The sequence below is a fragment of the Streptomyces sp. LUP30 genome, from assembly GCF_001746365.1.
Taxonomy (GTDB): Bacteria; Actinomycetota; Actinomycetes; order Streptomycetales; family Streptomycetaceae; genus Streptomyces.
In genome coordinates this window covers 1-57,671 of the sequence record NZ_MJAJ01000050.1, presented here as the reverse complement: position 1 = coordinate 57,671, position 57,671 = coordinate 1, and the positions used below count along the sequence as shown (strand labels likewise).

53 protein-coding genes and 1 pseudogene (1 of these 54 running past the window's edge) are annotated in these 57,671 nt (G+C 71.7%); 12 read left to right on the top strand and 42 right to left on the bottom strand.

Annotated features, from left to right (window positions below):
• The 6 genes from trpC to hisI all read right to left on the bottom strand — a co-directional run.
• Positions 1–630: the 5' portion of an indole-3-glycerol phosphate synthase TrpC gene (gene trpC, locus BG482_RS31645; RefSeq protein ID WP_069772627.1), read on the bottom strand. 180 nt of this gene lie to the left of the window's left edge; the window shows 630 of its 810 coding nt (coding positions 1–630); it begins with the start codon at positions 628–630; its stop codon lies off the left edge, out of view.
• A gap of 197 nt (positions 631–827) precedes the next feature.
• Complete coding sequence (locus BG482_RS31640) at positions 828–1,262, bottom strand: DUF2752 domain-containing protein (RefSeq protein ID WP_069772626.1); 435 nt, start codon at positions 1,260–1,262, stop codon at positions 828–830.
• 76 nt (positions 1,263–1,338) lie between these two features.
• Positions 1,339–1,605, bottom strand: a complete 267-nt coding sequence (locus tag BG482_RS31635; RefSeq protein WP_069772625.1) for an HGxxPAAW family protein — start codon at positions 1,603–1,605, stop codon at positions 1,339–1,341.
• A 143-nt stretch (positions 1,606–1,748) separates the two neighbouring features.
• Positions 1,749–2,399 (bottom strand): TIGR02234 family membrane protein, encoded by a 651-nt coding sequence (locus tag BG482_RS31630; RefSeq protein WP_069772624.1) that lies wholly within the window; start codon positions 2,397–2,399, stop codon positions 1,749–1,751.
• Positions 2,400–2,484: 85 nt separating this feature from the next.
• Positions 2,485–3,969 carry an anthranilate synthase component I gene (locus BG482_RS31625; RefSeq protein WP_069772623.1) on the bottom strand — a complete coding sequence of 495 codons (1,485 nt, stop codon included), beginning with the start codon at positions 3,967–3,969 and terminating at the stop codon, positions 2,485–2,487.
• 11 nt (positions 3,970–3,980) lie between these two features.
• Positions 3,981–4,412 carry a phosphoribosyl-AMP cyclohydrolase gene (hisI, locus tag BG482_RS31620; protein WP_069772637.1) on the bottom strand — a complete coding sequence of 144 codons (432 nt, stop codon included), beginning with the start codon at positions 4,410–4,412 and terminating at the stop codon, positions 3,981–3,983.
• A 126-nt stretch (positions 4,413–4,538) separates the two neighbouring features.
• Between hisI and BG482_RS31615 the strand changes: the two genes are divergently transcribed.
• Positions 4,539–5,174: a TIGR03085 family metal-binding protein gene (locus BG482_RS31615; protein ID WP_069772622.1), complete on the top strand. Its 636-nt coding sequence runs from the start codon at positions 4,539–4,541 to the stop codon at positions 5,172–5,174.
• Between the two features lie 25 nt (positions 5,175–5,199).
• Here the strand turns inward: BG482_RS31615 and BG482_RS31610 are convergent, their stop codons facing one another.
• The 10 genes from BG482_RS31610 to hisD form a co-directional block, all read right to left on the bottom strand.
• Positions 5,200–6,453: an MFS transporter gene (locus BG482_RS31610; protein WP_069772621.1), complete on the bottom strand. Its 1,254-nt coding sequence runs from the start codon at positions 6,451–6,453 to the stop codon at positions 5,200–5,202.
• Positions 6,454–6,464: 11 nt separating this feature from the next.
• A complete protein-coding gene (locus BG482_RS31605) occupies positions 6,465–7,049 on the bottom strand; it encodes a transcriptional regulator (protein ID WP_069772620.1) in 585 nt (194 codons plus the stop codon).
• 133 nt (positions 7,050–7,182) lie between these two features.
• Positions 7,183–7,938 (bottom strand): imidazole glycerol phosphate synthase subunit HisF, encoded by a 756-nt coding sequence (hisF, locus tag BG482_RS31600; RefSeq protein ID WP_069772619.1) that lies wholly within the window; start codon positions 7,936–7,938, stop codon positions 7,183–7,185.
• On the bottom strand, positions 7,935–8,333 hold the full coding sequence (locus tag BG482_RS31595) for a RidA family protein (protein ID WP_069772618.1): 399 nt from the start codon (positions 8,331–8,333) through the stop codon (positions 7,935–7,937). Before BG482_RS31595 ends, hisF begins: the two co-directional genes overlap by 4 nt.
• Positions 8,330–9,055, bottom strand: a complete 726-nt coding sequence (gene priA, locus BG482_RS31590; protein WP_069772617.1) for a bifunctional 1-(5-phosphoribosyl)-5-((5-phosphoribosylamino)methylideneamino)imidazole-4-carboxamide isomerase/phosphoribosylanthranilate isomerase PriA — start codon at positions 9,053–9,055, stop codon at positions 8,330–8,332. Before priA ends, BG482_RS31595 begins: the two co-directional genes overlap by 4 nt.
• Entirely contained in the window at positions 9,052–9,705 is a 654-nt protein-coding gene (hisH, locus tag BG482_RS31585) for an imidazole glycerol phosphate synthase subunit HisH (RefSeq protein WP_370745932.1), read from the bottom strand. The genes priA and hisH overlap by 4 nt, the downstream gene beginning before the upstream one ends.
• Positions 9,702–9,866: a hypothetical protein gene (locus tag BG482_RS44225; protein ID WP_176741521.1), complete on the bottom strand. Its 165-nt coding sequence runs from the start codon at positions 9,864–9,866 to the stop codon at positions 9,702–9,704. Before BG482_RS44225 ends, hisH begins: the two co-directional genes overlap by 4 nt.
• Positions 9,867–9,870: 4 nt before the next feature.
• Entirely contained in the window at positions 9,871–10,473 is a 603-nt protein-coding gene (gene hisB, locus BG482_RS31580) for an imidazoleglycerol-phosphate dehydratase HisB (protein ID WP_069772615.1), read from the bottom strand.
• The gene (locus BG482_RS31575) at positions 10,470–11,579 is read right to left on the bottom strand and encodes a histidinol-phosphate transaminase (protein ID WP_069772614.1); all 1,110 of its coding nucleotides are present in this window, start codon (positions 11,577–11,579) and stop codon (positions 10,470–10,472) included. The genes hisB and BG482_RS31575 overlap by 4 nt, the downstream gene beginning before the upstream one ends.
• Positions 11,576–12,901, bottom strand: coding sequence for a histidinol dehydrogenase (gene hisD, locus BG482_RS31570; RefSeq protein WP_069772613.1), 1,326 nt, complete (start codon positions 12,899–12,901; stop codon positions 11,576–11,578). The genes BG482_RS31575 and hisD overlap by 4 nt, the downstream gene beginning before the upstream one ends.
• 167 nt (positions 12,902–13,068) lie before the next feature.
• Between hisD and BG482_RS31565 the strand changes: the two genes are divergently transcribed.
• From BG482_RS31565 to ybaK, 4 genes are all read left to right on the top strand, one after another.
• Entirely contained in the window at positions 13,069–14,658 is a 1,590-nt protein-coding gene (locus BG482_RS31565) for an oxidoreductase (protein ID WP_069772612.1), read from the top strand.
• A 164-nt stretch (positions 14,659–14,822) separates the two neighbouring features.
• Positions 14,823–15,866: a hypothetical protein gene (locus tag BG482_RS31560; protein WP_069772611.1), complete on the top strand. Its 1,044-nt coding sequence runs from the start codon at positions 14,823–14,825 to the stop codon at positions 15,864–15,866.
• Positions 15,867–15,877: 11 nt separating this feature from the next.
• Positions 15,878–16,618 carry an LON peptidase substrate-binding domain-containing protein gene (locus BG482_RS31555; protein ID WP_069772610.1) on the top strand — a complete coding sequence of 247 codons (741 nt, stop codon included), beginning with the start codon at positions 15,878–15,880 and terminating at the stop codon, positions 16,616–16,618.
• A 19-nt stretch (positions 16,619–16,637) separates the two neighbouring features.
• On the top strand, positions 16,638–17,141 hold the full coding sequence (gene ybaK, locus BG482_RS31550) for a Cys-tRNA(Pro) deacylase (RefSeq protein WP_069772609.1): 504 nt from the start codon (positions 16,638–16,640) through the stop codon (positions 17,139–17,141).
• Between the two features lie 76 nt (positions 17,142–17,217).
• Here ybaK and BG482_RS31545 read toward each other — a convergent pair whose 3' ends face one another.
• The 4 genes from BG482_RS31545 to BG482_RS31530 form a co-directional block, all read right to left on the bottom strand.
• Complete coding sequence (locus BG482_RS31545) at positions 17,218–17,907, bottom strand: DUF2567 domain-containing protein (RefSeq protein WP_079142394.1); 690 nt, start codon at positions 17,905–17,907, stop codon at positions 17,218–17,220.
• A 34-nt stretch (positions 17,908–17,941) separates the two neighbouring features.
• Positions 17,942–18,766, bottom strand: coding sequence for an ABC transporter permease (locus BG482_RS31540; RefSeq protein WP_069772607.1), 825 nt, complete (start codon positions 18,764–18,766; stop codon positions 17,942–17,944).
• 103 nt (positions 18,767–18,869) lie between these two features.
• Positions 18,870–19,844, bottom strand: coding sequence for an ABC transporter ATP-binding protein (locus BG482_RS31535; protein WP_069772606.1), 975 nt, complete (start codon positions 19,842–19,844; stop codon positions 18,870–18,872).
• A 108-nt stretch (positions 19,845–19,952) separates the two neighbouring features.
• Positions 19,953–21,182: an NYN domain-containing protein gene (locus BG482_RS31530; RefSeq protein WP_069772605.1), complete on the bottom strand. Its 1,230-nt coding sequence runs from the start codon at positions 21,180–21,182 to the stop codon at positions 19,953–19,955.
• A 224-nt stretch (positions 21,183–21,406) separates the two neighbouring features.
• Between BG482_RS31530 and BG482_RS44220 the strand changes: the two genes are divergently transcribed.
• A complete protein-coding gene (locus BG482_RS44220; RefSeq protein WP_167467490.1) occupies positions 21,407–21,571 on the top strand; it encodes a hypothetical protein in 165 nt (54 codons plus the stop codon).
• An 86-nt stretch (positions 21,572–21,657) separates the two neighbouring features.
• Here BG482_RS44220 and dnaE read toward each other — a convergent pair whose 3' ends face one another.
• Entirely contained in the window at positions 21,658–25,197 is a 3,540-nt protein-coding gene (gene dnaE, locus BG482_RS31525; RefSeq protein WP_069772604.1) for a DNA polymerase III subunit alpha, read from the bottom strand.
• A gap of 214 nt (positions 25,198–25,411) precedes the next feature.
• On the opposite strand from dnaE, the gene BG482_RS31520 reads away from it, so the two are divergent.
• The 4 genes from BG482_RS31520 (at position 25,412) to BG482_RS31505 (ending at position 30,205) form a co-directional block, all read left to right on the top strand.
• Positions 25,412–26,752, top strand: coding sequence for a DUF2252 domain-containing protein (locus BG482_RS31520; RefSeq protein WP_069772603.1), 1,341 nt, complete (start codon positions 25,412–25,414; stop codon positions 26,750–26,752).
• A 67-nt stretch (positions 26,753–26,819) separates the two neighbouring features.
• Positions 26,820–27,512: a hypothetical protein gene (locus BG482_RS31515; RefSeq protein ID WP_069772602.1), complete on the top strand. Its 693-nt coding sequence runs from the start codon at positions 26,820–26,822 to the stop codon at positions 27,510–27,512.
• Between the two features lie 97 nt (positions 27,513–27,609).
• Positions 27,610–28,422: a thioredoxin domain-containing protein gene (locus tag BG482_RS31510; RefSeq protein WP_069772601.1), complete on the top strand. Its 813-nt coding sequence runs from the start codon at positions 27,610–27,612 to the stop codon at positions 28,420–28,422.
• A 103-nt stretch (positions 28,423–28,525) separates the two neighbouring features.
• The gene (locus BG482_RS31505; protein WP_069772600.1) at positions 28,526–30,205 is read left to right on the top strand and encodes an alkaline phosphatase; all 1,680 of its coding nucleotides are present in this window, start codon (positions 28,526–28,528) and stop codon (positions 30,203–30,205) included.
• A gap of 66 nt (positions 30,206–30,271) precedes the next feature.
• Here BG482_RS31505 and BG482_RS31500 read toward each other — a convergent pair whose 3' ends face one another.
• Positions 30,272–30,841 carry a dienelactone hydrolase family protein gene (locus BG482_RS31500; RefSeq protein WP_069772599.1) on the bottom strand — a complete coding sequence of 190 codons (570 nt, stop codon included), beginning with the start codon at positions 30,839–30,841 and terminating at the stop codon, positions 30,272–30,274.
• 98 nt (positions 30,842–30,939) lie between these two features.
• Here BG482_RS31500 and BG482_RS31495 point away from each other — a divergent pair, with 98 nt between their 5' ends.
• Positions 30,940–32,052 carry a mechanosensitive ion channel family protein gene (locus BG482_RS31495; RefSeq protein ID WP_069772598.1) on the top strand — a complete coding sequence of 371 codons (1,113 nt, stop codon included), beginning with the start codon at positions 30,940–30,942 and terminating at the stop codon, positions 32,050–32,052.
• Between the two features lie 107 nt (positions 32,053–32,159).
• On the opposite strand, the pseudogene BG482_RS45495 reads toward BG482_RS31495, so the two are convergent.
• The 6 genes and pseudogenes from BG482_RS45495 to BG482_RS31470 form a co-directional block, all read right to left on the bottom strand.
• A pseudogene (locus BG482_RS45495) lies at positions 32,160–32,374 on the bottom strand (SDR family oxidoreductase); the annotation flags it as partial.
• A 32-nt stretch (positions 32,375–32,406) separates the two neighbouring features.
• On the bottom strand, positions 32,407–33,993 hold the full coding sequence (locus BG482_RS31490; protein WP_069772597.1) for a Na+/H+ antiporter: 1,587 nt from the start codon (positions 33,991–33,993) through the stop codon (positions 32,407–32,409).
• A gap of 66 nt (positions 33,994–34,059) precedes the next feature.
• The gene (locus BG482_RS31485) at positions 34,060–34,530 is read right to left on the bottom strand and encodes a GNAT family N-acetyltransferase (RefSeq protein ID WP_069772596.1); all 471 of its coding nucleotides are present in this window, start codon (positions 34,528–34,530) and stop codon (positions 34,060–34,062) included.
• On the bottom strand, positions 34,527–35,471 hold the full coding sequence (locus BG482_RS31480; RefSeq protein WP_069772595.1) for an RluA family pseudouridine synthase: 945 nt from the start codon (positions 35,469–35,471) through the stop codon (positions 34,527–34,529). The genes BG482_RS31485 and BG482_RS31480 overlap by 4 nt, the downstream gene beginning before the upstream one ends.
• 94 nt (positions 35,472–35,565) lie before the next feature.
• A complete protein-coding gene (lspA, locus tag BG482_RS31475) occupies positions 35,566–36,162 on the bottom strand; it encodes a signal peptidase II (RefSeq protein ID WP_069772594.1) in 597 nt (198 codons plus the stop codon).
• Between the two features lie 67 nt (positions 36,163–36,229).
• Complete coding sequence (locus BG482_RS31470) at positions 36,230–37,135, bottom strand: TraR/DksA family transcriptional regulator (RefSeq protein WP_069772593.1); 906 nt, start codon at positions 37,133–37,135, stop codon at positions 36,230–36,232.
• Between the two features lie 606 nt (positions 37,136–37,741).
• Between BG482_RS31470 and ileS the strand changes: the two genes are divergently transcribed.
• Positions 37,742–40,885 carry an isoleucine--tRNA ligase gene (gene ileS / locus BG482_RS31465; protein ID WP_069772592.1) on the top strand — a complete coding sequence of 1,048 codons (3,144 nt, stop codon included), beginning with the start codon at positions 37,742–37,744 and terminating at the stop codon, positions 40,883–40,885.
• 482 nt (positions 40,886–41,367) lie between these two features.
• On the opposite strand, the gene BG482_RS31460 is transcribed toward ileS, so the two are convergent.
• The 14 genes from BG482_RS31460 to BG482_RS31395 all read right to left on the bottom strand — a co-directional run.
• Positions 41,368–42,621, bottom strand: a complete 1,254-nt coding sequence (locus tag BG482_RS31460; RefSeq protein WP_069772591.1) for a DivIVA domain-containing protein — start codon at positions 42,619–42,621, stop codon at positions 41,368–41,370.
• Between the two features lie 52 nt (positions 42,622–42,673).
• Positions 42,674–42,958: a YggT family protein gene (locus BG482_RS31455; protein WP_020129925.1), complete on the bottom strand. Its 285-nt coding sequence runs from the start codon at positions 42,956–42,958 to the stop codon at positions 42,674–42,676.
• A 52-nt stretch (positions 42,959–43,010) separates the two neighbouring features.
• Positions 43,011–43,652 (bottom strand): cell division protein SepF, encoded by a 642-nt coding sequence (locus tag BG482_RS31450; RefSeq protein WP_069772590.1) that lies wholly within the window; start codon positions 43,650–43,652, stop codon positions 43,011–43,013.
• A 128-nt stretch (positions 43,653–43,780) separates the two neighbouring features.
• A complete protein-coding gene (locus BG482_RS31445; protein WP_069772636.1) occupies positions 43,781–44,500 on the bottom strand; it encodes a YggS family pyridoxal phosphate-dependent enzyme in 720 nt (239 codons plus the stop codon).
• A 5-nt stretch (positions 44,501–44,505) separates the two neighbouring features.
• Complete coding sequence (gene pgeF, locus BG482_RS31440) at positions 44,506–45,234, bottom strand: peptidoglycan editing factor PgeF (protein ID WP_069772589.1); 729 nt, start codon at positions 45,232–45,234, stop codon at positions 44,506–44,508.
• The gene (ftsZ, locus tag BG482_RS31435; RefSeq protein WP_069772588.1) at positions 45,231–46,427 is read right to left on the bottom strand and encodes a cell division protein FtsZ; all 1,197 of its coding nucleotides are present in this window, start codon (positions 46,425–46,427) and stop codon (positions 45,231–45,233) included. The genes pgeF and ftsZ overlap by 4 nt, the downstream gene beginning before the upstream one ends.
• Positions 46,428–46,704: 277 nt before the next feature.
• Positions 46,705–47,499, bottom strand: coding sequence for a cell division protein FtsQ/DivIB (locus tag BG482_RS31430; protein ID WP_069772587.1), 795 nt, complete (start codon positions 47,497–47,499; stop codon positions 46,705–46,707).
• A 26-nt stretch (positions 47,500–47,525) separates the two neighbouring features.
• Entirely contained in the window at positions 47,526–48,623 is a 1,098-nt protein-coding gene (murG, locus tag BG482_RS31425; protein WP_069772586.1) for an undecaprenyldiphospho-muramoylpentapeptide beta-N-acetylglucosaminyltransferase, read from the bottom strand.
• A 6-nt stretch (positions 48,624–48,629) separates the two neighbouring features.
• Positions 48,630–49,994, bottom strand: a complete 1,365-nt coding sequence (ftsW, locus tag BG482_RS31420; protein ID WP_069772585.1) for a putative lipid II flippase FtsW — start codon at positions 49,992–49,994, stop codon at positions 48,630–48,632.
• 87 nt (positions 49,995–50,081) lie between these two features.
• Entirely contained in the window at positions 50,082–51,509 is a 1,428-nt protein-coding gene (gene murD / locus BG482_RS31415) for a UDP-N-acetylmuramoyl-L-alanine--D-glutamate ligase (protein WP_069772584.1), read from the bottom strand.
• Positions 51,491–52,564, bottom strand: a complete 1,074-nt coding sequence (gene mraY, locus BG482_RS31410; protein WP_069772583.1) for a phospho-N-acetylmuramoyl-pentapeptide-transferase — start codon at positions 52,562–52,564, stop codon at positions 51,491–51,493. Before mraY ends, murD begins: the two co-directional genes overlap by 19 nt.
• Positions 52,561–53,991, bottom strand: a complete 1,431-nt coding sequence (murF, locus tag BG482_RS31405; protein ID WP_069772582.1) for a UDP-N-acetylmuramoyl-tripeptide--D-alanyl-D-alanine ligase — start codon at positions 53,989–53,991, stop codon at positions 52,561–52,563. The genes mraY and murF overlap by 4 nt, the downstream gene beginning before the upstream one ends.
• A 4-nt stretch (positions 53,992–53,995) precedes the next feature.
• Positions 53,996–55,666 (bottom strand): UDP-N-acetylmuramoyl-L-alanyl-D-glutamate--2,6-diaminopimelate ligase, encoded by a 1,671-nt coding sequence (locus BG482_RS31400; RefSeq protein WP_370745931.1) that lies wholly within the window; start codon positions 55,664–55,666, stop codon positions 53,996–53,998.
• Between the two features lie 124 nt (positions 55,667–55,790).
• A partial coding sequence (locus BG482_RS31395; RefSeq protein ID WP_176741520.1) for a penicillin-binding protein 2 occupies positions 55,791–57,671 on the bottom strand: 1,881 nt, incomplete at its 5' end.

Genomic DNA, 57,671 nt, shown 5'->3' with positions numbered 1-57,671 from the left:
GTGCGCCGGGATCTCGGGGGCAACCCGCTCGAAGGTGCCCCGGTCGACCTCCAGGGTCTTGAGGTTGCGCGCGTTGACGCCGATCACCTTGGCGCCCGCGTCGACCGCGCGGTCCACCTCGTCCTCGTCGTGGACCTCGACGAGGGGGGTGAGGCCGATCGACACGGCACGCTCGATCAGCGACTCCAGGGCCGACTGCTCCAGGGCGGCGACGATCAGCAGGGCGAGGTCGGCGCCGTAGGCGCGGGCCTCCCACAGCTGGTAGGAGGTGACGATGAAGTCCTTGCGCAGCACGGGGATGTCGACCCGCGCGCGGACCGCCTCGAGGTCGGCGAGCGAGCCGCCGAAGCGGCGCTGTTCGGTGAGGACGGAGATGACGGCGGCGCCGCCCGCCTCGTAGTCGGCGGCCAGGCCGGCCGGGTCGGCGATCGCGGCCAGCGCGCCCTTGGACGGGCTGGAGCGCTTGACCTCGCAGATCACCTTGACGCCGTCGCCCCGGAGCGCGGCCACACCGTCCTTGGCGGCGGGGGCCTTCGCCGCGCGCTCCTTGAGCTCGTCGAGGCTGACGCGCGCCTGCCGCTCCGCGAGGTCGGCACGGACTCCGTCGATGATCTCGTCGAGCACACTCACGCGAGCGGCCCCCTTCCGATGCCTGAGAGACGGTGGACAGTTCCAGCGACCGGTGGAGAAAAAGGTGGTCACTGCGATGGTATCCGGAGGGAGGCGCAGGCTTCGCATCCGGTTGACGGCGATCCCTCTCCCGCCCTCGGACCAGCTTCGCACGACCCGCCCGGAAGGTGCCTCCGTACTGCGCGTTCGCCCGTTGATCAAGGATGCAGCCAGCCGCCGAAGGGCAGGTTCCGGACGACGGTGAAGACCAGCAGCGAAGCGCCCAGGGTCCACAGCTGCGCCGAGGTGAGGTCGATGCGCACGGGCCGTCCGCGGGCCACGCGGACCACCCATACGGTCCACACCACCGCGAAGCCCAGATACGCGACGACGGCCATCGCGTTGTCCTGGAGGGCGGCCTGGAAGTGTCCGTGCACGAAGGCGTGCGCGCTGCGCAGGCCGCCGCAGCCGGGGCAGTACAGACCGGTGACGCGCAGCAGGGGGCAGACCGGGTAGTGGCCGGGTTCGTTGGGATCGACGGCTCCCACGTACGCGAAGGCCGCGACGACGGCCACGAGGATCCCTGCGGGCACGGCCAGCCGGCCCACGGCGGTCGGCGTCACGCGCCGGCTGTCGGCGTTCACGCCTGGCATTCTGCCCCGGAGTGGCGCCGCGCGCGTGAGGGGCGGCCGGTCCGCACCGGCCGCCCCTCACGAAGTCCTGCGGGGCTCAGCCCTCGACGCCGGCCGGCTCGGCGGTCGGCTTGGCCGTCGTCGCCGCGACCTGGTGCACGGGGTGCGTCTCCTTGGGCTGGCCCAGACCCGCGGCGCGCATGGCCGCGCCGACGACGCCGCCGAGCGCCACGATCACCATGCCGGCCCAGAAGCCGATGGGCTCAGCCATCACCATGAACACGCCCGCGACGGCGAAACCGATGAAGGCGATGGTGACGCCGGTCCAGGCGGCCGGGGTGTGTCCGTGGCTGCTGCCCGCCATGACTTGCTCCTCGTTGCTGTCTCTGTGTCCGTCCGAGCCGGACGCTCGTCGTCCATTGTCCCGTACGCGCGGGCGCGCCGGACGCGGGGGTGGGATCCCGTCGAGTCTGATTCACCACATCGGCGATCGGGACGGCGACCTGGTCAGGCCGGGTCCATACCGGTCGGGTCCTCGCCCCGGTCCAGGGCCTTCCACATCTCCTCCGGCCGCTCGGGGTCGGCGGCCCTGGCCGCCCGCCGGGGACGCGGGGCCCCGTCGCGTTCGTAGCGGCCGGACATGGCGGGCCAGCGGCGGCCGTAGCGCAGGGCGAGCAGACCGGCGAGGAGGATCAGCGCGCCGCCCACGGCAGCGGCGTAGGGCCAGGCGGTGTGGCTGAAGGAGGCGACGGCGGCCGAGGTGTCGCCGGTGGCCTTGGCGGCCTGTTCGTCGAGCGCGGAGCTGTCGCCGGCGCCGAGCAGGGCGGCGGCCATGATCCCGGCTCCGGAGAGCGCGAGCAGGGCGGAGACGGCGAGCCGGCCGGCCCTGCGGACCGCGAAGACGGCGACGAGGGCGGCCAGGCCCACTATGGCGAGCGCCGCGGGCACGCCCGTGACGTCGCTGCCGCGGGCGGTCAGGGAGAAGGGGCCGCCGGCGACCGTCGCCGTGCCCTCGGACCAGCGCTGGCGGGTGGCCAGCAGGGTCACGGCCGAGCCCAGCGCGCCGCTCAGGAGGGCGACGGCGAGGCTTCGGCGGCTCGACCGGGCGGCGGCGGTTTCGGAACGGGGAGGAGGAACAGCAGCAGTCACGTACTCCACTATCGCCTGAACCCCGGGCGAACCGGCACCCGGGGTTCACGTGAGACGCGTCCTATCGCCGCCGGACCGTCCGCGAAGCGGCCTGTCAGCCGAGCCGGTTGGCGGTGTGGACGGCGCGCAGGACGGCCGCCGCCTTGTTGCGGCACTCCTGGTCCTCGGCGACCGGGTCGGAGTCGGCGACGATGCCCGCCCCGGCCTGGACGTAGGCGGTGCCGTCGCGCAGCAGGGCGGTGCGGATGGCGATGGCGGTGTCGGAGTCGCCCGCGAAGTCCAGGTAGCCGACGCAGCCGCCGTACAGGCCGCGCCGGGAGGGCTCCAGTTCGTCGATGATCTGCAGGGCGCGCGGCTTGGGCGCGCCGGAGAGGGTGCCGGCGGGGAAGCAGGCGGTGAGGACGTCGAAGGCGGTGCGGCCCGGGGCGACCTTGCCGGTGACCGTGGAGACGATGTGCATCACGTGCGAGTACCGCTCGACGGACATGAAGTCGACGACCTCGACCGAGCCCGGCTCGCAGACCCGGCCCAGGTCGTTGCGGCCCAGGTCGACGAGCATGAGGTGCTCGGCGCGCTCCTTGGGGTCGGCGAGCAGTTCGTCGGCGAGGGCCTGGTCCTCCTGCGGGGTGGCGCCGCGGTGCCGGGTGCCGGCGATGGGGTGGACCATGGCGTGTCCGTCCTCGACCTTGACCAGGGCCTCCGGGGAGGAGCCCACGACGTCGAAGCCGTCGAAGCGGAACAGGTACATGTACGGCGAGGGGTTCGTCGCCCGCAGGACCCGGTAGACGTCCAGCGCGCTCGCGGTGCACGGCGTCTCGAAGCGCTGGGAGGGGACGACCTGGAAGGCCTCGCCGGCGCGGATGCGCTCCTTGATGTCCTCGACGGCCGCCCGGAAGTCGGGGCCGCCCCACAGGGCGGTGTACTCGGGGAGTTCGGAGGGCGGCAGCACGGCCGGGGGCTGGGCGACCGGGCGGGAGAGGTCGGCCTCCATGGCGTCGAGCCGGGCCACCGCGTCGGCGTAGGCCTCGTCGACGCCCGTGTCGAGGTCGTTGTGGTTGATCGCGTTGGCGATCAGCAGGACGGAGCCCTCCCAGTGGTCCATGACGGCGAGGTCGCTGGTCAGGAGCATGGTCAGCTCGGGGAGCCGCAGGTCGTCCCGCTCGCCGGGGCCGATCTTCTCCAGGCGGCGCACGATGTCGTAGCCGAGGTAGCCGACCATGCCGCCGGTGAAGGGCGGCATGCCCTCCTGGTGCGGGGTGTGGAGGGTCTCGATGGTGGCCCGCAGCGCGGCGAGCGGGTCGCCGTCGGCGGGGACGCCGACGGGCGGGGTGCCGAGCCAGTGGGTCCGGCCCTCGCGCGTGGTGAGCGTGGCGGCGCTGCGGACGCCCACGAAGGAGTACCGGGACCATCGAAATGCCGTGCGGCCGTTCTCCGCGGACTCCAGCAGGAAGGTGCCGGGGCGCTCGGCGGCGAGCTTGCGGTAGAGCGCGACCGGGGTGTCGCCGTCGGCGAGGAGCTTGCGGGTGACCGGAATGACGCGACGGTCGGAGGCCAGCTTGCGGAACGTCTCGAGGTCCATGGCGGCTGACCTTACTGATCCGAGGCGGGGCGGCCGGAATCGGCTGCCGCGGGGGCGTCGGCGGCGGTGGCCGTGAGGAGCACGTCGGCGTCGAAGCAGGTGCGGGCGCCGGTGTGGCAGGCGGCGCCGACCTGGTCGACCTTGACGAGCACGGTGTCCGCGTCGCAGTCGAGGGCGACGGATCTGACCCACTGGAAGTGGCCGGAGGTGTCGCCCTTCACCCAGTACTCGCGGCGGCTGCGCGACCAGTAGGTGCAGCGGCCGGTGGTGAGCGTGCGGTGCAGCGCCTCGTCGTCCATCCAGCCGAGCATGAGCACCTCACCGGTGTCGTACTGCTGGGCGATGGCGGGGACGAGTCCGTCGGCGCTGCGCTTGAGGCGCGCGGCGATCTCGGGGGCGAGACGACTGCTCGCGTGGCGGGCGGGCGGGGGCGTGCTGGTCATGGGTGCCATTGTGCCGCGCGCCACTGACAGTGACGGCGCGGTGTCCAAAGGGTGGGCAGGGGGCGGGCGCCGATGGCGCGATTCCGACGGGTGGGCGCGGCCGCGGCGTCGCCGTAGGCTGGCCGCATGTCGACTTTCGCAAAGCGTGAACGGCTTCTGCTCGCGGACCTCCTGGAAACGGCGGGTCCCGAGGCGCCGACCCTCTGCGAGGGCTGGTTGACCCGGGACCTGGCGGCGCACGTGGTGGTGCGCGAGCGCCGGCCGGACGCCGCCGGGGGCCTTCTGATCAAGCAGCTCGCGTCCCGTCTGGACAGGGCGATGGAGGAGTTCGCCGCCAAGCCGTACGAGGAGCTCCTGCAGCTGATCCGCACCGGCCCGCCGCGGTTCTCGCCGTTCCAGCTCAAGCAGCTGGACGAGGCGTCGAACACGATCGAGTTCTACGTCCACACCGAGGACGTCCGCCGCGCCCGGCCCGACTGGACCCCGCGCGCCGTCGACCCGGTCTTCCAGGACGCTCTGTGGTCCCGGCTGGAGCGCACCGCCCGGCTGATGGGCCGCGGCGCGGCGACGGGGCTGGTGCTGCGCCGCCCGGACGGCCGTACGGCGGTCGCCAAGCGAGGCACCCCGGTGGTGACGGCGACCGGGGAGCCGTCGGAGCTGCTGCTGCTCCTGTACGGCCGGCAGAGCGCCGCCGTGGTGGAGCTGGACGGCGAGAAGGAGGCGATCGACCGGCTGCACGGCGGCAAGCAGCTCGGCATCTGATCCCGTCGGTGCGGTGGGGGCGGCGTCAGCGCGGGAGTTCCGCGCGGCGCAGCGCGGGCACGCCCAGGGCGACGATCCCGCCGAGCCCGCAGACCCCGGCGCTGACCACGAACACGGGGCCGGTGCCCCAGGCGCCGACGGCGGCGGCGGACAGCGGCATGCTGAGCGGGGTGAGGCCGAGGCTGACCAGGCTGGAGACGGCGGTCACGCGGCCCAGGTACGCGGGTTCGGCCTGGGTCTGCAGCAGGGCCGCGCACACGGCGCCGCTGAGTCCGGCGAGCAGCCCGATCAGCAGGGCGGTGCCGACGGCCGCGGCGAGGGTCGGCACGTACGCGAGGGCGCCGATGGCCAGCGAGCCCGCCAGGATCGACGCGCCGGCCACCCGGCCGGCGTGCGGGAGCCGTCCCCGCAGGGTCAGCAGCAGCGAGGCGGCGCCCGCGCCGACGCCGAACCCGGACAGCACCCAGCCCATGCCGGAGGCGCCCCAGCCGCGTTCGTCGGCGAGCAGGGTCAGGCCCACGTTGAGCGGTCCGACGAAGCCGAGGTCGCCGAGGGCGATGGCCGCCGTGAGCGGGGCGAGGACCCGGTGGCGGCGGATGTGACGCAGACCGGCCACCAGATCGGCCCAGGCGGTCCGGCCGCGTGCGTCCGCGGCGTCGTCCGGCGGCAGCTCCCGCATCCGTACGCGGACCAGCAGCGGCAGGGACAGGGCTATGAGCAGACCGGCGAGCCCGAACGCGGCGGCCGCGCCGCCCACGGCAACCCCGAGCCCGCCGAGCGGCGCGCCCACGATGACCGCGAACCGGTAGGCGAGGCCGCGCATGCCCTGCACCCGGGCGAGCTGGCCGCGGTCGGTGATCCGGGCGGGCAGCGCGCCCACGGCGGGCACGAACACGGCGTCCACCGTGCCGAACACCAGGGCGAGCGCCGTGAGCGGCCACAGCCGGGGACCGGTGAGGAGCAGCAGCCCCGCCACGGCGAGCACGGCCGCGCAGCGCACCGCGTCACTGCCGATCACGACCCGGCGCGGCCCGAACCGGTCGGCGATCACTCCCCCGCCCAGCATGAGCACCGCGCGCGGCAGTGCGCTCACGGACAGCACCAGTCCCGCCTGCGCGGGGGTGCCGGCCTGGACGGCGGCCCAGGACAGGGCGACGTAGTAGACGCCGTCCCCGGCCATCGAGGAGGCGTACGCGCCCAGCCAGCGCAGGACGTTGCCGTCCCGGTGGGCGGGGCGCTCGGCGGCTCGGGCGTCGGACGTCCGGGGCAGGGTGGTCATGGCCGGGCCTCTCAGGGGCGGAACGGGAAGCCGTACAGGTGGAGGGCGACGTTCTCGCGCCCCTCGGTGTCGCCGTCGGCCTCGGCCGCGCGTCCCTTGTCGACGTATCTGGCCATCAGGGCGTGCACCTCCCGGCCCAGTTCGGCCAGTTCGGCGGAGGTCAGCCGGGAGAGGTACTCGGAATCGAACGAGGCGCTGTTCCACTCGGGGGCCCAGGAGGCCCGTTCGTCCAGGTGGCGGTGGTACAGCTCGCTGCGGTGGGCGAAGAAGAGCCGCGAGGCCGCCCGGTGCGCGGCCGCCTTCTCGGGTGCGTCGCGGAAGTCCTCGTCGTGGACGCTGATGCCGTCCGAGGCGGGCCGCCACCAGCGCTCGCGCCCGTCCGCGCTCTGCGGTTCGGCCTCTTCGATCAGTCCGTGTTCGGCGAGTTTGCGCAGGTGGTAGCTGACCAGCGAGACGGCCTCGTCGACCAGTTCGGCCAGTCGTGAGGCCGTGGCCACGCGTTCCAGGTACAGCGCCCGGTACAGGTTGAGCCGCATCGGGTGGGCGAGCGCCTTCAAGGTGCCCATGTCGGTGATCCGCCGGTTCTCCCCGCTCATGCCCTCACGGTAGAAACGAAAGAGAAGTTGCGCAATAATTTTTGTGCAATTTCCCTTTCGCATCTGGTCATGGAAGAGCCCCGACCACCAAGGCGGTCGGGGCTCGCCCCACGTCGGCGCACCCGCGCGCGTGTCACCGCACCGGATGACCCGCTTGCCGGAGCGTGTCCTTCACCTCGCCGATCCTCAGGTCGCCGAAGTGGAACACCGACGCGGCCAGCACCGCGTCCGCGCCCGCCTCGACGGCCGGCGGGAAGTCCGTGAGCCGTCCGGCGCCGCCGGAGGCGATCACCGGAACCCTGACGTGCTTGCGGACGGCGGCGATCATCTCCAGGTCGTAGCCGTCCTTCGTGCCGTCCGCGTCCATCGAGTTGAGCAGGATCTCGCCCGCGCCCAGCTCGGCCGCCCGGTGCGCCCACTCGACGGCGTCGATGCCGGTGCCCTTGCGGCCGCCGTGCGTCGTCACCTCGAAGGACCCCGACGCCGTCCGCCGGGCGTCGACCGACAGCACCAGCACCTGACTGCCGAACCGCTCGGCGATCTCCCTGATCAGCTCCGGGCGGGCGATCGCGGCGGTGTTCACGCCCACCTTGTCGGCGCCGGCCCGCAGCAGCCGGTCGACGTCCTCCGGGGCGCGCACCCCGCCGCCGACGGTCAGCGGGATGAACACCTGCTCGGCGGTGCGGCGCACCACGTCGTAGGTGGTCTCGCGGTTGCCCGAGGAGGCGGTGATGTCCAGGAACGTCAGCTCGTCGGCGCCCTCGGCGTCGTACACCTTGGCCATCTCGACGGGGTCGCCCGCGTCGCGCAGGTTCTGGAAGTTGACGCCCTTGACGACCCGGCCGGCGTCCACGTCCAGGCAGGGGATGACCCGTACGGCGAGCGTCATGCCGAGGCCCCCCTTCGGAACGCCTCGACCTCGACCTCGACCACCAGACTCGGGTCCACCAGACCGGCCACGATGAGCATGGACGCGGCGGGCCGGACGGTGTCGAAGAGCTCCTTGTGAGCGCGTCCGACGTCGTCCACGTCCCGCGCGTGGGTGAGGTACATGCGGGTGCGCACGACGTCCTCGCGCCCGAGGCCCAGCTCCGCCAGGGCCGCGAAAGCGACGTTGAAGGCGTTCAGCGTCTGGTCGTAGGGGCCGCCGCCGGCGATTTCGCCGTCCACGATCGAGGTGCAGCCGGAGACCAGCACCAGACCGCTGGGCAGCTCCACCGCGCGGGAGTATCCGAAGACGTCCTCCCAGGGCGCGCCGGTCGCGACGCGTCGCAGCTCGCTCACCGGGCCACCGCCTCCAGTGCCTCTTCCAGGGTGAACGCCTCGGCGTACAGCGCCTTGCCGACGATGGAGCCCTCGACGCCGAGCGGCACCAGCTCGGCGATGGCGCGCAGGTCGTCCAGGGACGAGACGCCGCCGGACGCCACGACCGGGCGGTCGGTCACGGCGCACACGTTGCGCAGCAGCTCCAGGTTCGGGCCCTGCAGCGTGCCGTCCTTGGCGATGTCGGTGACGACGTACCGCGCGCAGCCCTCCTTGTCGAGGCGCGCCAGCGTCTCGTAGAGGTCGCCGCCGTCGCGGGTCCAGCCGCGGCCGCGCAGGGTCGTGCCGCGGACGTCCAGGCCGACCGCGATCCTGTCGCCGTACTCGGAGATGACCTTGGCCACCCACTCGGGCGTCTCCAGGGCGGCCGTGCCCAGGTTCACGCGCGTGCAGCCGGTGGCGAGGGCGGCGGCGAGGGTGTCGTCGTCGCGGATGCCGCCGGAGAGCTCCACCTTGATGTCCATCGCGCCCGCGACCTCCGCGATCAGCGCGCGGTTGTCGCCGGTGCCGAACGCGGCGTCCAGGTCGACCAGGTGCAGCCACTCGGCGCCCGAGCGCTGCCAGGCGAGGGCGGCCTCCAGCGGGGAGCCGTAGGAGGTCTCGGTGCCCGACTCGCCGTGCACGAGACGGACGGCCTGGCCGTCGCGGACGTCGACGGCGGGGAGGAGTTCGAGCTTGCTCACAGTGTTCCGATCCAGTTGGTGAGGAGCTGGGCTCCGGCGTCGCCGGACTTCTCGGGGTGGAACTGCGTGGCCCACAGGGCGCCGTTCTCCACGGCGGCCACGAACGGCTTGCCGTGCGTCGACCAGGCCACCTTGGGAGCGCGCATCGTCGGGTTGAGCACTTCCAGGGACCAGTCCTGGACGGCGTAGGAGTGCACGAAGTAGAAGCGCGCGTCCGCGTCCAGGCCGGCGAACAGCTCGGAGCCGGCCGGGGCGTCGACGGTGTTCCAGCCCATGTGGGGCACGATCTCGGCCTGCAGCGGCTCGACCGCGCCGGGCCATTCGTCGAGGCCCTCGGTCTCCACGCCGTGCTCGATGCCGCGGGCGAAAAGGATCTGCATGCCGACGCAGATGCCCATCACCGGGCGCCCGCCGGACAGCCGGCGGCCGATGATCCAGTCGCCCCGGGCTTCCTTCAGACCCCGCATGCAGGCGGCGAAGGCGCCGACGCCCGGCACCAGCAGCCCGTCGGCGTTCATGGCCGCGTCGAAGTCACGGGTGATCTCGACGTCGGCGCCGGTGCGGGCGAGGGCTCGCTCGGCGGACCGGACGTTGCCGAAGCCGTAGTCGAAGACGACGACCTTCTTCGCGCTCTTCGCGGCGGCGCTCAATTCCACACCTCCAGCCGCACGACGCCCGCCGCGAGACACATCGCGGCGCCGATCGACAGCAGCACGATCAGGCTCCTGGGCATCTTCTGCTTGACGAAGGAGTAGACGCCTCCGGCGAGGAAGAGGCCGACGACGATGAGGACGGTGGACAGTCCGCTCATGGAGTTACAGCGCGCCCTTCGTGGAGGGGAGGATGCCGGCCGCGCGCGGGTCGCGCTCGGAGGCGTAGCGCAGCGCCCGGGCCAGCGCCTTGAACTGGCATTCCACGATGTGGTGCGCGTTGCGCCCGTAGGGCACGTGCACGTGCAGGGCGATCTGCGCCTGCGCGACGAAGGACTCCAGGATGTGCCGGGTCATCGTCGTGTCGTACTCGCCGATCATCGGCGCCATGTTCTCGGGCTCGGTGTGCACGAGGTAGGGACGGCCGGACAGGTCGACGGTCACCTGGGCGAGCGACTCGTCCAGCGGGACCGTGCAGTTGCCGAAGCGGTAGATGCCCACCTTGTCGCCGAGGGCCTGCTTGAAGGCGGCGCCGAGCGCGAGGGCGGTGTCCTCGATGGTGTGGTGGGAGTCGATGTGCAGGTCGCCGTCGGTCTTCACGGTGAGGTCGAACAGACCGTGCCGGCCGAGCTGGTCGAGCATGTGGTCGTAGAAGCCGACGCCGGTCGCGACGTCGACCTTGCCGGAGCCGTCGAGGTCGATCTCGACGAGAACCGACGTCTCCTTCGTCGTGCGCTCGATTCTGCCGACACGGCCTTCGCGAGTCATGCGCTCTGCTCCTTCTTGAATTCACGGACCGCGTCGAGGAACGCGTCGTTCTCTTCGGGGGTGCCGGCGGTCACCCGCAGCCAGCCGGGCACGCCGTTGTCCCGGACCAGGACGCCCCGGTCGAGGATCTGCTGCCAGACGGCGTGGGCGTCGTCGAACCGTCCGAACTGCACGAAGTTGGCGTCGGACGCCGTGACCTCGTAACCGGCGGCGAGCAGCTCGCTCACCAGCCGGTCGCGCTCCGACTTCAGCTGCTCCACGTACTTCAGCAGCGTCTCGGTGTGCTCCAGTGCGGCCAGCGCGGTCGCCTGGGTGACGGCCGACAGGTGGTACGGCAGCCGCACGAGCTGCACGGCGTCCACGACCGCCGGGTGCGCGGCGAGGTAGCCGAGGCGCAGTCCGGCCGCGCCGAAGGCCTTCGACATCGTCCGCGAGACGACGAGATTCGGCCGTCCTTCGAGCAGCGGCAGCAGTGACGCGCTGTGGCTGAACTCGACGTAGGCCTCGTCGACGACGACCATGGACGGCTTCGCGGCCTGGGCGGCCTCGTAGAGGGCGAGGACCGTCTCGGCGGGGACGGCGGTGCCGGTGGGGTTGTTGGGGGTGGTGACGAAGACGACGTCCGGGCGGTGCTCGGCGATGGCCTTCTCGGCCGCCGCGAGGTCGACGGTGAAGTCCTCGTTGCGGGGGCCGGAGATCCAGCCGGTCCCGGTGCCGCGCGCGATGAGCCCGTGCATCGAGTACGAGGGCTCGAAGCCGATCGCGGTGCGGCCGGGCCCGCCGAAGGTCTGCAGCAGCTGCTGGATGACCTCGTTGGAGCCGTTGGCGGCCCACACGTCGGCCGGGCCGACCGCGTGCCCCGTCGTGTCGGTGAGGTACTGCGCGAGCCGGGTGCGCAGCTCGACCGCGTCGCGGTCCGGATAGCGGTTGAGGTGGCGGGCGGCCTCGCGCACGCGCTCGGCGATCCGCTCGACCAGCGGCTCGGGCAGCGGGTAGGGGTTCTCGTTGGTGTTCAGCCGCACGGGGACGTCGAGCTGGGGCGCGCCGTAGGGGGACTTGCCGCGCAATTCGTCGCGTACGGGGAGATCGTCGATTCCGATGTTCACTGGGTCGTGGGCACCTTCCACCCGAACCTTGCCTTGATCGCCGCGCCGTGCGCCGGCAGATCCTCCGCCTCCGCCAGCGTCACCACGTGGTGGGCGACGTCGGCCAGCGCCTCGCGCGTGTAGTCGACGATGTGGACGCCCCGCAGGAAGGACTGCACTGACAGCCCGGAGGAGTGGCAGGCGCAGCCGCCCGTGGGCAGGACGTGGTTGGATCCGGCGGCGTAGTCGCCGAGGGACACCGGCGCCCAGGGGCCTACGAAGATCGCGCCCGCGTTCCTGACCCGGTCGGCCACGGCCGCGGCGTCGGCGGTCTGGATCTCCAGGTGCTCGGCGCCGTACGCGTCGACGACCCGCAGGCCCTCCTCGACGCCGTCGACGAGCACGATCGCCGACTGCCGGCCGGCGAGCGCGGGGACGATCCGGTCGTCGACGTGCCGGGTGGCCGCGACCTGCGGCTCCAGCTCCTTCTCGACGGCGTCCGCCAGTTCCTCGGAGTCGGTGACCAGGACCGCGGCGGCCAGCGGGTCGTGCTCGGCCTGGCTGATCAGGTCGGCCGCGACGTGCACGGGGTCGGCGGTGGAGTCCGCGAGGACCGCGATCTCGGTCGGGCCGGCTTCCGCGTCGATGCCGATCTTGCCGGTGAAGTAGCGCTTGGCGGCGGCCACCCAGATGTTGCCGGGGCCGGTGACCATGTTCACCGGAGCGCAGGACTCGGTGCCGTACGCGAACATGGCGACGGCGGTGGCGCCGCCGACCGCGTACACCTCGTCGACGCCCAGCAGGGCGCACGCGGCGAGGATCGTCGGGTGCGGAAGGCCGCCGAACCCGGCCTGCGGCGGCGAGGCCAGGGCGATCGACTCGACGCCCGCCTCCTGGGCCGGCACGGCGTTCATGATCACCGACGACGGGTAGACCGACCGGCCGCCGGGCGCGTACAGACCGACCCGCCCGACCGGAACCCACTTCTCGGTCACCGAGCCGCCGGGCACGACCTGGGTGGTGTGCGTCGTACGGCGCTGCTCGCGGTGGACGAGACGGGCCCGGCGGATGGACTCCTCGAGGGCCGCGCGCACGGCCGGGTCGAGCTGCTCCAGCGCGTCGGTGATCGCCCGCGCGGGCACGCGTACGGATTCCAGCCGCACGCCGTCGAACTTCTCCGCGAAGTCGATCAGGGCCGCGTCGCCCCGATGATGCACGGCCTCGCAGATCGGACGCACCTTCTCCAGGGCGGCCGAGACGTCGAAGTCGGCTCGGGGCAGCACGTCGCGCAGGGCGGGACCCTCGGGGAGGGCGTCGCCGCGCAGATCGATTCGGGAGATCACGTGGTCAATTCTCTCAGACCGGGATCGGGGGTCGTCCGCGCGTATCAATGGCTGATACAGAACATGGCCGGAAACCGGAAGATCCTCTTCGGGTCCGGCGTCCGGGGGCCGTTCACCGGGCATGAACAGCTGTGCGAAAGCAGTGAGTGAGGAGAGGGGCGCGTGGAGTGACCGAGGGGGCGGGCATCCGAACGGGAGGCGACGCCGGAGATCTGCCGGACGATCTGACCGCCGCCGAGGCCGGCATGTGGCAGGCCTTCCGCAACGGCAGCGTGTACGACCTGAGCAGCGGGGACACGGTCGTCGACGACCCGCACGGCGGGCATCCGTGGGGCGAGTCGCGCACCGTGCGGGCGCGGATCGTGGCCTGGCTGCTGCTGGCCGGGCCGCCGGCGCTGGCCGGCCGGGTGGCCTCGCTGAAGCTGGCCGGCGTGCAGATCAGCGGCTCCCTGGACCTCGCGGGCGGCACGGTGGTGCCGTACGTGGAGATGAAGCGCTGCCGCTTCGAGCGCGAGGTGCGGCTGCCGGAGGCGCGGTTCACGACTCTGCGGATGGTGGACTGCTCGGTGCCTCGGCTGGAGGCCGCGCGGCTGCACACCGAGGGCGATCTGCACCTGCCCCGCTGCCGCTTCCACAACGGCGTCCGGCTCACCGACGCGCACATCGGCACGGACCTGCTGCTCAACCAGGCGATCGTCTACCGCGACCGCACGGGCCGCTCGATCGCCGCCGACGGTATGACGGTCGGCCAGGACCTGCAGGCCGAGCTGCTGGAGTCGCACGGCGAGCTGAGTCTGCGCAGCGCCAAGATCGGGGTGTCGCTGAGCCTGCGCGGGGCGCGGCTGGCCAACCCCTACACGCGGCTGGCGCTGAACGCGCCCCAGCTCACCGTGGAGCGCTCGCTGTATCTGACCCCGGCGGGCGTCGGGGGGCAGGCGCTCAGCGGCACGACCCCCGCGCGCGGGACGCGCATCCAGCGCTTCGAGTGCCGGGGCGGGGTGCGCCTGGACGACGGCCGCTTCGGGGACGCGGTGGACCTGGAGCGGGCCCGGTTCGTCTTCACGGACGACCAGGAGCTGTCGCTGCGCCGGGTCCAGACGTCCGAACTGCGCTTCCTCGGGGAACAGCCGAGGCGCGGCAAGGTCGTGCTGTCCGGCGCGCGGGTGGTCAACCTGGTGGACCGGGCGAGCGCCTGGCCGGGTCCCGGGAGGCTGCACATGGGCGGCTTCGCGTACGAGAACCTCGTGCCGCAGGGTCCGTTCTCGCTGGCGGAGCGGCTGAGCTGGGTGGCCGCCGCGACCGCCGAGTACGCCCCGGAGCCGTACGAGCGGCTGGCGGCCGTGCTGCGGGCCGGCGGCGAGGACGAGGACGCCCGCGAGGTCCTGCTGGCCAAGCAGCGCCGTCGGCGCGAGACCCTGCCGCCGGCTGCGAAGCTCTGGGGCTACGCGCAGGACTGGACGGTCGCCTACGGGTACCGGCCGGGCCGGGCGGCGGTGTGGATGGCGGTGCTGTGGGCCGCGAGTTCGCTGGCCTTCGCGCACGCCGCGCATCCGGCGGTCGATCCCGGAGGGCATCCGCCCTGGAACCCGGCCCTGTTCGCCCTGGACCTGCTGCTGCCGGTCATCGATCTGGGGCAGGTCGGCCAGTGGCAGCTGCACGGGGGCTGGCAGTGGCTGTCGACGGCGCTGATCCTGCTGGGCTGGATCCTGGCGACGGCGGTGGCGGCGGGAGCGACGCGTCTGCTGCGCCGGAGCTGACCTCCCCCACGCCGGGGGGCGCGCCCCCGGCGGCGGCCCCGGCAGCGGCACCGGTACCCGACTCCGGGAGAGGCCCCGCCTTTTACCTTCCCTTGACCCGGCGGCGTACAACTTTCCACAGGTTGCCCGCACCCTCTGGCGCGATCTGAACCCGCGGCTTTTCAATGGTCGGCACCATGGCTCTGCTGCCCCCCTTCATCCGCGCCTCCCGGACGACCCGGTCGGCACGGTACGTCGCCCCCCACAGCGCCGCCGGGCTCCCCGCCGACGACGAGGTGCTCCTCGACGTGCCCGACGACCGGCTCGGGCCCGCGCTGGTCGCGGCCGGCCTGGGCGCCTACGCTCCCGCCGCCGCCCTTCTGCTTCGCACCCGCGAACGCGCCGAGTGGGAGTACCGCGACCGGTACGCCACCCGGCTGGCGTCCTTCGCCCGCTCCCGCCCCGAGTGGTTCGAGGACTGGCGCGCCGCCGCCCCGCGCGACCCCGACGTCCTGCTCGTCTCCGCGCAGCTCGCCGTGGCCCGCGCGTGGGACTCGCCGGCCCGGGCCGAGCTGCTGCGCGAGGTGAGCCCGCTGATCACGGCGGCCGCGCAGAGCGACGTCCGCGACCCGGTGCCGTGGCGGATCGCCCTGGACCACGCCCGCGGCACACACGCCGGCCACAAGTACTTCGGCGAGCTGTGGTCGGCCGCGGTGCGCCGCGCCCCGCACCACTACGGCTGCCATGTGGCCGCCAAGCGCTATCTGGCCGAGTCCTGGCACGGCTCCCACCGCGAGTGCTTCGACTTCGCCGACCGGGCGGCGCAGGACGCGCCGGCCGGCTCCCTCGTCCAGGCGCTGCCTGCCCGGGCGGCTTTCGCCTACCTGACCGACGGCTGCGGCCCCGAGGTGCCGCGCGAACGGCTGGACGCGGCCGCCGACCGAGCCGTCGCGCTGTCGGCCCGCTTCCCTGCCGCCGACCCGTGGCCGGCCGAGATCCGCAACGTGCTGACGTACGTCCTGGTCCGCCTGGACCGCCGTGACGAGGCCCTCGCCCAACTGCGTCTGATCGGCCCGTACGCCACGTCCTTCCCCTGGGACCGGCTGTCCGACGACCCCCTCGGCCACTTCCTGGCGGTCCGCGAGGAAGTGCGCTCGGGACCGTCCGAGGAGCCCCCCTGGCATCCGGGAAACGGGCACGGCGGACGAGCCCGCCCGCTGGACCACTAGGCTTCTGCGTCGTGACCACCGTCCGTCTGCCGCTCTTCCCCCTGAACTCGGTGTTGTTCCCGGGACTCGTACTCCCGCTCAACGTCTTCGAGGAGCGTTATCGCGCCATGATGCGCGATCTGCTGAAGACCCCCGAGGACGAATCGCGCCGCTTCGCCGTCGTCGCCATCCGCGACGGCCACGAGGTGGCGCCCAGCTCCCCGGGCCTGCCCGACCAGACGGCGCTGCCCGAACGCGGCCCCGCCGCCGGTTTCGGCGACGACCCGGTCAAGGCGTTCCACGGCGTCGGCTGCGTGGCCGACGCGGCGACGATCCGCGAGCGGACCGACGGCACCTTCGAGGTGCTGGCGACCGGCACGACCCGCGTGAAGCTCCTGTCGGTGGACGCCTCGGGCCCGTTCCTGACCGCGGAGCTGCAGGAACTGCCCGAGGACCCGGGCGACGAGGCGGGCGCCCTCGCGGAGGGCGTGCTGCGGTCGTTCCGCCAGTACCAGAAGCGGCTGGCGGGCGCCCGCGAACGCTCCCTGAGCACGGGCGCCGACCTCCCGGACGACCCGTCGGTGGTGTCGTACCTGGTGGCCGCCGCGATGATGCTGGACACCCCCAGCAAGCAGCGGCTGCTGCAGGCCCCGGACACGGCCTCCAGGCTGCGGGACGAGCTGACCCTGCTGCGCGCCGAGACCGCGATCATCCGGAACCTGCCCTCGCTGCCCGCGGCGGACCTGACCCGCGGCCCGACGAGTCTCAACTGACGTCACCGAGAAGGCCCGAATGGCGAAGAAGTCGAAGAAACAGCAGCAGTCCGGGGGCACTCCCGCGACGGTGGCCCTGACGGCGGCCGGCGTGGACTTCACGGTCCACGCCTACGACCACGATCCGGGCCACCCGTCCTACGGCGAGGAGGCGGCCCAGGCGATGGGCGTCTCCCCCGACCGGGTCTTCAAGACCCTGGTGGCGGACGTGGACGGGACCCTCACTTTGGCCGTGGTCCCGGTCGCCGGCTCCCTGGACCTGAAGGCCCTGGCGGCGGCGGTGGGCGGCAAACGCGCGGCGATGGCCGACCCCACCCTGGCCGAACGCACGACGGGTTACGTCCGGGGCGGCATCTCCCCGCTGGGCCAGCGCAAGAAGCTCCCGACGGTCCTGGACGACTCGGCGACGGCCCACGCCACGATCTGTGTCTCGGCGGGCCGCAGGGGCCTGGAGGTGGAGCTCTCCCCGACGGCTCTGGCGGAGCTCACCGGGGCGGTCCTGTCGCCCATCGGCCGGGACTGAAGATGGGCCGGGACTGAGGATCGGCCGGGACCGAGGGGCTTCGGCACGAGCACCCGCGCCCGGCCGCCTTCATGCCCTAGGCCATGGGGGCCCCGTACCCGTCCTTCGGGGTCGTCCCGTACGGCTCGAACGGCTCGGGGTCGCGGGGTCCGAACAGGGCCGTGAGGCCCAGATGCACCAGCGAGGCGGCCAGCGGCCAGGCGAGGAGCGCGCCCTTCGCCCCGAGCTTCAGCGGCGCGGAGAACGTCACCCCCTTGCCCACCGACCGCGCATGGGCGATCACGTCGGACTCGGGCCCGAGCCACACCCCCAGCCGCCAGGCGAGCAGCGATCCGAGGAACCCGCCGACCGCGAGCGCGACGACCAGCGGGACTCCCCCGCGCCGCCGCCACAGGAACACGGCGGCCGCGCTCACGGCGCCGAACGCGAGGGCCAGGAGGGTGAACGTTCCGTCCACCCCGATCGCCTGCTCGCCCTCGGTGTCCTTGAAGTAGACGACCCACTGCTCGTCCGCCAGGTCGCCGACGAGCGGCACGTTCGGGGCCAGCCACACCCACAGCAGCCCGAGCAGCGCACCGGCGACGGCCACCGCGACCCCGATCACGGCGGCTTCGCGCAGTTCGGTCTTCATCCCGGGCCCGTCCTGTCCGTACGCGACGTCGTGCGGCGCGGCGGCCGCTCCCGCGTGCCCTGCGGGCGACGGCGGCCAGACCTCGTGCGAAGACGGTTCGTGCGGCGGCGGAGGCGGAGTCAGCGGTGCGGTCACTCTGACATCGTGCCAGGCCCGCCCGAGCCGCGCGTCACCGGACGGCGGCCCGGCGGTACGCCCAGGTGGCGACGGCCAGCGAGACGACGCCCACGCCCGCGCACACGGCGAGGTCGCCGAGGACGAACGCCCAGTCGGGATCCGCCCCGAAGGTCCGGGCGAACGCCTCGACCCCGTACGTCGACGGCAGCAGGTCGCGGGCGAAGCGCACCGCCTCCGGCATCCGGTCCGGCGGCAGCACGCCCAGCAGCAGTGCGGCCGACATGCCGAGCTGGCCGAGCACCGTGGCCAGCTCCGGCCTCGGCGCGAGCAGCCCGAAGGCCGCGCCGAGCCCGGACAGGGCGGCGCCGGCCAGCGGGATCACGGCCGCGAGCACCCACAGATGGGTCAGGGGCAGCCCGAACAGCACGCACCCGAACACGGCGGTCACCAGCGTGCCGGGCACCGTGAAGGAGGCGTACGCGCCCGCCGCGCCCAGCACCACGGCCGCGGGCGGCACGGGCAGCGTCGCGTAATGGTCCAGGCCCCCGCTCGCCCGCAGCTGCCCGAAGTACTGGGCGAGCAGGTTCAGCGCGACGAACGCGACGACCAGCACCGCGGACCCCGCCACCACGGACTCCGCCTCGTGCCCTCCGTCGACCACGCCCCGCATCATGATCAGGATGCCGACGGACTGGAAGGTCGCCACGAACAGCAGCGGGATGCGCGCCACCCGGGCCCGGGACAGCTGAGCCCGGTACACGGCCGCGAGCGACGGCCACAGCCGGGCGCGCGGCGCGAGCTCGGCGGCGCCGGTGCGGGCGGTCTGCGTGACGGCCCGGGCGCCGCCCGGCAGAACCTCGGCGGGTACGACACTCACGTGGCGCTGCTCCTCTTCCCTACGGTTCTCATACCGTCCCATACGGCAGCGCCGGTCCGCCCGCTCACCCCGACGCGCCTCGCGCCCTGCGTCGCCCACGCGCTCACGCCCGCACCAGGCCCTGCCGTGCCGCCCCGCCCAGCGCCAGGTAGACGTCCTCCAGGCTCGGGGTGGCCAGGGTGAAGTCGTCCAGCGCGGCGAAGGCGGCCCCGCCGGTGACGGTGGCGACGACGGCCCGCGCCTCGTCGGGCGCCAGGCGCAGCGTCCAGCGGCGGCCGGACTCCACGGCCCGTTCCCGCAGCGCGGCGACCTCGGGCACGTCCAGCGGCGGCCGCTCGCGCCACACCAGCTCCACCCGCACCTCGCCGGCGACCTGTTCCTTGAGCCCGGAGGGGGTGTCGCAGGCGATGACGCGGCCCTGGTCGAGGACGGCGACCCGGTCCAGCACGGTCTCCGCCTCGATGACGTTGTGGGTGACGAGCAGCACGGTCGTCCCGCGTTCGGCCCGCCGGCGGTCCACGGCGGCCCACACGGCCCGGCGCGCCACCGGGTCCATTCCGGTGGTCGGCTCGTCCAGCACCAGCAGGGGCCGCTCGCCGACCAGCGCGGCGGCGAAGCAGGCGAGACGGCGCTGGCCGCCGGACAGCTTGCGCAGCGTCCGCCCCGCGAGGGGTGTGAGGCCCAGCTCGTCGAGGACGGCGTCGCGCTCCCGGCGGGCCGCGTGCACGTCGAGGCCGCGCAGCCGGCCGGTGGTCTCGGCGGCCAGCGAGACGGTGAGCTCGTCGAGGGCGGTGGACTCCTGCCCGAGGTAGGCGAGGATCCGCGCGGCCCGGTCGGGGTGGCGCACGATGTCGTGGCCGAGGATCTCCACGCTGCCCGCGTCGGGCCGCATCAGTCCGGTCATCTGGCGCACGAGGGTGGTCTTGCCGGCGCCGTTCGGCCCGAGCAGGCCGAAGATCTCACCGCGCCGGATGTCCAGCCGCACGTCGTCGGTGGCCCGCACCTCCGGGGTCGCGGGAGTGCCGCGCCGGCCCCGGACCGCGGGATAGGACTTCGTCAGCCCGCGCACGGCACACACGACCTCGTCCTCGTGCCGGACTGCCGATGCCGCGCGCGTACTCACAAGGCACGAGACTACGGGGTCGGGGACCTCCGCCCGCCGTCGGGGGCGGCCGGGACGCCCGGTTCAGTCCCCCGCCGGAGCGTGCTCGGTGGCCGTGCGGACGTCGATCTCGCGCCAGAAGCCCGCCCGGATGGCGTAGCGGTCGTGTTCGTCGATCTGGTCGTCCTTGTGGGCGAGCAGTCCGAAGCGGGCTGCGTACCTGAGCAGCTCGCCGTCGATGCGGTGCGGGATCCGCGGGTACATGCCCGACAGATTCTGCAGATGGCCCTGGTCGCCGAGGCGCCCGATCCAGCGGCGGGCGAAGACCTGGCCCACCTCGTAGGGGTCGCCGCCGACGGTGGTGATGTCCTCCTCGCGGTCGGCCCACCGCTGCTCGGCCGTGGTGACCTGCGCGAGCGTCGGCATCGAGGCGACCTCGGAGGGCTCGGGCGCGGCCCCGGGGCGGTCGACCCAGCCCTTGTCGGAGGACCAGCGCAGGGTCGCGGTGGTGGGGTGCTGGGCGGGCTGGGCGGGCTGGGCGCCGGGTGCGCGCAGGGCGGCCAGGTCCTTGGGGGTGGGCACGCCCTTGGGGGCGGGGACGCGCTCCTGTGCGCCGTGGTCGGAGCCGCCGCCCCCGGAGGGGTGCTCGGTCTCCTCGGGGGTGCGCTCGGCGGTCGGCGCGAGGCCGGAGTCGGGCAGCGGGGCGGAGAGGATGGCGGCGATCTCGGGGCGGGGGGCCGGCGGCGGCGCGCAGATCCCGCCGAGCTCCTTCGCGCGTACCGCCTTGGTGATCCAGGTGCGGTCCAGGACGCGCCGCTCGTCGGCCTCGGCGACCAGGTCCTCGGACTGGTTGTAGTCGCCGTCGGCGGCCTGTACGGCCCACAGGTGGACGGCGACGCCGTGCTCCTTGGCGGCCATCATCCCGGGCAGCAGATCGCCGTCGCCGGTGACGAGGACGACGTCGGAGCAGGCGCGGTTGCGGGCCAGCTCGGTCAGCTCGGCGTGCATGGCGGCGTCGACGCCCTTCTGGGCCCACCGCCCGTCGCTGCGGGTCAGGGCGCCCAGCCGGACGGTCACCCGGGGCATCACCCGCAGCCTGCGGTGCTCCGGCTGAGGGACGCGGTCGGGTGCGCCGTCGAACCAGTAGATGCGCAGCAGCGGGCGCTCGGTCTCGGACTCGGCCTGTTCGCGCAGGCCCTGGACGAGGGCGGCGTGGTCGACGGTGATGCGGGATCGCGAGGGCTCTCCGGCGAGGAGACTCGCGGCCGCCCCCAGCAGATACCCGGCGTCCACCAGGACGATGCAGCGGTCCACACGACTCACCCTCTTTCCGGGAGGTTTGCTTCGAGCTTCCTTCGAGTCTGCCCGACGGCGCGGAGGTTAACGGCCCGAACTCGATCTTCGGCGTGGCGTTTCGAGCACGTGCGTTCCGACAACCCCTGTTACACACGGTAATTATCCGAAATGCGTCGTAAGTCAGCCTATGTGAATCTGGTCCCGGCCCTGGCCCCTAGATCCCCCCCAGGAGGCAGAGCACCATGGCCAAGAACAAGAAGCAGGAACGTAAGCAGCCGCAGTCCGAACGTGGTCAGCAGACGGCACGGCCGTCCACGATGGAGTCGCAGGCCGAGCAGCACATCGCCCAGGTGACACCCGCCGACATGGCCCGCAAGGGCCGGCAGAAGCGCTTCGGCCACAACTGACGTCGGCACGACGGGCTGTTGCAGCCCGAGCACAGCGAGGGGCGCATCCGATGCCGGGTGCGCCCCTCATCTGCGTCGTCCCGCGATCAGCCGGCCAGGCAGGACGGGCCGAGCAGCACCTTCAGGTCGCCGAACAGGGCGGGGTCGGGCTTGACCCGGTGCCGGTCCAGACGCAGCACGGTCGTCTTCGTCGGGCCCTGGAGCCTGATCCGGACCTCGCTGTCGCCCCGGTGGTGGGTGAGGATCTCACCGAGACGGTTGATCATCGGCGGGGTGACCCGGGTGGCGGGGATGGTGAGGATCACGGGCGCGTTGGTGCCCGCGTTGGACAGGTCGGGGACCTGGAGCTCCATCGCGACCAGCCGCGGCACGTCCTCGCGCTTGTCGAGGCGGCCCTTGACGAAGACGACGGCGTCCTCGACGAGTTGGGTCGACACGAGCTGGTACGTGGCCGGGAAGAACATGCACTCGATGGAGCCCGCGAGGTCCTCCACGGTGGCGATCGCCCAGGCGTTGCCCTGCTTGGTCATCTTGCGCTGCAGGCCGGAGATGATGCCGCCGATGGTCACCACCGCGCCGTCCGCGTGCTCGCCCCCGGTGAGCTGGGCGATGCCCGCGTCGGCCTTGTCGGACAGCACGTGCTCCAGGCCGAAGAGCGGGTGGTCGGAAACGTAGAGACCGAGCATCTCCCGCTCCTGGGCGAGCAGATACGTCTTCTCCCACTCGTCGGTGGTGAACTCGACGTCGAGGCCGAAGCCGGGCTCGCTGGTGTCCTCCTCGCCCATCCCGCCGAAGAGGTCGAACTGCCCCTCGGCCTCCTTGCGCTTGACCGCGACCACGTTGTCGATCATCGGCTCGAACTGCGCGGTGAGGCCCTTGCGGGTGTGCCCCAGGGTGTCGAACGCGCCCGCCTTGATCAGCGACTCGGTGGTGCGCTTGTTGCACGCCACCGCCTCCACCTTGTCCAGGTAGTCGGGGAAGGAGGCGTACTTGCCCTTGGCCTTGCGGCTCCTGATGATCGACTCGACCACGTTGGTGCCGACGTTGCGGACGGCTTCGAGGCCGAAGAGGATCACGTCGTCGCCCTGTGCGGCGAAGTTGTGCACCGACTCGTTGACGTTCGGCGGGAGCACCTTGATGCCCATGCGCCGGCACTCGTTGAGGTAGACGGCCGACTTGTCCTTGTCGTCCTTGACCGAGGTGAGCAGTCCGGCCATGTACTCGGCGGGGTGGTTCGCCTTCAGATAGGCGGTCCAGTACGAGACCAGGCCGTACGCGGCGGAGTGCGCCTTGTTGAAGGCGTAGCCGGCGAACGGGACCAGCACGTCCCACAGGGCCTGGATCGCCTCGTCGCTGTAGCCCTTGTCCCGGGCGCCCTTCTGGAAGAGGACGAAGTTCTTCGCCAGCTCGTCGGGCTTCTTCTTGCCCATCACGCGGCGCAGGATGTCGGCCTCGCCGAGGGAGTACCCGGCGATGATCTGGGCGGCCTTCTGCACCTGCTCCTGGTAGACGATCAGGCCGTAGGTGACGGCCAGGACCTCCTGGAGGGGCTCCTCCAGCTCCTTGTGGATCGGGGTGATCTCCTGGAGCTTGTTCTTGCGCAGCGCGTAGTTGGTGTGCGAGTCCATGCCCATCGGGCCGGGACGGTAGAGCGCGGACACGGCGGAGATGTCTTCGAAGTTGTCGGGCTTCATCAGGCGCAGCAGCGAGCGCATGGGGCCGCCGTCGAACTGGAAGACGCCGAGGGTGTCACCGCGCTGGAGCAGTTCGAAGGTCTTCGGATCGTCGAGCGGCAGCGCCAGCAGGTCGAGGTCGATGCCCTTGTTGGACTTCACCATCTTGACGGCGTCGTCCATGATCGTCAGGTTGCGCAGGCCGAGGAAGTCCATCTTCAGCAGGCCGAGCGACTCGCACTGCGGGTAGTCCCACTGCGTGATGGTCACGCCGTCGGTGTGCCGCACCCAGATGGGGGCGTGGTCGACGATGGGCTCGCTGGACATGATCACGCCGGCCGCGTGCACGCCCATCTGCCGGACCAGGCCCTCGACGCCCTTGGCGGTGTCGATGACCTTCTTGACGTCCGGCTCGTTCTCGTACATCGCGCGGATCTCGCCCGCCTCGCTGTAGCGCGGGTGCGAGGGGTCGGTGATGCCGTTGAGGTCGATGCCCTTGCCCAGGACGTCGGCGGGCATGGCCTTGGTGAGGCGGTCGCCCATCGCGTACGGGTAGCCCAGCACGCGCGCGGAGTCCTTGATGGCGTTCTTCGCCTTGATCTTGCCGTAGGTGCCGATCATGGCGACCTTGTCGGCGCCGTACTTCTCGGTCACGTAGCGGATCACCTCGACGCGCCTGCGCTCGTCGAAGTCGATGTCGACGTCGGGCATGGAGACGCGCTCGGGGTTGAGGAACCGCTCGAAGATCAGGCCGTGCGGGATCGGGTCGAGGTCGGTGATGCCCATCGCGTAGGCGACGATCGAGCCGGCGGCCGAGCCACGCCCCGGACCGACCGCGATGCCCTGGTTCTTCGCCCACATGATGAAGTCGGCGACGACGAGGAAGTAGCCCGGGAACCCCATCTGGATGATGACGTCCATCTCGTACTCGACCTGCTTCTGCCGGTCGTCGGGGACGCCGCCCGGGAAGCGGCGCTCCATGCCCCGGCGGACCTCCTCCTTGAACCAGGTGACCTCGGTGAAGCCGTCGGGGATGTCGAACTTCGGCATGAGGTTCTTCGCCTCGAACATGCCGGTGGTGTCGATCTGCTCGGCCACCAGGAGGGTGTTGGCGCAGCCCTCCTGCCAGGCGTCCGAGGAGTCGATGGCGTACATCTCGTCCGTGGACTTCAGGTAGTAGCCGGTGCCGTCGAAGCGGAAGCGGTCCGGGTCGGAGAGGTTCTTGCCGGTCTGGATGCACAGCAGCGCGTCGTGCGCGGTCGCCTCGTGCGCGTACGTGTAGTGCGAGTCGTTCGTCACCAGCGGCGGGATGCCGAGTTTCCTGCCGATCTCCAGCAGGCCGTCGCGGACCCGGTGCTCGATGTCGATGCCGTGGTCCATCAGCTCCAGGAAGTAGCGGTCCTTGCCGAAGATGTCCTGGTACTCGGCGGCCGACTTCAGGGCCTCGTCGAACTGGCCGAGGCGCAGCCGGGTCTGGAGTTCGCCGGACGGGCAGCCGGTGGAGGCGATGAGCCCCTCGGACCACTGGGAGATGGTCTCCTTGTCCATCCGGGGCCACTTCTGCAGCCAGCCCTCGGCGTACGCGTCCGAGGAGAGCTTGAAGAGGTTGTGCAGACCCGTCGCGTTCGCCGCCCAGATCGTCTTGTGGGTGTAACCGCCGGAACCGGAGACGTCGTCGCGCTTCTGGTGCGGCTGGCCCCACTGGATCTTGCGCTTGTTGCGCCGCGACTCGGGGGCGACGTACGCCTCGATCCCGATGATCGGGGTGACGCCCGCCTTCTTCGCGGTGTGGAAGAAGTCGTAGGCCCCGTGCAGGTTGCCGTGGTCGGACATGGCGATATGGGTCATGCCCATCTCGTTGCACGCCTGGAACATGTCCTTCAGCCGCGCGGCACCGTCCAGCAGCGAGTACTGGGTGTGGACGTGCAGGTGCGTGAACGGCGGCTTTGACACGGCTGCGGCCTCCAGGGAAACAAGGGTCGACGGGCGTCCCACGGGTTGCGGACGGTCCGGGGGACAGCGTCGAAGTCTATGCCTCGGCACTGACACTCCGGGGGCTCCCCCGCGTACCTTCACAGCGAGGGGCACGGGCACTTTCGCACGGCTCCGCCCGTTGGAGACGACAGAAACGCTGTCGTACACGTCATGCACCAGGAGGCACCCAGCGATGTCGGTTCCGCAGCTCGACGACGAGCACCGCGGCGAGCAGATCCTCGCCGTCTTCGACACCGCGTTCGGCGAGCTCCTGGCCGCCGACCCGGCCGCGTTCCGAGTGAAGTTCCGGAAGATGGCGGCCTCGGCGTTCGCGTTCTACCGGGGCACGGCGGGCCTCTTCTACCACGATCTCACCGCCAACGACGGCTTCGGCTCCAAGCGGGGCGGCCCGTTCCTGGACGACCGCACCTCGCGCGTGTGGATCCACGGCGACCTGCACGCGGAGAACTTCGGCACGTACATGGACGCCACGGGCCGGCTGATCTTCAACGTCAACGACTTCGACGAGGCCTACGTCGGCCCCTTCACCTGGGACCTCAAGCGCCTGTCCGCCTCGCTCGCCCTGATCGGGTACGCGAAGGCGCTCTCCGACGACCAGATCACCGAGCTGGTGGAGGTCTACGCGGGCGCCTACCGCGAGCGCGTCCACGCCCTGGCGACCGGCGCCAAGAGCGACGAGGTGCCCCCGTTCACCCTGGACACCGCCCAGGGCCCGCTGCTGGACGCACTGCGCGACGCCCGCTCGCTGACCCGCTTCGGGCTGCTGGACTCGATGACCGAGATCCGCGACTTCGAGCGCCGCTTCGCACCGGGCGGCGGCTCCATCGAGCTGGACGCGGCGACCCGCTACAAGGTCCTGGCGGCCTTCGACGGCTATCTGGAGACGCTGCCGGAGTCCTCGCTGACCCGCCCGGACTCCTACCGCGTGAAGGACGTCGTCGGCCGCCGCGGCATCGGCATCGGCTCGGCGGGCCTGCCGTCGTACAACATCCTCCTGGAGGGCAACAGCGACGCCCTGGAGAACGACGTGGTGATCTACATCAAGCAGGCCCAGACCCCGGCGGTCTCCCGGCACGTCACCGACCCGGCGATCCGCGGCTACTTCCAGCACGAGGGCCACCGCACGGTGATCTCCCAGCGCGCCCTGCAGGCGCACGCCGACCCGTGGCTGGGCTGGACCGAGCTGGACGGCGCGGGACAGCTGGTCGCCGAGGTCTCGCCCTACGCGGTCGACCTGAACTGGGGCGACATCGACGACCCGGAGGAGATCGCGGGCGTCGTCGCCGACCTGGGCCGGGCCACGGCCACCATGCACGCGGCCGCGGACGACCAGTCCGGCGAGTCGCTGGTGCCGTTCTCCACGGAGCGGGCCATCGACGCCGCCATCGCGGCCGACGAGGACGGCTTCGCGCCGCTGCTGGTCGACTTCGCGCACGCCTACGGCGCCCGCGCGCGTGCCGACCACCAGATCTTCGTCGACCTGTTCCGCAACGGCCGGATTCCAGGTCTCTAACAGTCCGCTGCTCACAGGGAGCCTTTAGCGGTCTCCTACAGGAGCACGTGGCACACTCTCCTCCGCTATGGACATATCCGGGACCCGCCTCAGAGCCGTACGCGCGGCGCTGTTCACGGCCTTCGTCGTGACGCTCAGCAGCGCGTCGCACGTGCTGCTGTCGCGGGTCCCGCTGCCGCTCAACACGGTGGCCGCCGTCGCGGCCGCCGTGTTCGCCCTCGCGTACGCCCTCGCCGGCCGCGAGCGGGGCTTCGGGCGGATCGCCGCCCTGCTGATCCCGCTGGAGCTGGCCGCCGACACCGTCTTCACCACCGGGCAGCACGTCTGCTACGGCCGGGCGGGCGGCCCGGTCGCCGGCCCGCTGGCCTCGGTCGGCTGGAACGTCCTGTGCGGCGACGGGACGCCGTTCGGCACCCCGCTGGCCCAGGTCACCGGCACCGACCCGGACCGGCTCGGCGGTCTGCTCGCCCACGCCGATCCGGCCACCGCCTGGCTGCTGCTCGCCGCGCACGTCTGCGTCGGTCTGCTCGCCGCCGCCTGGCTGCGCCGGGGCGAGCGGGCACTGGCCCAGCTGCTGCGCGCGGCCACCGCGAACACCTTCCGGCCGCTGCTGCTGGCCGTCGCCGCGGTGAGCGTACGACGCGCCCCGGAGGCCCGCCGTCTGCCACGCCCCGCGCCCCGCACGGCCACCGTCCGCGAGCGGATCCTCGTGCACTCCCTGGGACGGCGTGGCCCGCCGTGCCCGGCCGCCGCGGTCTGACCGGCCCGGCTCCGCCGAGCACGACCCGGCTCCAGTCCCTGCACCACCCCCACGAAACTTCCGCGTACCCACGGGTGCGCGTCCCTTTGGAGAAACCATGAGCAAGCGGAACAGCGCCGCGTCGAAGACGGCGGCCCGGGAGCGGCTGCGCATCGAACGCGAGCGGGAGGCCAAGCGGGCCAAGGTCAGGCGGCAGATCATCGTCGCCTGCTCGGCGGTCGCCGTGCTGGCCGTGGCCGGCGGCATAGGCTACGCCGTCGTCCAGGCCAACAAGCCGAGCTACTGGGAGGACGCGGCGAAGGCCAAGCTGGTCGCGCCGGCCAACACCAGCGGCAAGGACGGCACGACCGTCGTCATGGGCAAGGCGAGCGCCAAGAAGACCCTCGTGATGTACGAGGACCCGCGCTGCCCCATCTGCGCCCAGTTCGAGCAGACCGTCGGCCCGACGGTGAAGAGCGACCTCGACGCCGGCAAGTTCAAGATCCAGTACGTCGGCGCGACCTTCCTCGACCGCAGTCTGACCGGCGAGGGGTCCAAGAACGCGCTGAGCGCCCTGGGCGCGGCGCTGAACGTCAGCCCCGAGGCGTTCCTCGAGTACAAGACCGCGCTGTACTCGGCGAAGTACCACCCGGAGGAGACCAAGGACGAGTTCAAGGACGACTCCTACCTGATCAAGGTGGCCGACACGGTCTCGGCTCTGAAGGGCAACGCGAAGTTCCAGAAGGCGGTCAAGGACGGCACCTACGACCGCTGGGCCCTGGAGATGTCCAAGACCTTCGACAGCAGCGGCGTCTCGGGCACCCCGACCCTGAAGATGGACGGCAAGACGCTGACCGACTCCGGCGGCAAGGCCGCCCCGATGACGGTCGCCGACTTCAACACGGCGCTCAACGCGGCCCTCAAGGGCTGAGCCGCTCCTGAGCGGCGGTTGATCCGACGCTCCGCGGAAGAGCGGGCGAACATTTGGGAGTTCGCCCGCTCTTGTGTCGTACCGGTCAGTAATCTGATCGGCCGTGACCAGTAGACACAGAACATCCGAGAGCGCCGACACCACGTCTCAGCGCCCCGAACCGCTGTCCCCGCGCCGCCGTACGGTCGTCAAGGCGGCTGCCGCCACCGCCGTGCTGGCCGGCCCGCTGCTCGCCGCGCTGCCCGCCCGCGCCGCCGAGGCCCCCGTCTTCCTGCACGGCCTCGCCTCCGGGGATCCGCTGCCCGACGGCGTCCTGCTGTGGACCCGGGTGACGCCCACCCCCGAGGCGATACCGGGCTCCGGCCTCGGCCCGGACACCGAGGTGAGCTGGATCGTCGCCCGGGACAAGGCGCTGACGGACGTCGTCGCCAAGGGGACGACCACCGCGACCGCCGCATCCGACCACACCGTCAAGGCCGACATCCGCGGCCTCGCGCCCGCCACCGACTACTGGTTCCGCTTCTCGGCCGGCGACGTCGACTCCCCGGTGGCGCGCACCCGCACCGCGCCGGCGGCGGACGCGACGGTGAGCGGCCTGCGCTTCGGCGTGGTCTCCTGCGCCAACTGGGAGGCCGGCTACTTCTCCTCCTACCGCCACCTCGCGGCCCGGGGCGACCTGGACGCCTGGCTGCACCTCGGCGACTACATCTACGAGTACGGCACCGGCCAGTACGGCACGCGCGGCACCGTCGTACGGCAGACCGCGCCCACCCACGAGATCCTCACGCTCGCCGACTACCGCACCCGGCACGGCAAGTACAAGACCGACCCGGACCTTCAGGCGCTGCACACCAAGGCGCCGGTCATCGCGATCTGGGACGACCACGAGTTCGCCAACGACTCCTGGTCGGGCGGCGCCGAGAACCACACCGAGGGCGCCGAGGGCGCCTGGTCGGCCCGTCAGGCGGCCGCCAAACAGGCCTACTTCGAGTGGATGCCGGTCCGCCCGGCGATCGCCGGCACCACCTACCGCCGACTGCGCTTCGGCAGGCTCGCGGACCTCTCCCTGCTGGATCTGCGGTCCTTCCGCTCCCAGCAGGTCGCCGTCGGCAAGGGCGCCGTGGACGACCCGGACCGCACGATCACCGGCCGCGCCCAACTGGACTGGCTGAAGGCCGGACTGAAGGCGTCCGACACCGCCTGGCGGCTGGTCGGCAACTCGGTGATGATCTCGCCGTTCGTGATCGGCTCGCTCTCCGCGGACCTGTTCAAGCCGCTGGCCAAACTGCTCGGCCTGCCGGAGGACGGCCTCGGCCTCAACACCGACCAGTGGGACGGCTACACCGACGACCGCCGTGAACTCCTCGCCCACCTGCGCTCGAACGCCATCCGCAACACGGTCTTCCTGACCGGTGACATCCACATGGCGTGGGCCAACGACGTGCCGGTGGACGCGGGGACCTACCCCCTGTCGGCGTCGGCCGCCACGGAGTTCGTGGTCACCTCGGTGACCTCCGACAACCTCGACGACATCGTGAAGGTCCCCGAGGGGAGCCTCACAGCGGTCGCCTCCCCGGTCATCAGGGCCGCCAACCGGCATGTGCACTTCGTGGACACCGACCGGCACGGCTACGGCGTCCTGGACATCACCGCCGAGCGCGCGCAGATGGACTACTACGTCGTGTCGGACAGGACGAGCCCCTCCGCGACCTCCTCCTGGTCCCGCTCGTACCGCACGCGCAGCGGCACGCAGAAGGTGGAGCGCACGTACGACCCGGTGTAACCGCCGACCGGGCCGGCCGAGGGTGATCCTGCCGCGCGGCTCCCGGTCACTCCCGGTCACTCCCGGTCAGAGGGTCTCGAGGAAGCCGAGCGCCACCCGCCAGGTGGCCTCGGCGGCCTCCTCGTCGTAGTCGGGCAGGTCGGGGTCGGTGTACAGGTGCCCGGCGCCCGCGTACCGGTAGATCTCCACGTCGGCGCCGGCTCTGCCCATCTGCAGGTACCAGGCGCTCAGCCAGTCGTCGGTCTCGAACGGGTCCGGCTCGGCCACGTGCAGCTGCACCGGCAGGTCGTCCACCGTGACGTTCGGCGCGAGGTCCGAGGTGCCGTGCAGAAGCAGCAGGCCGCGCGCCCTGGCGTCGCCGAGGGCGAGGGTCTGCGCGACGGAGGCGCCGAGCGAGAACCCGGCGTAGACCAGCCCCCGCTCCGAGTAGGGGGCGGCGGCCAGGACCGCTCTCCTGAGCAGGTCGTCCTTGCCGATCTCCTCCTTGTACGCCATGCCCTCCTCGACCGTGTCGAACGTGCGCCCGTCGAAGAGGTCGGGGGTGTCGACCTCGTGTCCGGCGGCGCGCAGCCGGTCCGCCGCGGCACGCACCGCGGGCCGCAGTCCGTAGGTCGAATGGAAGAGCATGATGTTCATGCGCCCATGGTGCCAGCCTGCACCGACAGCGCCGTGCGTGCGCCTCCTCACAGAAGTAGCAGGTTCAAGGTCGCGTGGACCCGGTTACGTTCGAAGGCATGGAGAACCTGCTCCGCCCCGTGATCGTGGTGGGCGGATCGGTGGTGCTGACCTTCCTCATCGGCTGGGCCACCGACCGTCTGCTGTGCAAGGCCGACCAACGGCACCCCGAGACGTCTCTCTGGGGCCTGCTGCGCCGTGGTCGCATCCCGTATCAGCTGGTGCTGTGCGCGGCGATGCTGAGAGGCTCCTACGACCAGGCGCAAATGCTGCAGGACCACAAGACCGGCATCGGCCGCACCCTCACCCTGGTGCTGATCGGCTCGGCGGCCTGGCTGGTGATCCGGATCGCCGGAGCGATCGTCGAGACGTCGTACTCGCACTACGCGCGGATGCACCGCGACGCGGCCAGGGTCCGCCGGGTGCGGACCCAGGTGTCGCTGATCATGCGGGTCGTCTCGGCCGTCGTGGGCGTGGTCGCGGCCGCCGCGATGCTGCTCACATTCCCTGCGATGCGCGCGGCGGGCGCCTCCCTGCTGGCTTCCGCCGGGATCCTCGGCATCGTCGCCGGTGTGGCCGCCCAGTCCACGCTGAGCAACCTGTTCGCCGGCCTGCAGATCGCGTTCGGCGACATGGTGCGCATCGGCGACACGGTGGTGGTGGACGGCGAGTGGGGCACGGTCGAGGAGATCACCCTGACCTTCCTGACCGTACGCACCTGGGACGAGCGCCGCATCACGATGCCCGTGTCGTACTTCACCTCGAAGCCGTTCGAGAACTGGTCGCGCGGCACCCCGCAGATGACCGGCATCGTCTACTGGCACGTCGACCACGCGGCGCCGGTGGAGGCGATGCGCGAGAAGCTGCGCGACATCCTGCGCGAGTGCCCGGCCTGGGACGGCCGCGCCTGCGGTCTGGACGTCACGGACACCACGCCCAACACCATGCAGGTGCGGGCGCTGGTCACGGCCAAGGACGCCGACGACATCTGGACGGTGCGGGTCAAGGTCCGCGAGGAGATGATCCGCTGGCTGTGGAAGGAGCACCCGTACGCTCTGCCGCGGGTCAACACCGCGCACGCAGCCCTGCCTCCGGGCCGGCTGCCGGCCCAGAGCTCCTCCCCCGACGGTGCGGCCCGCCCCGCCGCCGAATCGCAGCGCACGGGCCGCTGAGCATCGGTTGCCCCCCTCGGCGCCCACGTCGGCCTGGACGGCCTGGACGGCCTGCGAGGTGACGTGTCCGGCCTGCCGGGGAGGCGAGCCGGTGCAGTGTGGCGGCTCGATCGCCGCCCCGAAGAACCCGGTGTCCTCGGCATACCCGGGGGCGACGACGTTCGCGGTGATCCCCCGCGGGCCCGGGGCACGGGCGAGGTCGCGGGCGTGTCGGGTGCAGCGCGGCCCAGGCGCCGCCGTACGCCCCGCTGCCCGATCCCCGGTAGGCGCCGATCGAGCTGACGAACAGCACCCGTCCGCCGGGCGAGGCGAGCCGGTCCTGTGAAACTCCCGGCCGCCCACGGACCGTCCGCCTCAGCGCAGGCTGCGCACGTCCAGATGCCGCAGCACCCGGTCCACGATCTCGGGGTCGGCGCCCGCCTCGCTGCGCGCCGCCACCACCTCGTGCCGTGCCGCGCTCAGCATCTCGTTCTGGATACGCCGCACCCGCTTGAGGCGGCGCACCCGCTGCTCGTGCCCCTCGCGCCGCTCGTCCTCCCCGACGTCCGGGCTGATGCGCAGCCCGATGTCGAAGGCGCGCCGCAGCATCTGCTCGGAGAGCTCCTCCGAGAGGTCCTCCTCGGACTCGATCTCGCGCAGCCGCCGCTTCGCCGCCTTCGCGGCCCGCACCGCCAGTTCCTTCTCGAACGCCTTCTCCCGGTCGGTGTCCGACTGCACGTCGAGCCGCTTCACCAGCCACGGCAGGGTGAGCCCCTGCAGCACCAGCGTCGCCATGATCACGCCGAACGCGATGAAGATGATCTCGTCCCGGTCGGGGAAGGGGCCCCCGTCGTCGGTCTTCAGCGGGACGGCCAGCGCCAAGGCCACCGAGGCCACCCCGCGCATCCCCGCCCACCACATGACGGTGGTCTCCCGCCAGTTCGTCGGGATGTCCTCCAGGTGGTCCTTCCGGGCGTGCAGCCGTTGCGTCAGCCAGGTCGCCGGCATCAGCCACAGCAGCCGGACGACGACGACCACCGCCACGATCACGCCCGCCCACCCGAGCATCTCCCCCCACCGTCCGGAGGCGGTGCGGAGCGCGTTGTGCAGCTCCAGACCGATCAGTCCGAAGGCGACGCCCGTGACGAGGGTGTCGATGATGTCCCAGAACGTGTGGCCGGCCAGCCGGGTCAGCACGTCGTCGGGGTCGGTGGCGTACTCGGAGAGGAACAACGCGGTGGTCAGCACGGCCAGCACCCCGGACCCGTGGAACTCCTCCGCCAGCACGTACGAGGCGTACGGCACCAGCAGCGTCAGTCCGATCTGCAGCGTGGTGTCCCCGAGGACGTCCAGCAGCCGGTTCGCGCCCCACCCGAGTGCGACGCCCACGGCCACCGCCACCACGGCGGACAGCACCAGGTCGAGACCGGCCCGCCACGGCGAGAACGCCCCGCTCACGGCCGCCGCGATCGCGACGTGGTAGAGCACGATGGCCGTGACGTCGTTGAACAGTCCCTCGCCCTCCAGGATGGACACCAGCCGGCGGGGCAGGCCGAGCTGCCCGGCCACGGCGGTCGCCGCCACGGGGTCGGGCGGCGCGACGAGCGCCCCCAGCGCGACGGCGGCGGCGACCGGCAGGCCCGGCACGATCGAGTGGGCCACAGCGGCCACGCAGATCGTCGTGACGAAGACCAGCGCCACGGCGAGCAGGAAGATGGGCCGCACGTTCGCCGCGAACTGCCGCCACGAGGTCCGCCGCACCGCCGCGTACAGCAGCGGCGGCAGCAGGAGGGGCAGGATCAGGTCGGGCGGGATGTCCACGTTGGGCACGAAGTCGAGCACCGCGAGGAGGATGCCGAGCAGGGTCATCAGCACCGGCGCGGGCAATCCCAGCCGGTCCCCCACGGGGACGCTCACCACGGCCCCGAGCAACAGGACGAACAACAGGGCCAACTGGTCCACGGTCAGCGCTCCGGGTCTAGACGATCAAGAACATCCGGACCCCCAGCGTCGCACGCCCGCCGTCCCCTACAGCGAACGCCGCATGGACCGGTGCGGAATGCCCGCCTCCAGGTCCTCCGGCCCGTAGGGCGTGTACCCCAGCCGTTCGTAGAATCCCAGCGCCTGCGTCTGTGCGTGCAGGTCCACCGCCGCGAGTCCCCGCGCGCGTGCGGCCTCCTCGATGCCCCGCACCAGGGCGACGCCGACGCCCAGCCCGCGCGCCTCACGGGTCACGGCGAGCCGTCCGAGCGAGCCCACCGACGGATCGCCGGTCCGGGCCGCTGCCGCCTCGCCGTACAGCAGCCGCCCGGCGCCGAGCGGCCGTCCGTCCTCGCCGACCGCCAGCAGGTGCACGGCGACGGCGTCGTACTCGTCGTGCTCCAGGTCCTCGGGCACACCCTGCTCGCCGACGAAGACCTCCTTGCGGACGGCGAAGCACGCCTCCCGGTCGAGCAGGTCCTCGGCGACGCGCACCACGTAGGCCCGCGTGCCGCTCATCCGTAGGTTTCCTCGCGGACCTGGTCGAGAGCCTTGGCCAGGTCCTCGGGGTAGTCGCTGGCGAACTCCGCCCACTGTCCGTCCCCGGGGTGCTCGAAGCCCAGTCGTACGGCGTGCAGCCACTGCCGGGTCAGCCCGAGCCGCTTGGCGAGGGTGGGGTCGGCGCCGTACGTCAGGTCGCCGACGCAGGGGTGACGGTGGGCGGCCATGTGCACACGGATCTGGTGCGTGCGGCCCGTCTCCAGCTTCACGTCCAGCAGGGAGGCCGCGCGGAAGGCCTCGATCAGGTCGTAGTGCGTGACGGACGGCTTGCCCTCGGCGGTGACCGCCCACTTGTAGTCGTGCTGGGGGTGGCGGCCGATGGGGGCGTCGATGGTGCCGCTGGTCGGGTCGGGGTGGCCCTGGACGAGCGTGTGGTAGCGCTTGTCGACCGTGCGCTCCTTGAACTGGCGCTTCAGCGACGTGTACGCCCGCTCCGACTTGGCGACGACCATCAGACCGGACGTGCCGACGTCGAGCCGGTGCACGATGCCCTGGCGCTCGGCCGCGCCGGAGGTGGAGATCCGGTAGCCGGCGGCGGCCAGTCCGCCGATCACCGTCGGCCCGCTCCAGCCGGGAGACGGGTGCGCGGCCACGCCGACCGGCTTGACGATGACGACCACGTCGTCGTCGTCATGGACGATCTCCATGCCCTCGACCGGCTCGGCGACGATCTGCACCGGCGCCGGGGCCTGTGGCATCTCGACCTCCAGCCAGGCGCCGCCGCTGACCCGTTCGGACTTGCCGACCACCGAGCCGTCGACCATGACCTTCCCCGCCGCGGCCAGCTCGGCGGCCTTCGTACGGGAGAAGCCGAACATGCGGGAGATGGCGGCGTCGACGCGCTCGCCCTCCAGGCCGTCCGGCACGGGCAGGGTACGGATCTCGGGAATCGTGCTCACCCGTCGAGTATGCAGGACGGGCACGACACCGCCGTACGGGCCTGTGGACGAGCGCCCCGGATCCCGGGCGGATCCAGGTCGCCGCCGGGCGGTCTCAGTCCTTGTGGACGGTCCCGTCCGGGTCCAGTCCCCGGAAGGACAGGAGCACGATCAGGATGCCGCCGCACACGATCGCCGAGTCGGCGAGGTTGAAGACCGCGAAGTGCTTCGGCGCGATGAAGTCCACGACCGCGCCCTCGAAAACCCCCGGCGTGCGGAAGATCCGGTCGGTGAGGTTGCCCAGCGCACCGCCCAGCAGCAGGCCCAGGGCGATCGCCCAGGGCAGGCTGTAGAGCTTGCGGGCGAGCCGGGCGATCACCACGATCACGGCCGCGGCGATCACCGTGAAGATCACGGTGAAGGCCTCGCCGAAGCCGAAGGCCGCACCGGCGTTGCGGATGGCCTCCAACCGGAGCCAGTCCCCGGCGATCTCGATCGGCGCGTGATGCTCAAGCCTGGCGACCACGAGCATCTTGCTCGCCAGGTCGAGCGCGTAGGCGAACGCGGCCACGACGAAGAGCACGGCGATACGGCGCTTGCCCCTGGGCCGCGACCCGGTGCTCTCCTGCCCGCCCGGTCCGGACGACTGCTCCGGCTCGGATCCCGTCTCTGGGGTGTCCGGCGTACCGATGACGCGCTCCGCCTCTGCCACGTGAGTCCCTCAACCTAGGTGCCTGACTGAGGACGAGGGTACGTCACACCCCCCGGCCGCCAGGCGATCAGTACCGGCGCTCCTGCTTCTGCTTGCACTCGACGCACAGGGTGGCCCGCGGGAAGGCCTGCATCCGGGCTTTGCCGATGGCGTTCCCGCAGTTCTCGCACAGTCCGTAGGTGCCGGCGTCCAGCCGCTCCAGGGCGTGCTCGGTCTGGATCAGCATCTCGCGCGCGTTGGCGGCCAGCGCCAGTTCGTGCTCGCGCGTGATGTTCTTGGTGCCGGTGTCGGCCTGGTCGTCGCCGGCGCCGTCCCCCGAGTCGCGCATCAGGCCCACCAGGGCCGTCTCGGACGCGGCCAGTTCCGCGCGCAGCCGCTCCATCTCGGACTGCAGCTCCGTGCGCGCCTCCTCGACCTCCTCGGGAGTCCAGGGCTCCTCGCCGGGGCGTACCGCGAGCTCGCCCGGCTCCGCCGCGGCGAGGCGCGCCTTGGGGACGGCGGTCTTCGCCGCCGTGGCCGTACCCGGAGTCTTCTTCGCAACCACAGTCGTGGCTCCCGTCTGCTCCGCGGCCGAGGCCGCGCCCACCTTCTTGGCCGTGTTCTTCCTGCCCGCGCTCGTCGCGGCCACGCCCTTGGCACCGGCGACCTTCTTGGCCGCCGCCTTCTTGGCGGCGGTCTTCCCGGCGGCCGCCTTCGCGGGGACCGCCTTCTTCGCAGTCGTCTTCCTGGCGGTCGTCTTCCTCGCGACGGCCTTCTTGGCGACCGCCCGGTCGGCGACCGCCTTCTTCCCGGCGCCCTCGTGCGGGGCGGTCCCCGCCGCGGCGGCCTTCTTCGCCGCCGCCTTCCCGGCCGCGGCCGCCTTCCCGGCCGCCGTCTTCACGGTTCGCCCGGCCTTCAGTTCCTCGGCCGCGCCGGAGGCACCCGTGTCCCTGTCGGACGCCGACTGCTGAACGGCGGTCTTTTTCGCCACCATGGCCGCGGCCCCTTCACATATTGTGATCTTGCACGCGAATCGTGCTGGGACGATAAATCGACTTGGAGCCCGCGGCAACGGGGCGCACCGCCCGATTCGCCCGCCTCGCGCACGCCACGCGGCAAGCCTGCCTGCGTTGTGCCCAGCTCCCCGCCGGGTAATCCGCCGACCCGGACGTCCCGCGATCCGAACACGCACACCACCGCATTCAGCCACCATTCGGGGCATCTGGCACCCGCTCGCCCGCCGAGCCCGCCACCCCCGTAAACCGGTCGGCCGCTGTCGTCGTCGAGCCGTACACTGGGCGCAGCGAGAAGCGTGGATGGGGACGAGTAGCGGCGTACGCAGCCCAGAGCGACCCGGGGACGGTGGAAGCCCGGGGGCGAGCGCGACGCGAAGATCACCCCGGAGCCGCCGGAAGAAGACCCCCCAGGGGTTGGTAGACCCGGCATCGCGACCCCAATGAGGGGGCTCACCGGAGCGCAGGACGCCCCGGAGGGCCAAGGAGGGTGGTACCGCGGGAGCGCGCCGCACACGGCGTAGACAGGCAAGAAGGCTCTCGTCCCTCCGACGGAAGGCAGCACGTCCGCCGGAGGAAGCTCGCAGATGACAACGCCGCAGTACCGCCAGGTGCCCGCCCAGGTCGACCTGCCCGCCCTCGAGCACGCGGTGCTCGACTTCTGGCGCGAGCAGAAGATCTTCGCCAAGAGCCTGGAGCAGTCCGAGGGCCGCCCCGAGTGGGTGTTCTACGAGGGCCCGCCCACCGCGAACGGCATGCCGGGCGCCCACCACATCGAGGCGCGCGTCTTCAAGGACGTCTTCCCCCGCTTCCGCACCATGCGCGGCTACCACGTGGCCCGCAAGGCCGGCTGGGACTGCCACGGCCTTCCCGTGGAGCTGGCGGTCGAGAAGGAGCTCGGCTTCAGCGGCAAGAAGGACATCGAGGCGTACGGCATCGCCGACTTCAACGCCCGGTGCCGCGAGTCCGTGCTGCGGCACACCGACGCCTTCTCCGAGCTGACGACCCGCATGGGCTACTGGGTCGACCTCGACGACGCCTACGTCACGATGGACCCCGAGTACATCGAGTCGGTCTGGTGGTCGCTGAAGGAGATCTTCGACAAGGGCCTGCTGGTCCAGGACCACCGCGTCGCCCCCTGGTGCCCCCGATGCGGCACCGGCCTGTCCGACCACGAGCTGGCCCAGGGCTACGAGACGGTCGTCGACCCGTCCGTGTACGTCCGTTTCCCGCTCACCTCCGGTCCGCTCGCCGGCCAGGCAGCGCTCCTGGTGTGGACGACGACCCCGTGGACCCTGGTGTCCAACACGGCCGTGGCCGCGCACCCGGAGGTCACCTACGTCGTGGCCACCGACGGCGAGGAGAAGCTCGTCGTCGCCGAGCCGCTGCTCGCCAAGGCGCTCGGCGAGGGCTGGGAGTCCACCGGCCAGACCTTCACCGGCGCCGAAATGGAGCGCTGGACCTATCAACGTCCGTTCGAGCTCGTGGAGTTCCCGGCCGAGGCGCACTACGTCGTCAACGCCGAGTACGTCACCACCGAGGACGGCACCGGTCTGGTCCACCAGTCCCCCGCCTTCGGCGAGGACGACCTCAAGGTCTGCCGCTCCTACGGGCTGCCCGTGGTGAACCCGGTCCGCCCGGACGGCACCTTCGAGGAGTCCGTCCCGATGGTCGGCGGCGTCTTCTTCAAGAAGGCGGACGAACAGCTCACCGAGGACCTCCAGCAGCGCGGCCTGCTGTTCAAGCACATCCCCTACGAGCACAGCTACCCGCACTGCTGGCGCTGCCACACCGCGCTGCTGTACTACGCGCAGCCGTCCTGGTACATCCGCACGACGGCCGTCAAGGACCGCCTGCTGCAGGAGAACGAGAAGACCAACTGGTTCCCCGACACGGTCAAGCACGGCCGTTTCGGCGACTGGCTGAACAACAACATCGACTGGGCCCTGTCGCGCAGCCGCTACTGGGGCACCCCGCTGCCGATCTGGCGCTGTGAGGACGACCACCTCACCGTCGTCGGCTCGCGCGCGGAGCTCACCGAGCTCACCGGCACGGACCAGTCGGAGCTGGACCCGCACCGCCCGTTCATCGACGCGGTCACCTTCGTCTGTCGGCACGAGGGCTGCGGGAAGACGGCCACGCGCGTGCCGGAGGTCATCGACGCCTGGTACGACTCGGGTTCGATGCCGTTCGCGCAGTGGGGCTACCCGTACAAGAACAAGGACCTGTTCGAGTCCCGCTACCCGGCGCAGTTCATCTCCGAGGCCATCGACCAGACGCGCGGCTGGTTCTACACACTGATGGCGATCGGCACGCTGGTCTTCGACGAGTCCAGTTACGAGAACGTCGTCTGCCTCGGTCACATCCTCGCCGAGGACGGCCGCAAGATGTCCAAGCACCTGGGCAACATCCTCCAGCCGATCCCGCTGATGGACCAGCACGGCGCCGACGCGGTCCGCTGGTTCATGGCGGCCGGCGGTTCCCCGTGGGCGGCCCGCCGGGTGGGCCACGGCACCATCCAGGAGGTCGTCCGCAAGACGCTCCTGACGTACTGGAACACGGTCGCCTTCCAGGCCCTGTACGCCCGTACGTCGGGCTGGGCGCCCAGCGGGGCCGACCCGGCCCCGGCCGACCGCCCGCTGCTCGACCGCTGGCTGCTGTCCGAACTCCACGCCCTCACCGACCAGGTGACCCAGTCGCTGGAGGCGTACGACACCCAGCGCGCCGGCAAGCTGCTCTCCGCGTTCGTCGACGACCTGTCCAACTGGTACGTCCGCCGCTCCCGCCGCCGCTTCTGGCAGGGCGACAAGGCCGCGCTGCGCACCCTGCACGAGGTCGTCGAGACGGTCACCAAGCTGATGGCGCCGCTGACCCCGTTCATCACCGAGCGGGTCTGGCAGGACCTGATCGTGCCGGTCAGCCCCGGCGCCCCGGAGTCCGTGCACCTGTCGTCCTGGCCCGAGGCGGACCTCGCGGCGATCGACCCGGAGCTGTCGAAGCACATGGTCCTGGTCCGCCGCCTGGTGGAGCTGGGCCGCGCCACCCGCGCGGAGTCGGGCGTGAAGACCCGCCAGCCGCTGCGCCGCGCCCTGGTCGCCGCCGCCGGGTTCGACGCCCTCTCCCCCGAGCTGCACGCGCAGATCACGGAGGAGTTGAACGTCGAGTCGCTGGCCTCGCTGTCCGAGGTGGGCGGGTCGCTGGTCGACACGACGGCCAAGGCCAACTTCCGCGCCCTGGGCAAGCGGTTCGGCAAGCGGGTCCAGGACGTGGCCAAGGCGGTCGCGAACGCCGACGCGGCCGCGCTCTCCCTCGCCCTGCGTGAGGGCACCGCGTCGGTGGAGGTCGACGGCGAGACGGTCGCCCTGGCCCCCGACGAGGTGATCATCACCGAGACCCCGCGCGAGGGCTGGTCGGTGGCGTCCGACTCCGGCGCCACGGTCGCCCTGGACCTGGAGATCACCGAGGAACTGCGCCGCGCGGGCCTGGCCCGCGACGCGATCCGCCTGATCCAGGAGGCCCGCAAGAACAGCGGTCTCGATGTCGCCGACCGCATCGCGCTGCGCTGGAGCGCGAGCGACCCGGCGACCGTCGACGCCCTCTCCGGGCACGCCGGTCTCATCTCCGACGAGGTCCTCGCCACGGACTTCGCCCAGGGCGAGGCGGACGACTCCTACGGCACTCCGTTCACGGACGAGGCCCTGACGCTGACGTTCCGCCTGCGCAAGGCGTAAGACCGCACGACGCGGGGCCCGGATCCCTCAGGGAGCCGGGCCCCGCGCACGTCGCCACGGCCCCGTTCACGACGCAGACGGTGTACGACAACAGGTCCGGGCGGACGGTCGCCGTCCCCCGGAGCCGACGGCGGCGCGGACATCTCGCGTGGCGCCCGACATCACCCCGGCGACCCGCGGCCGAAGCTCGCCGCGGCGGCGCCCTCCCGGCGTGCCCGGTGCTGCCCGAGGTCCGCGCGCACGACCGGTGCCGCACCCCGGCCGATCCGGACCCGACAGCCGCCTCCTCCTTCCGGAAGTCCGCGCGCACGACGGCTCTGCGCCGGCCGGCCCGTCCTGTGGCCGCTCCCGTTTCCGCCGCCCCTTGGCACGCAGGCCGGCGGTACTCGGTCGCAACGCGCGTAAAAAGGGCGGGACCCCGGATGGTGATCCGGGGTCCCGCCCTTTGAACGCTGCCGACGCCTAAGGCGTACTACTGGCCGTCAGTTGTCGTCCTCGTCGATGAGGAAACCGCGCATCGGCGAGGGAGCCTGGCCCATCGGGGAGGGACCCTGCGGACGTACCGGAGCCATCGGCTGAGTCATCGCCGGGGACATCTGCTGCTGACCGCCGTAGGACGGAGCGGCCGGGCTGGGAGCGCCCATGCCCGGGTTGCTGCCGTAGGACGGGGCGCCGGCGCCGGCCGGAGCCATCGAGGGCGCCGGGGACGGCGGCAGGGAGGCCGTGGCCGGGGTGCGCGGCGGAGCGAGCGAGTCGTCGGCCTGGGTCTCCAGCTGACGCAGCTGGGACTCGAGGTACGACTTCAGACGCGTGCGGTACTCGCGCTCGAAGCCGCGCAGGTCCTCGACCTTGCGCTCCAGCGTGGCGCGGGCAGACTCCAGGGAGCCCATCGCGACGCGGTGCTTCTCCTGCGCGTCCCGCTCCAGGGCGTCGGCCTTGGCACGGGCGTCGCGCTCGAGACCCTCGGCACGCGAACGCGCCTCGCCGACGATCTTGTTGGCCTCGGAACGCGCCTCGGCGATCGCCTGGTCGGCGGTCTGCTGAGCCAGCGAGAGGACACGAGCGGCGCTGTCGCCACCCGGACCCTGACCGGGGCCGCCCATCGGACCGCCCATGGGGCCGCCCATCGGGCCACCCATCTGCTGCTGCATGGGGGGCTGGCCACCCATGCCCTGGCCACCCATGCCCTGGCCCATGGGGCCCTGGCCCATCGGACCCTGACCCATCGGGCCGGGCCCCTGCGGGCCACCCTGTCCACCGGGACCGGCGGGCAGCTGCGGCGCACCGCTCGGCAGCTGGGGCGGGCCACCCATGGGGCCGCCCATCTGCTGCTGCGGCGGGCCAGATATGCCGGCGGGCACCGGAGCGCCCGGACCTCGCATACCCTGCTGCGGCATGCCCTGCGGAGGCATCCCCTGCTGCGGCATGCCGCCTTGCTGCATGCCACCCTGCTGCATACCGCCCTGCTGCATACCGCCTTGCTGCATGCCACCCTGCTGCATGCCGCCCTGCTGCTGGTCCTGCTCGGGGGGCTTGCGCATGTTCTGCTGGTTCTGTGCAGCCGCGCGCGTGGCCGCGGCCAGTTTGGCGCGCAGGTCCTCGTTCTCGCGGAGCAGGCGCGTCAGTTCGGCTTCGACCTCATCGAGGAAGGCATCGACCTCGTCCTCGTCATAGCCTTCTCGGAGGCGGACGGTCGTGAACTGCTTGTTCCGCACGTCCTCGGGGGTCAACGGCATCTCTTCACCTCAACGTAGTCGTCGGCATCGGCAAGACGGTAGTTCACATCGCTCACAGCCGGCTCACGATCGAGATCAGGATGTAGACGATGATCATCAGTACGAAGAAGGACAGGTCGAGCGCCACGCCCCCGAGACGCAACGGCGGGATGACCCGCCGCAGAAGCTTGAGCGGTGGATCGGTGACAGTGTAAGTGGCCTCCAGAACGACCACCATCGCCTTGCCGGGCTGCCATGAGCGGGCGAACTGGAAGACGTAGTCCATGACCAACCGGAAGATGAGCACGATGAGGAAGACCATCAGCGCGATGTAGACGACATCCAGGACCACGCTCATGTTCGGTGCTTCCCTCTCCCCTGCTCTGTACTGCTTGTTCCGGTCGTGCGTCTCAGCTCTGGTTGAAGAACCCGCCCTCTGCGATGCGGGCCTTGTCCTCCGCCGTGACATCGACGTTAGCAGGCGACAACAGGAACACCTTCTGCGTCACCCGCTCGATGCTGCCGTGAAGACCAAACACCAAACCGGCCGCAAAGTCGACAAGTCGCTTCGCGTCCGTGTCATCCATCTCAGTGAGATTCATGATCACCGGGGTGCCCTCACGGAAGTGTTCCCCGATGGTACGGGCCTCGTTGTAGGTCCGGGGGTGAAGCGTGGTGATCCGGTAAGGCTCTCGTTCGGACACGACCTTGGGCATGATCACCGGTGCGTTCTTCTCCAGGGACTGACGTTCTTGTGTGATGGATGCCACGGGCGCGATACGCGCCGGGCGTCCTGATTCCGCGGGGAGCGAAGCGGATCGGGCCACCGGCTCACGCGGAGCGGGCGGCTGCACGATTCGCACCTCTTCGTCCCTTTGGGACTGGTGCGCACCGTGTGACTGGTGGGACGGCTCATGTCGCCGGTGATCCCGCTCGGGTTCCGGGTCGAGCTCGGGTTCGAAGTCGTCATCGGGGTCGAATCCCCGGCCGTCGTACCCATCGTCCTCCACGAGGCCGAGGTAGACCGCCATCTTGCGCATCGCGCCGGCCATGCTCTGAGTCCTCCGCTCTGTGGTGGATCGACTTCCGACTGCCAAGTCCCGCGATCCACGTGGCCCTTGTGTCCGCCTTTCGGCGGTAATGACCATATTTTCTACTGTGGTCCGACTTCCTGGCGACGTTACCCGAGCCTGGGGCGGACTCCGAGTACCGCGGTACCGACGCGTACATGTGTCGCTCCGGCCGCCACGGCCTCCTCGAGGTCCGCACTCATCCCTGCCGAGACCATGTTCGCAGCCGGATGGGCTCGCCGCAGGTCAGTCGACAAATCCATCAACCGCCCGAACGCCGCGCGTTGGCGCCCCGCGTACTCCCCGGTCAGAGGTGCGACGGTCATCAGTCCGTCGATCCGCAGCCCCGGGGAGCCGGCGATCAGATCGGCCAACTCCGCGACGCCGCCCGGGGCCACGCCACCGCGCTCGCCCCGCTCGCTCGCCCCGGCGTCGAGGGCGACCTGGACGAGACAGCCCACCTCACGGCCGGCCCGTACGGCCTCCTTCGACAGGGCCGTCACCAGCCTGGCGCGGTCCACGGACTGCACCACGTCCGCGTAACCCACCACGGACCGGACCTTGTTGGTCTGCAACTGCCCCACGAAATGCCAGCTGAGCGGCAGGCCGGAGCATTCGGTCGCCTTGGGCGCCGCGTCCTGGTCCTTGTTCTCGGCGACGTGCCGCACGCCGAGTTCCGACAGGATCCGCACGTCGCTCGCCGGGTAGGTCTTGGTGACCACGATGAGGGTCACGTCCTCCCGGGCGCGCCCGGCCGCCGAGCACGCGGCGGCGATGCGCTCGCGCACCTTCGCCAGATTCGCGGCGAGTTCGTCCTCACGGTCCGTCATGTGCATCAGTCCAGCCAGACATATCCCGCGAGTCGCCCCGTGGTGCGATCGCGGCGGTACGAGAAGTGATCGTCCGACTCCCGTGTGCACACGGGCGAGGCCGACCGGTCGCGCACGCCGAGCCGGTCGAGCTGCGCGTGCACACCGGCGGTCACGTCGACCGCGGGAGTGCCCCAGCTCGTCTCCGCGTGCGCGGCCGGCTCGACGGCGGCCACCTCGGCGCGCATCGCCTCCGGCACCTCGTAGCACCGGCCGCACACGGCCGGGCCGCTGCGGGCCACGATCCGGGCGGGGTCGGCGCCGAGCGAGCGCATCGCGTCGATCGCGGCGGGCACGATCCCGGCGGCCATCCCGGGCCTTCCCGCATGGGCGGCGGCGACCACCCCGGCCACCGGGTCGGCGAGCAGCACCGGCACGCAGTCCGCCGTCAGCACGGCGAGGGCGAGTCCGCGGGTCGCGGTCACCAGGGAGTCGACCGCGGGGACGTGCGAGGCGGTCCACGGTCCGGTGACCTCGGCCACCTCGTTGCCGTGCACCTGGTTCATCCAGACGACCCGGTCCGGGTCGAGCCCGAGCGACTTGGCCGCCAGTTCACGGTTGGTCCGCACGGCGTCGGGGTCGTCGCCGACCGCTCCGCCGAGGTTGAGCTGGTCGTACGGAGCGGCGCTCACCCCGCCCCACCGGTCGGTGAAGGCGAAGTGCGCGCCGCTCACGCTCTCGCGCTGTCCTATCACTTCAGGAAGTCCGGCACGTCCAGTTCCTCGGCCGCGCTGTCGGTGTAGGTCCGCGACGGCGGCACCGGCGGGGAGACCGAGAGGTCGGCCGCCGGCTCGGGGGCCGGCTCCGGCTCCTCCTTCGGCGTGACGCTGCCGAGCGAGCCGAACGACGGACGGCTCTCGGGCTGCCGTACCGGAGTGGGCTCCTCACGGCGGGCCGAGGCCGAGGACGACCCCATGACGGTCTCGCGGCGGGCCGGGGGCTGGCCCCCGTCGAAGCCGGCCGCGATCACGGTGACCCGGACCTCGTCACCGAGCGCGTCGTCGATGACCGCGCCGAAGATGATGTTGGCCTCGGGGTGGGCCGCCTCGCTGACCAGCTGGGCGGCCTCGTTGATCTCGAACAGACCGAGGTCGGAGCCGCCGGAGATGGAGAGCAGCACACCGCGGGCGCCGTCGATGGAGGCCTCGAGGAGGGGCGAGGAGATCGCCATCTCGGCGGCGGCCACCGCGCGGTCGTCCCCGCGGGCCGAGCCGATGCCCATGAGGGCCGAACCGGCCTCGGACATGACCGACTTCACGTCGGCGAAGTCGAGGTTGATCAGGCCGGGGGTGGTGATCAGGTCGGTGATGCCCTGGACACCCGAGAGCAGGACCTGGTCGGCCGACTTGAAGGCGTCCAGGACCGAGACCTGGCGGTCCGAGATGGACAGCAGCCGGTCGTTGGGGATGACGATGAGGGTGTCGACCTCTTCGCGGAGTTCGGCGATGCCGTCCTCGGCCTGGTTGGCGCGGCGCCGGCCCTCGAAGGTGAAGGGGCGGGTGACCACGCCGATGGTGAGGGCGCCGAGGTTGCGTGCGATGTTGGCCACGACGGGTGCGCCGCCGGTGCCGGTGCCGCCGCCCTCGCCGGCCGTCACGAAGACCATGTCGGCCCCCTTGAGGACCTCCTCGATCTCCTCGCGGTGATCCTCGGCCGCCTTGCGGCCGACGGCCGGGTTGGCGCCGGCGCCGAGTCCGCGGGTGAGTTCGCGGCCGACGTCGAGCTTGACGTCGGCGTCGCTCATCAACAGCGCCTGCGCGTCGGTGTTGATGGCGATGAACTCGACGCCCTTGAGACCGACCTCGATCATCCGGTTGATGGCATTGACACCACCGCCGCCGACACCGATGACTTTGATGACTGCGAGGTAGTTCTGCGGTGCTGCCACGTCGAAGGCCTCTCGCCTCGAGTTACGTGTCGTCGCCTCGCAGGTGATGCGATTCGACGACTGATGCCGAATGGGACGGTCCGTTTCGCCGACCCGAACCCTAACGCTGAAGTTTAGGGTTACCAGTGTGTCCGTTCCTTGAAGTCTTCTGAACAGGACACTAAGTCGACAAGTGGCGCCCGTTCAACGAACACGCCGAACCTCCCGTTTTTCTTTTCACCCTATGTGATCAGCCGTGTCACTGCCCAACCAGGGTGCTGGCCTGCGCGAATGTGCGTCAACTCCCCGATGACGCAGGGGCGGTGGGAGCGCTGACATCGAAGTGCCGCGCGGACGGGGCCGCTTTCATGAGAGCGGTCAGTGCACGGCCCTTCGCGGCCCCGTTCTCGGCGCTCCCCCAGGCGACCGTGCGGCCGCGTGCCAGCTCCAGCGAGATGTCGTCGTAGGAGCGGACCTTGACGACCCGGGTCTCCCGCGCGACGGCGGCCGGAAGGGAACCGGCCGCCGCGACGGCCTCCCGCACCAGTCGCTCCTCGCCGAAGCGGCGCAGACTCGCGGCGGCCGAACGCGAGGAGGAAACGGCCGTTTCGAGAAGCGGCACCCCTGCGGGGGCTTCGGAAACCGTGGCGAAACGGACGCCTTCGTCGTCCACTTCCACGAACTTCGACCCTTTTCGCACCAGCAGAACCGGAGTGCGTTCGGTCACTTTCAGGTCGATCCCGTGCGGCCAGGAACGGAGCACCTCCACCGAGTCGATCCGGGGCAGTTCCCTGCGCAGCCGGGCCTCGATCGCGTCGGTGTCCACGGAGATCAACGGCGCACCGACGGGTACGTCGGCGGCCTCGCGCACCTGCTGCGGCGTCAGCACCGCGGTGCCCGAGACGGCGACGCTGCGCACCCGCAGCCACTGCGAGCCGTACAACGCCCAGACGACGCCGGCGCCCAGGAGCACGACGACGAACGCCAGGATGATGATCGTACGAAGCCGACGCGGCCCCAGCCGCCGGACGAGGGGCGGGCCGGACGACTCCTGCTGGCGTGCACCGCGCTCGGCGGTGACTGATCCGGCCACGCTCCCTGCCCTTTCGTCAGACGTGCCTAACGGTGTGCACGAGAGGCGGCGATCGCCTCGTACACCAGGCCGACGAGCAGGTCGTCGGCGTCCCGGCGGCCGAACTCGCTGGCCGCGCGGGACATCTCGTACAGCCGGTGCGGGTCGGCGAGGACGGGCAGGACGGTCTCCCGGACCCACTCGGGGGTCAGTTCCGCGTCGTCGACCAGCAGTCCGCCGCCCGCCTTGACCACCGGCTGGGCGTTCAGCCGCTGTTCGCCGTTGCCGATGGGCAGCGGGACGTAGGCGGCCGGCAGTCCGACGGCGGAGAGCTCGGCGACGGTCATCGCGCCCGCCCGGCAGAGCATCATGTCGGCGGCGGCGTACGCGAGGTCCATCCGCTCGACGTACGGTACCGGGATGTACGGGGGCATCCCCGGCATCTGCTGCACATGCGGCAGTTCGTTCTTCGGCCCGACCGCGTGCAGGATCTGGATGCCGGCCTGCTGCAGCCAGGGCGCGACCTGCTGGACGACCTCGTTGAGGCGGCGGGCGCCCTGCGAGCCGCCGGAGACCAGCAGGGTCGGCAGGTTGGGGTCCAGGCCGAACATGTGCCGGGCCTCGGGGCGGGCCGCGGCGCGGTCCAGGGTGGCGATGGAGCGGCGCAGCGGGATGCCGATGTAGCGGGCGTCGCGCAGCTTGCTGTCGGGCGTGGAGACGGCCACCCGGGCCGCGTAACGTGAACCGATCTTGTTGGCCAGGCCGGGGCGGGCATTGGCCTCGTGGACGACGATCGGCACGCCGAGGCGCTTGGCGGCGAGGTAGCCGGGCAGGGCCACGTAGCCGCCGAAGCCGACGACCGCGTCCGCCTTGGTGCGCTCCAGGATCTGCTCGGCGGCCTTGATCGTGCCGCGCAGCCGGCCCGGGACGGTGATCAGCTCAGGGGTGGGCTTGCGCGGCAGCGGCACGGCGGGGATCAGCGCGAGCTCGTAGCCCCGCTGCGGAACGAGCGTGGTCTCCAGGCCGCGCTCCGTGCCCAGGGCCGTGATCCCCACACCGGGGTCCTGCCTGCGCAGGGCGTCCGCGAGGGCGAGCGCGGGCTCGATGTGGCCGGCGGTCCCCCCACCAGCGAGTACGACATGCACCGAAATTCACCGCTCTCCGGACGGGCGCGCCGCCGAGGCACGCCGTCGCATCGTGTTCCATCTCCGGGGACTCCGGTCGAACGCGGAGCCCCCCGACCCCCGCTTTCTACCAAAACGGGGGTGCCGCATCGCAAGCGCCGCCCGCGCAGCGGGCTCGTCGCGTGCGAAGGCGATCAGGAGCCCGATGGCGAACATGGTCGGAAGCAGGGCGGAGCCCCCGTAGGAGAACAGCGGGAGGGGGACGCCGGCGATCGGCAGCAGGCCGAGCACCGCACCGATGTTGATCACCGCCTGAGCGGTGATCCAGGTGGTCACACCTCCCGCGGCGTACCTCACGAAGGGGTCCTCCGTGCGTCCGGCCACGCGGATACCCGCATAGCCTAGAGCCGCGAAGAGGGCGAGCACCGACAGCGTCCCCGCCAGGCCCAGTTCCTCACCGGTGACGGCGAAGATGAAGTCGGTGTGCGCTTCGGGGAGTTGGCCCCATTTCTCCACGCTGGCGCCGAGTCCGGAGCCGAAGATCCCGCCGGAGGCGAGGGCGTAGATCCCGTGCACGGCCTGCCAGCAGGCGTCGCCCGGGCCGGGGTCGGTGGCGCCGATGCACTGCAGGCGCGCCATGCGGTTCGGGCTGGTCTTGATGAGGATCACACCGAGGGTGGCGGCGACCGACAGGACCCCGACGAAGAGCCGGGTGGGCGCCCCCGCCAGCCACAGCAGGCCGAACAGGATCGCCGTCAGGATGATCGCCGTGCCCATGTCGCCGCCCAGCATGATCAGCCCGAGCAGCATGAAGGCGACCGGCACCAGCGGCACCAGCATGTGCTTCCACTGCGCGAGCAGATTCCTTTCCTGTTTGCGGGCGAGCAGATCGGCGCTCCACAGCACCAGCGCGAGCTTGCCGAACTCGCTGGGCTGGATCTGGAAGGAGCCGCCGAGCGAGATCCAGTTCTGGTTGCCGTTGACCGACATCCCTATCCCCGGCACCTGCACCAGGGCCATGAGGAAGACGGCGCCCGCGAGGATCGGATAGGCGAGCCCGCGGTGCAGTTTCACCGGCATCCGCGACGCGACGAGCAGCAGCACGGCGCCGATGGAGGCGGCCAGGAACTGTTTGCGGAAGAAGAACGAACCCGGCAGCGACATCTGCAGCGCGGTGATCTGGGAGGCCGAGTAGACCATCACGAGGCCCAGCACGGTGATCAGCAGGCTGCCGCCGAAGATCAGGTAGTAGGCCGTCAGCGGGCGGTCCCAGGCCTTCTTGACGCGCGTGTGGAGCCGCCGTACGGGGTTGTCGCGGCCCGCCCGGGAAGGGGTCGGCGGTCGGCGGACGGCCCGCTGGACGGGCGGCCGCCCGGTACGGCTACCAGGCATCTGCCGCTCCGCACCCGCGATGTCCGCTGTACGTCGGCCGTGACGGTCCCACGCGTCCCTCCCAAGGTCGCCCGGCTGGCGGCCGGGTCAGGCGCCGAGTTCGCGAACGGCCTGTGCGAACGCGTCACCGCGCTGGTTGTAGTTGACGAACATGTCCATGGAGGCGCAGGCCGGGGCGAGGAGCACCGTGTCGCCTGCGACGGCGAGGCGCCGGGCCTCCTGGACAGCCGCGAGCATCGCCCCAGTGTCGGTCCGGTCGAGGTCGACGACGGGTACTTCCGGGGCGTGTCGCGCCAGGGCTTCACGGATCAGGGCCCGGTCGGCGCCGATGAGCACCACGGCGCGAAGGCGGGTGGCCGACTCGGCCACGAGCTCGTCGAAGGTCGCGCCCTTGGCGAGTCCGCCCGCGATCCAGACGATCGACCGGTAGGCCGCCAACGAGGCTTGTGCCGCATGCGTGTTGGTGGCCTTGGAGTCGTCGACGTAGGCGACGCCGTCCACGTCCGCCACGTGGGCGATGCGGTGGGCGTCCGGCGTGAAGGCCCGCAGACCGTCCCGGACGGCCCTGGGGGGCACCCCGAAGGCCCGTGCGAGGGCCGCCGCGGCAAGGGCGTTGGCGATGTTGTGCGGGGCGGGCGGGTCGACGTCGGCGACCTCGGCGAGCTCCTGGGCGTTCTTCTGCCGGTTCTCGACGAAGGCGCGGTCGATCAGGATGCCGTCCACCACGCCGAGTTGGGACGGGGCGGGCGCTCCGAGGGTGAAGCCGACGGCCCGGCAGCCCTCCTCGACGTCCGCCTCGCGCACCAGGTCCTCGGTGGCCTTGTCGGCCACGTTGTACACACAGGCGATCTGGTTGCCCTCGTAGACGCGCCCCTTGTCCCTGGTGTACGCCTCCATGGAGCCGTGCCAGTCGAGGTGGTCGGGGGCGAGGTTGAGGACGGCGGCGGAGTGGGCGCGCAGCGAGGGCGCCCAGTGCAGCTGGTAGCTGGAGAGTTCGACGGCGAGGACGTCGTACTCCTCGTTCCCGACCACCGCGTCCAGCAGTGAGACGCCGATGTTGCCGACGGCGGCCGTGCGCAGGCCGGCGGCCTCGAGGATCGAGGCCAGCATCCGGGTGGTGGTGGTCTTGCCGTTGGTGCCGGTGACGCAGAGCCAGGGGGCGGCCGGCCTGCCGTCCAGCCCCCTGAGCCGCCAGGCGAGTTCGACGTCGCCCCAGACCGGCACCCCGGCCGCGTGCGCCGCCGTGAACAGCGGCTTGTCCGGCTTCCAGCCGGGGGCGGTGACGACGAGTTCGGTGCCGTCGGGCAGGGTGTCGCCGTCGCCGAGGCGCACGGTCACGCCCAGCGCCTCCAGTTCGGCGGCCTGCTCCCGCGCGCGGGCGTCGTCGCCGTCGTTGACGACGGTGACGTGTGCGCCGAGCCCGTGCAGCACCTTGGCCGCCGGGACGCCGGAGACGCCGAGCCCGGCGACGGTGACGTTCTTGCCCTGCCAGTCGGTCACTTGTCCGCTGCCCATCCCGCGTAGAAGAGACCCAGTCCGACGATCACACAGATGCCCTGGATGATCCAGAAGCGGACCACGACCAGGACCTCGGACCAGCCCTTGAGTTCGAAGTGGTGCTGCAGTGGCGCCATGCGGAAGACGCGCTTGCCGGTGAGCTTGAAGGAGCCGACCTGGATGACCACCGACATGGTGATCAGCACGAACAGGCCGCCCAGGAGGGCGATCAGCAGCTCGGTGCGGGAGCAGATCGCGAGACCGGCGAGCACGCCGCCGAGCGCCAGCGAACCGGTGTCGCCCATGAAGATCTTGGCCGGGGACGTGTTCCACCACAGGAAGCCGAGGCAGGCGCCCATCAGCGCGGAGGCGATGACCGCGAGGTCCAGCGGATCGCGCACCTCGTAACAGGCGCTGGGGTTGGTCAGGGTCTCGCCGTTGGCGCAGGACTCCTGGAACTGCCAGACGCCGATGAACGTGTAGGCGCCGAAGACCAATACGGAGGCGCCGGTGGCGAGACCGTCCAGGCCGTCCGTCAGGTTCACGCCGTTGGACATCGCCAGGATCATGAACAGCGCCCAGACCACGAACAGCACGGGGCCGATCGTCCAGCCGAAATCCGTGATGAACGACAGCTTGGTGGAGGCGGGCGTGTTGCCCCGGTTGTCGGAGAACTGCAGCGACAGCACGGCGAAGGCGATGCCGACGATCAGCTGACCGGCCATCTTCGCCTTGGCCCGCAGACCCAGCGAACGCCGCTTGACGATCTTGATGTAGTCGTCCAGGAAGCCGACCAGGCCCATGCCGCACATCAGGCCCAGCACCAGCAGACCGGAATAGGTCGGCGGCTTGCCGGTGATCACCTTGGACAGGAAGTACGCGGCGACCGTCGCGAAGATGAAGGCGATGCCGCCCATGGTCGGCGTACCGCGCTTGCTGGCGTGCTCGCGCGGACCGTCGTCGCGGATGTACTGGCCGTAGCCCTTGCGCGCCAGCAGCTTGATCAGCAGCGGCGTGCCGACCAGCGTCAGGAAGAGGCCGATCACACCCGCGAACAGGATCTGATTCATCATCGGGCCGCGACCTCACCCTCGGTGCCGGTCGCGAGCAGCGCCTGCGCGACACTCTCGAGGCCGACCGAACGGGACGCCTTCACGAGCACGACGTCCCCCGGGCGCAACTCGCTGCGCAACAGGTCGACAGCCGCCTGTGCGTCGGACACGTGCACCGACTCCTCACCCCACGAACCCTCGTTATATGCGCCCAGTTGCAGCCAGGCGGCTTCCCTGCCCCCGACCGCGACGAGCTTGCCGACATTGAGCCGGACGGCGAGCCGTCCGACCGCGTCGTGCTCGGCGAGCGCCTCGTCCCCGAGCTCGGCCATCTTGCCGAGCACCGCCCAGGTCCGGCCCCCCCTTGCCTGTGAGGCTTTGCCCATTGCGGCGAGCGCGCGCAGAGCGGCTCGCATGGACTCGGGGTTCGCGTTGTAGGCGTCGTTGACGATCGTCACGCCGTCCGGGCGCTCGGTGACCTCCATCCGCCAGCGGGAGAGGGAGCCCGCCTCGGAGAGCGCGGTGGCGATCTCTTCCGCGGACATGCCCAGCTCATGGGCGACGGCGGCCGCGGCGAGCGCGTTCGACACGTGATGCTCACCGTACAGGCGCATGGTCACATCGCTGCACCCGGAGGGTGTGCGAAGGCTGAAGGCGGGCTGTCCGCTGTCCGTGAGTCGCACGTTCTCGGCCCGAACGTCCGCTTCGCCGGACTCTCCGAAAAGGACCACCTTCGCCTGTGTACGGGAGGCCATGGCGCGGACCGCGGGGTCGTCCGCGTTGAGGATCGCGATTCCGCCCTCGCTCGCCGACGGAAGGGCCTCGACCAACTCGCCCTTTGCCTGTGCGATCTGTTCGCGGCCGCCGAACTCGCCGATGTGGGCGGTGCCGACGTTCAGCACGAGGCCGATCCGCGGGGGCGTCAGACCGGTGAGGTAGCGGATGTGCCCGATCCCGCGGGCCCCCATCTCCAGCACGAGGAACTTCGTCTCCTCGGTGGCCGACAGCGCCGTCAGCGGCAGCCCGATCTCGTTGTTGAGCGAGCCGGGCGTGAACACGGTCGGCGCCTTGCGCCGGAGCACCTGGGCGATCAGGTCCTTGGTGCTGGTCTTGCCGGCCGAGCCGGTGAGCCCGACGAGGGTCGCGCCGAGCGTGTGCACGACGTGCCGGGCCAGGGCGCCGAGGGCCGCCTGGACGTCGTCCACGACGATCGCCGGGACGCCGACGGGCCGTGACGCCAGTACGGCCGCCGCGCCCGCCTCGACGACCTGGGCCGCGTAGTCGTGGCCGTCCACGCGTTCGCCGACGAAGGCGACGAAGAGGCTGCCGGGCTCCACCTCTCGGGAGTCCCGGACGACCGGTCCGGTGACCCGCACGGACGGATCCGGTATGTCGTGCGTCTGCCCGCCGACGACTGCTGCGATCTCGGCGAGGGAGAGGGCGATCACAAGTTCATCCCTGGGTCTGCTGGATAGCTTCGCGAAGCACCTGGCGGTCGTCGAACGGACGGACGACGCCGGCGATGTCCTGGCCCTGCTCATGGCCCTTGCCCGCGACCAGCACGGTGTCCCCGGTGTGCGCGCGGGCCACGACCGCGGAGATGGCGGCGGCCCGGTCCTCGAACAGCAGGATCTCGCCGCGCTCGTGCGCGGGCACGGACGCCGCGCCCTCGAGCATGGTCGCGAGGATCGCGAGCGGATCCTCGGAGCGGGGGTTGTCGGAGGTCAGTACGGCGGTGTCGGCGAGCCGGGCGACGGCGGCGCCCATCGGGCCCCGCTTGGTGCGGTCCCGGTCGCCGCCGCAGCCGAGGACGACGTGCAGGCGCCCCTTGGTGACCTTGCGCAGTGCGCGCAGGACCGACTCGACGGCGTCCGTCTTGTGGGCGTAGTCGACGACCGCCAGATAGGGCTGTCCGGCGTCCACCCGCTCCAGGCGGCCCGGCACGCCCGGCACGGCGGCGACGCCGTCGGCGGCGGTCTGCGCGTCGATGCCGGCGGCGGCGAGGGCGACGATCGCGGCGAGCGTGTTGGCCACGTTGAAGGAGCCGGGCAGCGGCGACCTGGCGGCCGCCCGCACCCCGCCCGGGCCCACGACGGTGAACGTCGAGTCCATCGGGCCGATCTCGACGTCCACCGCGCGCCAGTCGGCGTCCGGGTGGCCCTCGGCGGAGAAGGTGACGACCGGGACCTCCGCCTCCTCGATCAGCCGGCGGCCGTACGCGTCGTCGAAGTTGACCACGCCGAGTTTGCTGCGTTCCCGGGTGAACAGCCGCGCCTTGGCCTGGAAGTAGTCCTCCATGCCGGAGTGGAACTCCATGTGCTCCGGGCTGAGGTTGTTGAACACGGCGATGTCGAAGACGCAGCCGTCGACCCGGCCGAGGACCAGGGCGTGGCTGGAGACCTCCATGGCGACCGCCTCGACGCCGCGCTCGCGCATGACGGCGAACAGGGCCTGCAGATCGGTGGCTTCGGGGGTGGTGCGCTCGGACTTGATGCGCTCGTCGCCGATCCGCATCTCCACGGTGCCGATGAGCCCGGTGGACCTGACCGCCTTCAGGCCGCCCTCGACGAGGTACGCGGTGGTGGTCTTGCCCGAGGTGCCGGTGATGCCGATCTGGAGCAGGCCGCGGCCGGGGCGCCCGTAGATCGTGGCCGCCAGCTCGCCCATCTGCCCGCGCGGGTCGTCGACGACCAGGGCCGGCAGGCCGGCCGCGGCGACGCGCTCGGCGCCCGCCGGATCGGTCAGCACGGCCACCGCGCCCAGGCTCGCGGCCTGGGTGGCGAAGTCGGCGCCGTGCAGGCGGGCCCCCGGAAGGGCGGCGTACAGGTCGCCGGGGCGGACCGCGCGCGAGTCATGGGTGATGCCCGTGACCTCGACTGCGGCGCTCTCCGGCTGCGCGGCGCCCAGCTGATCGGCGAGGTCCGCGAGGGGTGTGGCGGAGACCTGGGCCGGCCGCGGCGGTCCCGGATATGTCACGGAAGCGCCCTTCTGGGTGGTTTGGGACTGATCAGCGTGTGGCACGGCGGTGAGCGTACCGGGCGCACCCGCCCGGGGGCGAAGCGAGGGCGCGGCGGGGGACGCGGGCGGTGCGGGTTTCCCGGGGTCGGGAGTGATCATGGTCACGGGCTCGGTTCCTGGCTTGTTCGGCGCTGAACAGTGGCGGGCGGGGGTCGTGGGCGGGCGGGGGAGGCTCGGCCGGGTGCTCCTCCCGGGCGCCCCGTCGGGGCGGCCCGGTCGGACGCGGCCGTCAGGGCGTGAAGGAGACCGGGAGGTTCGCGGCCTTCGCCCCGGTCGGTGGGACCTGCAGGGTCTTCAGGGCGAACTCCATGACCTGCTTGAAGACGGGACCGCAGATCTGGCCGCCGAAGTAGCTGCCCTCGGTGGCGTTCTGGATCGCGCAGTACACGGTGATCCGGGGGTTGTCGGCGGGCGCGAACCCGGCGAACGACGAGGTGTAGCCCTTGTAGGTGCCGGTGGCCGGATCCACGCGGTTGGCGGTGCCCGTCTTGCCCGCGACGCGGTAGCCGGGGATGCGCGCCTTGGCGCCGGTTCCCTGCTCGTCGTCCACGACCGACTCCAGCATCTGGGCGAGGGCCTTCGCCGTCTTCTGGCTGACGACCCGCGACCTGGCGGGCGGCTGGGCCGCGGTGAAGCGACCGTCCGGCCCCCTGGCGCCGCGCACCAGAGTGGGCGCGACGCGGACCCCGCCGTTGGCGATCGTGGAGTACACCGAGGCCGCCTGCAGCGCGTTGAGGGACATGCCCTGACCGAAGGGGATCGTGTACTGCTGCGAGGTCGACCACTTGCCGGGCGCGGCGAGGATGCCCTTGGTCTCGCCGGGGAAGCCGAGCCCGGTGTGGCTGCCGATGCCGAACTTGCGCAGGTACGAGTACAGGACCCGGTTGGCCTCGGCCTGCGTCTTGCCGAGCTGTCCGGTGGCCAGGATGGTGCCGATGTTGCTGGACTTGGCGAGCACGCCGTTGAGCGTGAGGTACCAGGTGGCGTGGTCGACGTCGTCCTGGAACAGCCGGTCGCCGCGGTGCAGCCGGTTGGGCACGGTGACATGGGTCAGCGGGGTGGCGGCGTTCTCCTCCAGCACGGCGGCCATCGACATGACCTTGGCGGTGGAGCCGGGCTCGTAGGCGTCCTGGACGGCCGGGTTGCCCAGGTCCGCGGCATGGGCCTTGGAGAGGTCGTTGGGGTCGAAGCCGGGCGAGTTGGCCATCGCGAGGATCTCGCCGGTGCGCGTGTCCTGCACTATGACGTAGCCGCGGTCCGCCTTCGACTGCTCGACCTGGTCGGTGATGGCGTTCTGCGCGGCCCACTGGATGTCGCGGTCGATCGTGAGCTCGACGTCGGAGCCGGGCACCGCCGGGGTCTCGGTGGAGCCCGCGGTGGGCACCTGTCGTCCGCCGGACTGGGCGTAGCGGATCTTGCCGTCCTTGCCGGCCAGGGTGGCGTTCAGCTGCTGCTCGACGCCTCCGCCGCCCTTGCCGTCGGCGTTGACCCAGCCCAGTATCCCGGCGGCGAGGTCGCCGTTGGGGTACACGCGCTTGCTGCTGGGCACGGAGAAGACCCCGGCGAGGACGTTGACCGTGGTCTTGTCCGTCTCCGACTTGGCGGAGAGCGCGGACCTCAGGTCCCTGATCTGCTTCCAGACCTGGGGGGTCTGCCGGCCGGCGAGCTTGACGTAGCGCAGGTCGCGGTCCTTGGGCCGCAGCTTCCTGACGAGCGCGGCCTGGTCCTGGCCGAGGATGGGCGCGAGCAGGGCGGCCGCCTGCTCCGGTCCGTCGTCGATCTTGAGTTGCGGGCGGGCGAACATCGTGGGGTCGGCCGTGATGTCGTAGGCGTCCTCGCTGGTCGCGAAGGCCACACCGGTGCGGTCGGTGATCTCGCCGCGCTCGGCGGCCAGCACCTGGCCGACGTACCGGTTCTGCTCGGCCTTGGCGGTGTAGCTGCTCGCGTCGACGGCCTGCACCTGCAGAAGGCGGACCACGAAGGCGAGGAGCACCAGCGTCAGCGCGAGGGCGACCATGCGCAGCCGGGGCCGGGGGCTGCCGAGCCTGAGGACGCGCGGGGCCGCGGGGCGGGGGCCGGCGGGCGGGCGGCGGGCCGGGCGGCTGCCGGG

Excerpts from the sequence above, each read along its gene's own strand:
- BG482_RS31640 (WP_069772626.1), bottom strand. The coding sequence starts at position 1,262 with ATGCCAGGCGTGAACGCCGACAGCCGGCGCGTGACGCCGACCGCCGTG.
- BG482_RS31635 (WP_069772625.1), bottom strand. The coding sequence starts at position 1,605 with ATGGCGGGCAGCAGCCACGGACACACCCCGGCCGCCTGGACCGGCGTC.
- BG482_RS31625 (WP_069772623.1), bottom strand. The coding sequence starts at position 3,969 with ATGGACCTCGAGACGTTCCGCAAGCTGGCCTCCGACCGTCGCGTCATT.
- hisI (WP_069772637.1), bottom strand. The coding sequence starts at position 4,412 with ATGACCAGCACGCCCCCGCCCGCCCGCCACGCGAGCAGTCGTCTCGCC.
- BG482_RS31615 (WP_069772622.1), top strand. The coding sequence starts at position 4,539 with ATGTCGACTTTCGCAAAGCGTGAACGGCTTCTGCTCGCGGACCTCCTG.
- BG482_RS31610 (WP_069772621.1), bottom strand. The coding sequence starts at position 6,453 with ATGACCACCCTGCCCCGGACGTCCGACGCCCGAGCCGCCGAGCGCCCC.
- BG482_RS31605 (WP_069772620.1), bottom strand. The coding sequence starts at position 7,049 with ATGAGCGGGGAGAACCGGCGGATCACCGACATGGGCACCTTGAAGGCG.
- hisF (WP_069772619.1), bottom strand. The coding sequence starts at position 7,938 with ATGACGCTCGCCGTACGGGTCATCCCCTGCCTGGACGTGGACGCCGGC.
- BG482_RS44225 (WP_176741521.1), bottom strand. The coding sequence starts at position 9,866 with ATGAGCGGACTGTCCACCGTCCTCATCGTCGTCGGCCTCTTCCTCGCC.
- hisB (WP_069772615.1), bottom strand. The coding sequence starts at position 10,473 with ATGACTCGCGAAGGCCGTGTCGGCAGAATCGAGCGCACGACGAAGGAG.
- BG482_RS31560 (WP_069772611.1), top strand. The coding sequence starts at position 14,823 with ATGGTCGGCACCATGGCTCTGCTGCCCCCCTTCATCCGCGCCTCCCGG.
- ybaK (WP_069772609.1), top strand. The coding sequence starts at position 16,638 with ATGGCGAAGAAGTCGAAGAAACAGCAGCAGTCCGGGGGCACTCCCGCG.
- BG482_RS44220 (WP_167467490.1), top strand. The coding sequence starts at position 21,407 with ATGGCCAAGAACAAGAAGCAGGAACGTAAGCAGCCGCAGTCCGAACGT.
- BG482_RS31520 (WP_069772603.1), top strand. The coding sequence starts at position 25,412 with ATGTCGGTTCCGCAGCTCGACGACGAGCACCGCGGCGAGCAGATCCTC.
- BG482_RS31515 (WP_069772602.1), top strand. The coding sequence starts at position 26,820 with ATGGACATATCCGGGACCCGCCTCAGAGCCGTACGCGCGGCGCTGTTC.
- BG482_RS31510 (WP_069772601.1), top strand. The coding sequence starts at position 27,610 with ATGAGCAAGCGGAACAGCGCCGCGTCGAAGACGGCGGCCCGGGAGCGG.
- BG482_RS31500 (WP_069772599.1), bottom strand. The coding sequence starts at position 30,841 with ATGAACATCATGCTCTTCCATTCGACCTACGGACTGCGGCCCGCGGTG.
- BG482_RS31495 (WP_069772598.1), top strand. The coding sequence starts at position 30,940 with ATGGAGAACCTGCTCCGCCCCGTGATCGTGGTGGGCGGATCGGTGGTG.
- BG482_RS31485 (WP_069772596.1), bottom strand. The coding sequence starts at position 34,530 with ATGAGCGGCACGCGGGCCTACGTGGTGCGCGTCGCCGAGGACCTGCTC.
- BG482_RS31470 (WP_069772593.1), bottom strand. The coding sequence starts at position 37,135 with ATGGTGGCGAAAAAGACCGCCGTTCAGCAGTCGGCGTCCGACAGGGAC.
- ileS (WP_069772592.1), top strand. The coding sequence starts at position 37,742 with ATGACAACGCCGCAGTACCGCCAGGTGCCCGCCCAGGTCGACCTGCCC.
- BG482_RS31460 (WP_069772591.1), bottom strand. The coding sequence starts at position 42,621 with ATGCCGTTGACCCCCGAGGACGTGCGGAACAAGCAGTTCACGACCGTC.
- BG482_RS31455 (WP_020129925.1), bottom strand. The coding sequence starts at position 42,958 with ATGAGCGTGGTCCTGGATGTCGTCTACATCGCGCTGATGGTCTTCCTC.
- BG482_RS31450 (WP_069772590.1), bottom strand. The coding sequence starts at position 43,652 with ATGGCCGGCGCGATGCGCAAGATGGCGGTCTACCTCGGCCTCGTGGAG.
- BG482_RS31445 (WP_069772636.1), bottom strand. The coding sequence starts at position 44,500 with ATGACGGACCGTGAGGACGAACTCGCCGCGAATCTGGCGAAGGTGCGC.
- ftsW (WP_069772585.1), bottom strand. The coding sequence starts at position 49,994 with ATGCCTGGTAGCCGTACCGGGCGGCCGCCCGTCCAGCGGGCCGTCCGC.
- murD (WP_069772584.1), bottom strand. The coding sequence starts at position 51,509 with ATGGGCAGCGGACAAGTGACCGACTGGCAGGGCAAGAACGTCACCGTC.
- mraY (WP_069772583.1), bottom strand. The coding sequence starts at position 52,564 with ATGATGAATCAGATCCTGTTCGCGGGTGTGATCGGCCTCTTCCTGACG.